Here is a 55802-nt window from a genome sequence, read left to right as displayed (position 1 = left end):
CCGACCAACGCGGTGCGGGCGGCCCGGTTACGCCTTTTGTTCAGTTTCGGACTTGCAAAAATCTTCAAGTCACTCGCTGGTCATCTCAGAGTTCCAGGAATCCGACCCTCCAGATCGGACATCATGTGCGACGCGATCGGGCCGATGTCGGCGACTCTCGATGTCGACCGGAGCGATGCGACATGGGAGGACCCGAGATGCCGGACATGGACGTAGCCCTGAAGGACGCGATGCAGATCGACGGCGCGATCGGCGTCGCCCTGGTCGACCGCAGCAGCGGAATGGCCCTCGGCGTCGCCGGCGGTGACCGGAACTTCGACCTGACCGTCGCCGCGGCCGCGAACACCGAGGTGATCCGCGCGAAGTTGCGCACCATGGAGATGCTCGGCCTGCGGGAGAACATCGAGGACGTGCTGATCACGCTCGAATCGCAGTACCACCTGATCCGGCCGTTGACCGGGCGCACCGGGCAGGGACTCTTCCTCTACCTGGCGCTGAACAAGGACCGGGCCAACCTGGCGCTGGCCCGGCACCAGCTCAAGCGGATCGAGACGGGTCTGGATATCTAGCGGAGTACTCGTCGGCGAGCATGGCGAAGTCGACCTCCGTGCTCCACTCGCCCTTGAACAGCTCGTTGTGCACCAGCCGGGCCTCCTGCCGCATGCCGAGCCGGCGCAGCACCCGGGCGGACGGCTCGTTGCGCTCGTCGATCCGCCCGACGATCCGGTGCAGTCCCAGGTCCTCGAAGCCGAGTTTGAGCATGGCCAGGGCCGCCTCGGTGGCGTAACCCTTGCCGGTGAACTCGGGGTTCACCACGTACCCGATCTCGCCGCCGCGGTGCTTGCGGCTGTGCCAGAACAGGATCACGTCGCCGACCAGTTGCCCGGTCTCGGCGACCTCGATGCCCAGCGTCAGTGACTGGCCCTCATCGGTGAGGACGGTCGCGGACCAGTACGTCGTGAGCCGATCGGCGATCACCTCGGGGGTCATCGGCAGGAACGGCACGTACCGGCAGACGTCGGGGCGGCTGCGGTAGGCCAGCAGCGCCTCGGTGTCGGCGGCGGTCAACGGGCGCAGCAGCAGGCGCTCGGTGGTGATCGGATACGTCGGGCGCAACTCGTCAGGCGACACGCGAACATCCTGCCATCGCGTGCCGCCATTCGCACACCCGTTCGAGTTATCCACAGGCTGTGCGCACAGCCTGTGGGCGAAGAGTCAGCGCGCGCCCGCGTGCCGCAGCACGGCGGCCACCCCGCCGTGCAGGTTGTGTTCCTCCGGGTCGACCAGGACGATCGAGCCGTCCGTGCCGACCAGGGCGCGGAGCATCGCGGCGTCCGCGCGGACCCGTGGCGGATGGCTGAACCCGGACGAGCGGAGCAGCTCCGGATCGTCGCTCACCTGGTGCGGCTGCGGCCCGATCCAGAGCTGCTCGGTCGAGGACGGATCGTCGATCAGCAGCAGCGTGTCCACCTGACCCCGCGACAGGTGGCTCACCACCTCGGACAGCCCGTTGCCGGCGCTGTCGTCGCGTTCGATCTGGGAGTGGAACTGGTCGAGCACGTCCTGCCGGTGTTCCTCGAGTTCCTCGCCGAGCTGGCTGATCATCGGCATCACGTGCGGCAGCGGCTCATAGACCGCGATCGCGGCCCGTGGTGGCGCGGTCAGCGGCTGCCGCATGATCACCTCGCCGGACGTGGCGAACAGCGCGAGCCCGTGCCGCCCCGGCCGGCCCGGATGGTCCAGGACCGCGTCCTGCAGGGCGTGCACCGTGTGCGGATCACAGCCGGCCCTGGCCAGCGACTCCCGGGCCGCCTCCCAGCGGGGCTCGACAGAGGTGTCCCTGGCGTCCCGGGACGTGTCGATGTAGACCGAAGCCCACGGTCCGGGGCGTTCGTACAACGGGCGCAGCAAATCGAGTCGCATGTCCGGCCTCCCTGCAGAAATGGTGAGTTTTCGCAGGTGGCGGGGTACCCCGTCAGGCGCCGATCAACCGGGATGCTTGCGATTGAGCAACATCCAGGCGCCCGGCAGCAGGGCGCCCGCGAGGCCGATCTTCAGGATGTCGCCCATCAGGTACGGAACCAGCCCTTTGAGGAACGCGGTGGGCAGGTCCATGGTCGTGGCCAAGGCCAGCCAGGGCACACCGACCAGGTAGATCAGCAGGTTGCCGATCACCATGAGGCCGATCGTGTAGCCCGGGCGGCGGTCGGCGCCGAGCGCGGCGAGCTGGCCGACCAGGGCCGCGGCGATCACGAAGCCGACCAGGTAGCCGCCGGTCGCGGCGGGCCAACCGGCCGAGCCGCCGGCGAACCACGGAACGCCGAGGATGCCGGCCACCGCGTAGAGGAACATGCCGGCCGCGCCCCGGCCCGGACCGAGCACCGCGCCGGCGAGCAGCACCGCGAACGTCTGCCCGGTGATCGGCACCGGCGAACCGGGAACCGGGATGGCGATCTGCGCGGCCAGCCCGACACCACCGGCAGCGCCGACGGTCAGGATCACATCGCGCACCGCGGACCGGCCCCACACGTCGGCGAGCACACCGGTCGGCCGTCCGGGCACCACCGCACCGAATACGTCAGTCACCATGACGACCTCCCGTCCAGCATTGCCGGGAACCGTAAACACCGAAGATCACGAGAAGGCCTCGCTGTGGTCCAGGTCGCACCACATCGGACCCTTAATACATATTTGGTACGAATGTGGAGCGCTCGTCCGCAGGCTACGAGCCACGTCCCGCCCGTGAGGCCGCCGCGACACCGCGGCCACTCCCGACCGCAGCGCGCCTGCGGGTCCCGGCTGGTCCTCAGGGGTGCCTCCGCAATGCGGAGACACCCCTGAGAGCCAGCCAAAGTCGAGGGGCGCTGCCGTGACCGGCAGCGCCCCTCTCACCAACGCGCCCTGACTAGAGGGTGAGCGTCCAGGTGTTGATGTAGCCGGTGTCCGAGGAGTAGATGTCCTGGACCTTGAGCAGCCAGGCGCCGTTCGCGGCCTCGCTGGACAGGTTCTTCGTGTAGGTGGTGGCCACGTTGTCGGCGCTGTCCGTGCTGGACGTCGCCTTCAGGGCGTAGACCGTTCCGTCCGGTGCGACCAGGTCGACCTTCAGGTCACCGCGGTAGGTGTGGACGATGTTCACCGCGACCGTGGAGGTGGCCGAGGCGCTGCGGGCGCAGCCGCTGATGGTGATCGCGCTGGTGATCGCCGCGCCGGCGTCCGGGATGGTGACGTCGGTGGCGTTGGTGCCGCTGCAGCCGGCCGGAACCGAGGTGGTCGGCGAGGCAGTCGGCGACGAGGTCGGCGAGCTGGTGCTGCCGCCCGTGCAGGTCGGGTCGGCGGTCTGAGCCGGAACGCTGACGGCGTCCCAAGCGGCCTTCGTCGAGTTGAAGAGCGCGCAGGTGCTGTCCAGGGCCTTGGCCGAGGTCAGCGTCCAGGTGCGGTACTTCAGGTACGACGAGCTGGAGGTCTTCATCAACATCGCGTTGTAGAAGATCTTCGTGGCGGTCTGGATGCCGACACCGGTGAGGGCGCCGGTGCCGCTGCAGCGGGTGCTGGACGGCTGGCCGTTGGTCGGCGCGGTGCCCTCGGCGAGCAGGTAGAACCAGTGGTTGCCGGGACCGGCCGCCGCGTGGACTTCCTGGCTCGGGGTGCTGCTGGAGTAGCAGTTGTCGTCACCGGCGAGCGACGGGTTGTACATGTACCGGATCGGGCCGCTGCCGACCAGGTTGACCTCTTCGCCGACCTGGTAGTCCGGCGGGTCGTTCGGGTTGTTGGCGAAGGCCTCGGTGGCCGCGCCGAACACGTCGCCGACGAACTCCTGGGTGCCGTTGGCGGAGATGCCACCGGGGGTGTTGTCGTCGATGCCGTGACCGACCTCGTGGCCGACGACGTCAGCCGAGGCGATCCACTGACCGGCGGTGTTCTTGCCGATCTGGACCTGGGTGCCGTCGTAGTAGGCGTTCTGGTCGTTCAGGCCGACCCGGATCGGCCAGGCGCCGCCACTGCTGGTGAAGCCGGTGCGGCCCAGCCAGCTGGACAGCATCCCCTTCTCCTTCTGCGCCGAGTAGAACGCGTCGACGCAGCCGGTCTCCTTGACCGTGCCGACGCCGGTGCCCCACACGTTGTCGGTGCCGCTGAAGGTGGTGTTCGTCGACGCATCCTGGCAGGTCAGCGTCGCGATGCTCGGGTCCTTCAGGCTGTACGTGCTGCCCGAGAGGGTGGTGTCCAGGCTGACCGAGCCGTTGATCCAGCCGGTGCCGGTGCCGGCCACGTCGGTCACGTGCTCGTAGGTCCGCAGCACCTTGCCGGACGCCGCGTCGACGTCGACCGTCAGGCGGCTCGGGCCCTCGGCGCTGGTGCCCTTGATGGTGGACTCCCAGGCCAGGGCGGGGGAGCCGGTCGTGTTGAGCACGATGAGCTTGGTGCCCTCGACGCTGCCGACCGTCTTCAGCTCGCCCTTGGCGACCTTCAGCGAGTCAGCGGCGCTCAGGGTGGGCGTGGTGTTGATGGTGCCGAGCGGAGTCGACTGGGCCACCGAGGTGTACTTGACCTGGCCGAGCGCGTCGGTGACGACGACGCCGTCGCCGCCGATGACCGCAAGGCCCTTGTACGTCCGGTCGAACGGCACGTACTGGAGGGTGTCGGTCGAGATCACGTCGTGCTGGACGAAGACCTCGTCCGCCGCTGCTTGCAGGGCGGCGGGACGAGCCGCGAACAGAGCCGAAGCGGCCTGAGCCGCAGCCGCGGCGGGTGCCACCGGGGTGCTCGGCTGGGCGGTCGCCGGTCCGGCGAGCGCCACGGCCACCGTAGCGGCCGCGGTTGCGGCGACCACAGCGACGACGACAGGGGTACGGGATTTCACGCACATCTCCTTTCCCGCCCGGGGGGTTGGCGGGCGGGTCACGACCGTCCGTGGACGATGGGTCACACCTGGATGACTTGTGGTGAGACGTTAAGCATCGACGAACGTCACCGAATCAGGGAAAACCCTTGTGGTTCCTGAACGGCCGCTGAGAGAGCACTTTATTAAGGAACTTCTATGAACCGATCTCGTTGACCTCGGTGAACGGAGCGTCGTTCCACCAGATCGCCCGGATGATGAAGCTGTGGTTGGTTTCGTTGAAGTAAACCGCCAGGTCATCCGGCGCGGTCTGGGTCTTCTCCACCGCGAAACCGTCCGCCGGAGTCGCGGTCACCAGAGAGACCACACCCCGGCTGGTCATCCGGATCACCGCCTGGCCGCCCTCGACCGAGAACGAGCGCACGTACGTCTTCACCCCGTCGCTGCCGGTCGTGACGGTCCAGCCGTCCTCGGTGGTGGTGGCCGGCTTGGTGGTGGTGGCCGGCGCGGACGTCGGCTCGGTGGCCGGACTCGTGGCCGGCTTGGTGTGCTGCGGCCGCTTGGTCCCCTTGGGCGAGGCCGAGGTCTGCCCGGGCTCCGCGGTGCGGCCCGGCTCCGGGCGCGACGACGTGGACGGCGCCGGGAGCGGCGCGACGATGTCGGCGGCCGGGACCTGATCGATGTCGGGCAGCGCGCCGACATCGGGACGAGCGGCGTTGAGCACCGGAAGGAGCGCCACCCAGGAGAGCACGATGCTGGTAGCGGTCGCCAGGAACCAGCCGGCTACCGGCAGCCACCTCGAAGAGCGCACGAGGCTCATCCTCTCACCTGGTCCTATGGTGTACGCCATGGCGTTGATCCTGTTGGTCGAGGACGACCGCAACATCGCGGCCGCACTCACCCGTGCACTGACCGATGCCGGGCACGTGGTGCGCCCGGTCGGGCAGGCCGCCCAAGCGCTGAAGATCGTCACACAGGAGCGCCCCGACCTGGTCATCCTCGACCTCGGGCTGCCCGACATCGACGGCACCGACGCGCTGCGGATGATGCGTACGGTCTCCGACGTGCCGGTGATCGTGGCGACCGCCCGGCGCTCGGAGGCGGACATCATTGCACTGCTGAGCGCCGGTGCCGACGACTACGTGACCAAACCGTTCTCCGGCGGCCACATCCTGGCCCGGATCTCCGCGGTGCTGCGCCGGGCCCGCACCACCACCGAGCAGGCGCCGAACGCGATCACCGTCGGCGAGCTGGTGATCAAGCCGCGCCAGCGCCGCGCCGAGCTGCGCGGTGAGCCGCTGCAGCTCACCCGCCGCGAGTTCGACGTGCTGGCCTACCTGGCCGAACGGGTCGGTCAGGTGATCAGCCGGCGCGAGCTGATGAACCAGGTGTGGAACCAGGCCCGGATCGGCGAGGAACAGACGATCGACGTGCACATCTCCTGGCTGCGCCGCAAGCTCGGTGAGACGGCCGCCAAGCCGCGGTTCCTGCACACCGTACGCGGGGTCGGCGTGATGATGGTCGATCCGCAGTGAGGTGGGCGCTGAACCGGCTGGCGCTGGCGATCACCTCGATGGTGGCGCTCGCGTTCCTGGTCCCGCTGGCCGTCGCGATCTGGCAGATCGCCCACGACAAGGCCATCTCCGAGGCGCGCCAGCAGGCCACCTCGATCGTCACGGTGCTCGGCGTGAACGCCGAACCGACCGCGCTGACCAACGCGGTGGCCAGCACGTCGGCGGGGAGTGCCGGGCTGCTCGCCGTGCACCTGCCCGGCCTGGAACCGATCGGCAACTCGCACCTGAGCGACGCCACCGTCGAGCGGGCCGCCGCGCAGCGCCGCTCGGCGACGGCGGCGGCCGACGGCGGGGTGGCGTACCTGCAGCCGACCGTGCTCACCGACGGCCGCACCGTGGTGGTCGAGGTGTTCGTCACCGACGACGAGATGCGCCGCGGTGTCTGGTCCGCCTGGCTCGCGCTGTTCGGGCTGGCCGTGCTGCTGGTCGGCGGCTCGACCGCGCTCGCCGACCGGCTCGGCGCCCAGCTGGTGCGGTCCACCCGCCAGCTCGCGGCGTCGACCCGCCGGCTCGGCGCCGGCGAGCTCAACGAGCGGATCGAGCCGACCGGTCCGCGCGAGCTGCGGGACGCGGCGCAGGCGTTCAACACCATGGCCGGCGACCTGCGGCGGCTGCTGGACCGGGAACGGGAACTGGCCGCGGACCTGTCACACCGCTTGCGTACGCCGCTGACCGCGCTGCGGCTGGACGCCGAGGCGATCCCGCCCGGGCCGATCGCCGACCGGATGCGCCAAGCCTGTGACCTGCTCGACCAGGAACTCGAGGAGATCATCACGGGTGCCCGGCTGGGTGTGGAGGACCGCGGCAACGAGAGCTGCGACCTGGTCGAGGTGCTCGCCGACCGGCTGGCGTTCTGGTCGGTGCTGGCCGAGGACCAGGAGCGCCCGTGGGAGGTGGTCGGCGGGAACGAACCGGTGACGGTGCCGATGTCCCGCAGCGACGTGACGATGGTGGTCGACGCGATGTTCGGCAACGTCTTCTCGCACACCGACGAGGGCGTCGCGTTCCGGGTCAGCGTCTCGTCGACCGGGCTGCTGGTGGACGACGCCGGGCCGGGGATCGCCGATCCCGCCGCGGCGGTGCAGCGCGGGTACAGCGGGGCCGGCTCGACCGGGCTCGGGCTGGACATCGTGCGGAGAGCGGCTGACACCGTACGCGGGCAATTGATTGTCGGTCGAAGCCCGCTGGGCGGTGCGCGAGTCGGCTTCCTGCTCACCGCCGCTCCTGATGTTGATCTTGATCCGGAACCGCGTCGCCGCCGGCGTGCGACCTTCTGATCTTGGTGGTTTTACAGTCGCGTTAAGGCTTCGTTATGGCAGCTGCTCATAACGTTCCGGCTCGTAAGGAAGCCAGGACGAGCTGTCTGGAGACTGACATGCGCAGGAAGATCGCCTACCCGCTGGCCACCCTCGGGATGGTCGGGTCGACTTTGGTGATCGCCTCACCGGCCCTGGCGCACGGATACGTCTCGTCGCCGCCGAGCCGTCAGGCGCTCTGTGCCGCCGGAACGGTCACCGACTGCGGCTCGATCCAGTTCGAGCCGCAGAGCGTCGAGGCCCCGAAGGGTTCCAAGCAATGCAACGGTGGAAACGCGAACTTCTCGATTTTGAACGACAACTCGCGCAGCTGGCCGGCCAAGTCCGTGGGCACGTCGACCACGTTCAACTGGGTGCTGACCGCCCGGCACCGGACCGCGAGCTGGGTCTACTACGTGGACGGTACCGAGGTCGCCACGTTCAACGACAACAACGCGATCCCCGAGGCGACCGTCAGCCACACCGTGGATCTGAGCAAGTTCCCGGGGAAGCGGACGGTTCTCGCGGTGTGGAACATCGGGGACACCGTGAACGCGTTCTACAGCTGCATCGACTTGAACGTTGGTGGCGGGGCTACGTCCACTCCCACGGTCGCGCCGACCACGGCCGCTCCCACCGTGGCTCCGTCGGCTTCACCCACGACGGCTCCGACCAGCTCGACGACATCCTCCGCGCCCGCCTCCAGCGGAAGCGCCTGGGCGCCGGGGACCAGCTACCAGACCGGTGACGTGGTGACCTTCGGCGGAGCCTCCTACACCTGCCGTCAGTCACACCGGTCGATCAACAGCTGGGAGCCGTCGGTCTACACGCTCGCGCTCTGGCTGCCGCTGTGAAGCGCCGCCTGGTAGCCGTCGCGCTCGTCGCGCCGTTCCTGCTCGGGGCGTGCGGGACCGCTCCGTCGTCGCCGGCCGCCCCGGCCGCTCCTTCGGTGCAGACCGTCGCGGAGATCACCGCCGGCGCGACGTTCAACGCGAACGACGTGATGTTCCTGCAGATGCTTGCCGACCACCAGCAGCAGGGCCTGGAGATGGCCGCGATCGGCGCCTCCCGGGCCACCCGCCCGGACGTCGCGGACCTGGCCAAGGCGGTGTCGCTCACCGAGACCGACGAGCTGACCCTGATGCGCTCCTGGCTGACCGAGTGGCAGAAACCCACGACCGTCGACAAGCGGGTCAGTGTCCACGCCGACCACGGTGGCCTGCCGAGCACCACCGACGACGAGATCAACTCGTTGAAGACGGTGACGAAGAAGGATTTCGAGACCGCCTTCCTCAACCTCTTCCTGGCGCACCAGCACAACGCCGTCGAGATGGCGCAGATCGAGTTGGACAAGGGCGCGAACGAGCAGACCAAGGCGTTCGCGGAGCGGGTCAAGGAATCCCGCGCCGACCAGGTCCAGCAGATGCTGAAGCTGCTCAACGGCTGACGCCGGACCGCGGCCGCGGATGGCCCGGCCTGGCGGGCGGGCCATCCGCTTTTTTGCACCTTTAGTCCGTTATCTTGCGGATGTGAAGCGTACTGTCGCCGCCCTGTCGTCCCTGGTCCTCGGCCTGCCCGTGCCACTGTGGGACCACCCCGGTTATGACGCCGAGGACAGCTGGTTCAACCCGCACGAGTCCGCGATCACCCCGGCCACCGTCGGCCATCTGCGGACGCTCTGGTCGGCGAAGCTCCGCGAGGTCGACGAGAGCTGCTCCGGCTTCTCGTCCCCGGTCCTCGGCGCCGGCCGGCTCTTCGCCACCGACCGGGAGGGCGTCACCGCCTACGACCCGGCCGCCGGCAGCATGATCTGGCGCTTCACCTGGGACAACGCCGACGACAACACCCTGCCGCGGATGGCGGTCTCCGGCGACCTGCTGATCCTCGCGAACGGCGACTGCCAGTCGCAGAGCGACCCGAACGGTCAGCTCACCGCCCTGGACACGGCTACCGGCCGGGCCCGCTGGCACATCAGCCGCGACGCACCGGTCGACACGGTAGTGGTCGACAAGAACGTGGTTCTGATCTCTGGCAACTCACCGTCCGACGACGACGAGGTCGCTGCCTATCGGGTACGCGACGGCCACCTGTTGTGGCGCAAACCCGGCTTCGTCTCGAGCGGCGTCTCGGCGAACGGCGTGGTCCCGTTGGTGGGTGCCACCGGGACCACGGCCGTGGAGATCGGGACGGGGAAGGTGCGCTGGTCCCGGCCGGAGTCATGGCAGGTGCAGGCGGCGAGCCCAGCGTCAGACCAGTTTTACGCGACGGACAAGTCGGGCGCGTTGGTCGCACTCGACGCCGGCAGCGGGACGATGCGCTGGTCCGCGCCGGGCCGGGCCAGCGAGTTGGTGGCGACCGACGGGCACCGGGTCTATCTGGCGTCCGGCCGGGTGGTCTCGGCCCTGGCCGCGACAAGCGGAAACTTGGCCTGGTCACGCACGTCGCCGGCGGTGGCTGGTCAGCCGGCGGTGGCGGGAGGCGTGGTTTATGCGGGCGGGCCGGCGTTGAGTGCGGCTACGGGCGTGCCGATCGGGCGAGGGTTCGCCGGGGTCGTGGTTCCGGCGGGCGGCCGTCTGTACCAGGTGAACGGCGCCCGCCTGACCACGTATGCCGACTAGATTTGAGCGGCCTCATGCCGAGAGCTTGGTCCAGCGCCTTCCGGCGTGAGGTCGAACAGGGTGAACGTAACCGCAGTTACTGCCGGCAGCCGCGTCCAGCTGTAGCTATGTACCGAGGTTGGCGCGGATGTCGTCCCGGGCATCTGCCGGCAGCCGGAGATAGGAGTTCCACGCCCGGTCTAGCGGCGTGTGGACCCGCCGCCCCCTTGTCATCCAGCGGTGCAGCCGTCGACGATCATCCTCGTCGAGCGAGGTAATGGCGGCCAGCACTTCGTCGGCACGGGCGGGTGAGCCGTCCGCGCCGGCTCGGCATCGTTTGCATTCGGTGGTCAGCATGAGGCGCTCTGTACCATCCGGAAGCACCGTCGGGCGGCGACTTACGGAAAGTACTGCGGTCTGAGTCGAATCCTCCGGGTAAGGCTCTCCGCCGGATATCCCGCAAATCGTGCACATGTGATCATCTCGGATCAGCGTGGCTTGCTTCTCCTTAGCTGTCACGGCGTTCTGCGGCGCGGCTGCGCGACGAGCAGCCGGATCCCAGACGGGAACTCCGGCCCGAACAAACCGTTGCTGCTCTGCTACGAGGGATGCGTCCTCAGTGCTAGCGAGGATTGACCACTGGAAGTCCCGAAGATCGCGAAGTCGGCGATCAGCCTGAGTCACGCCGGGGAACGCGAGCCGCAACTGCTCTTTGGTGAAGGCGTTCCCCTCGCCGACCTCCTGCATAAGCCACAGCGCGGCACGAACCATCGTGCCGCCCTTGAAGTCCGGGTCATCCCAAGTTGGAAGATCCACTCTTATCCCTCCTGTTGCGCGGCATGCGGTTGCTCGCAGAAATGTCAGTGGGTGCTGCCATCATGCACGAGGTAGCTAGTACAGGTTCCTGGAGGCTGAAGATGTCGGGAAATTTCGGCACCCCGCCGGAGGGCGAGAACATTCGCTCGCTCGTTGAGGAGCGGCTCAGGCAAGCAATGGCCGAGAGCGGCGCCAAGGTGTCAGTGGAGTGGCGCGGTGAACAACGGCACCTTCACGTGATCTCTATGCCCGTCGACGTGCTGTACTACAACCCCGATACCCACAGAATTCGGGCGCAGCGAACCCTTGATCCTCAACGAAACCGGGCACTCGAAGAAGAGCCCTGGGGCGAGGCGGCGCAGCAATACCTCCATCATCTGCTGACAAGGAAGCCGTCGAACCCTGACCAGGTCGACCCGGATTACACCGCGTTGCAGGAGGAACTCGAGGATTTTGGGCAGAAAGAGCCCGGAATCATCAGCCCCAACGGCATCCTGGTTGATGGCAACACCCGGTGCGCGGCTCTGCGAGACCTCGGAGTGAAGAATATCCGGGTTGGCGTACTGCCTCCGGACACGTCGCGGCGCGACATCAATGCCGTCGAACTAGCTCTTCAACTGCGCCGCGACAAGCGACGCGAGTACTCCTACATCAACCGGCTCATCGCGATCGAGGATGAGCTGGCGAGCGGCCGCCGGGAAGAGGACGTCGCACGTGATTTCAACATCAAGACGACGACCCTCCATCAAGATCGCTGGGTTTACCAGCTGATCAAGGAGGCCATCGACCGCAGCACGGATGCTAGCGGGGTGGCCCTGCGTGAAGTGGACTTTGAGGATCATCAGGAGAAACTGCGAGAGCTATACCGGGACTACACCAAGCAGGCGAAGAGTGATCCCGATGCTGGAGAGCAGCTGAAGGAAACCCGGCTCAGCATGGTCGTCCTCAACTACCCGAAGACCTCGGTGCGATTGGCGGAGGCCGACTTCCACTCCCGGTATCTCGACGAGCGTCTGCCCTCCAGCCTGCGCCCCAAGGACCAGGAGAGCGCCTCAGTAGGCATCCCTGGACTTCCAGGTGTTGCGATGCCGGACGCCACAGCAGCCGTGAAGACAACCCGCGCACTGACTGACTCGCTGCTCCAAGCGAGCGCAAAGGCACGGGCCGGCGACAAACTGTTGCCGTCAGCTGTCGCCGACGCCGACGATCTCATGAAGACGGCACGCAAGACCTTCGACGCAGCAGTCAAGCTCGCGGGCCAGAATGCGCTGCTGCAGAAACGGCAGATCGTTGTCTCTGAACGGTTGACCGATGCCGCAGATTATGTTAACCAATGTGCAGCTGAGTTTGCTGAGGCTAAGGCCAAGCGTGTACTCGATGAAGACGCCTTCGACGACGCCTTGCTGACTCTCCGGGCCAGCTTGGCCAGGCTGGCCAAACAGGCCGGCCGCACGTTCAGTTCTCCGGGTGATGGTGTCGCCTGGCTGCTAGACGCTGCCCAGGAGCGCTGACATGGTCGGCAACGCTATGCCAAGCCTCCAGATCGACATGGGGGAGACGGTTACTACCGCGAGGCTCCATGCCGGACGGGGTTTCGAGAACGACCTGCGGCGAATGGCATTGCGATTCCGTTCAAGTGTCCAGCGATCTCCATCGACAATGGACGTTGACATCGATGACTTGCTCACCAATCTCGTAGCTCTTGTGTCCTGGCCCGCTCCGGAGAGTGTCGTATGGGAGCCCCGGCTAGCGACGCTTGCCGCTGACTCCGCGGCTGATGCTCAGACTGTGGCTCGTCGCCTCGAGCCCGGGAACACCGGAGATAGCGAGGTGAAGCCTGAAGAAATCCCAGATTTGTTGGGACCGAACTGGATAGGTGAACTGACCGGATTCCAGCGTAGGGACATTGCGAAGCTTCTTTCGCTGCGCCATGGAGCAAATTTTTCCGTTCCCGGCGCCGGTAAGACCCGAGTCGGCCTCGCTGTCTTCGAAGCTTTGCGGCACGCAGGGAAGGTTCAGCGGCTACTCCTCGTTGGCCCGAAATCGTGTTATGAGGCCTGGCACGAGGAAAACCAGCGGTGTCTAGCGGATCCCCTGCGGATGGAGATCTTCTCCCGCCCGTCAGATCCCACTGCCGATGCGCTGATCCTGAACTATGAGCGTCTCGATGGCGCGGTGAACGAACTCGGGGCCTGGCTCGCTGACCGTCCGTCAATGTTGCTGCTCGACGAGGCGCACCGGATGAAGCTCGGGGCCGAAGGTACGTACGGCGCAGCCTGCCTTGCCCTCGGGCCACGGGCGCGCCACCGGCTGATCCTGACGGGAACACCCGCGCCGAACGGCGTTAAAGATCTGGAGAACCTCTTTAGTTTTGTCTGGCCAGGGCACGGTCGTCAGAAGGTCATCCAGGCGGTTGCTGGGGGCGATCTGGTGGAAGCAAGCCGCACTTTGAAGCCGTTGTTCTCCAGAACCACCAAGACTGAGCTTCGCTTGCCGCCTGTCACGACAGCTATCCGGCCGCTCGCCATGCCGGCGCTTCATCAGGAAATTTACGAGGCTCTACTTGGGCGATTCTCGGGCCGGATATCCGATGCTGGTGACGATCTCCAGGCAATGGGCAAGATCGTCGTCTATATGCTCATGGCCGCCACAAGTCCTGCGCTTCTGTCCGTTGGGACGACGCGTTACGAGCCGCTTATGTACCAAGTGCCGCCGCTCAGTGTCCCAGACGGAGCCCCGCTGTCCGCACTCATGCGGGACCTTCCGAGCTACGAGATGTCCCCGAAATATCAGGAGGCGTTGGCAATTGTGGCTGCCAACGCGAGTCAGGGACGCAAGACGCTGGTGTGGTCGACGTTCATCCGCAGCCTAAATACTCTGCGCGAGGTACTCCGGGAGTTCAATCCTGCCATTGTCCACGGCGGCACCGAAGATCGTGATGCAGAGATAAGGCGCTTTCGGAACGACCCCGGCTGCGCCGTCCTACTGTCAAATCCTGCGACGCTCGGAGAAGGTATCAGCCTGCATCACGAATGCCACGACGCCGTATATGTTGACCGTGACTTTGCGGCTGGCCGTTTCCTGCAGAGTCTCGATCGCATTCATCGTCTTGGGCTGGCTCCCGACGCTGAAACCCGCATCACTGTCCTCGCTAGTGAGGGAACGATCGACGAGATTGTCGAACAGCGGCTGAGTGACAAGCTGAACTTTATGGGTCGGATCCTTGATGATCCGGCCGTCCAGCGTCTGGCTGACCTCGAAGAGGAACCTGCTATCGGGGCTGGCCTCGACAACCGTGATCTTCAAGCGCTAATGGGACATTTACGTGTCCACGTTGCCTGAGCCGTTACTGCGTGCGGCCGTGCGGTGGCTTGATCGGCTGCCGCTCTCCAGCGTGGCGCGCTGCCGTGCACTTTTCACGAACCACCGGGAGTTCAGCGACCTTACTCCAACGCAGTACGAGGCTGCGTACATGTGGCTCAGAGATACTGGTCTTCTGAACGATCTCCACAGCGCTCTTCCTTCTGAGCAGCGGGTTTTCGCAGCGACCATTAGCCATGCCAATACCAGCTGGCTCAAGGATGCCGTCGATTTGGTGCGTTCTCCCGATGAGATGCCGGACGACGCCATTCGCGCGGCCGAAGCTCTCGGGCTGGCGCCAGCTACCGCATTCGCTTACGTGGTCACGGCATGGGGAAAGGTCGACACCGCAGAACGCGTCCGGGTAGGTGCGGTTGGGGAAGCAGCGCTCGTAGATCTACTTCGAGCTTGCCTTGATGCGGACGTCGATCACGTCGCGGCAATAGCCGATGGATATGGGTATGACGTCGCTGTCGGCGCCGCTGGCTTCGTCTTGCATATCGAGGTGAAGTCGACTACCCGGCGGGGTCGTCTAAAGATCTTCCTGTCGCGCAATGAGTACGAGACCATGCGCCGCGACCCGGCCTGGCAGTTGGTGGCCGTACGGCTCAACACGGACGATGGGATCGCCGCTGTAGCTACGGTTGATCGCCACTGGCTGGCTTCCGCTGTGCCGACTGACCGGAGCGTCTTCGGGCGATGGGAGTCGTGCCGGATAGACGTACCTTCAAGCGCCCTGACTCCAGGGATCCCTTCGCTCCAGCCGGTCTTGGGTCTTCATGTGCCGCCGCTGCTTACGGGTGATGCCGATTGGCCGGGGCCGGCATCGTGAGGCTAGGTCCTTGCCCTTATGGGCGCTGCTGGCTCAGCTCCGCTTAACGGCGAAGCACAACCGAGGTTCGGTTCGTCAGGCAACTGCCTCTGCTGGACCGGGGCGCAGATGGAGAAGCAGTATTGGCAGAAACTCGTATGCACCCAGGGGTGACATAGCCGCCGACCCTACGAGTACCGCTCGCCGCCTGCCGTCTGTGAGTTGCCCTATCGCAACTGGCATCCTGAACCGGGTGGAGAGTCAACATGATGAGGAAGCAATCTTCGGGCTCGACAGCGACCTGGGAACCACTCTGTCCGACGACGAGGCTCTGCCTGCTGTTCACTCGCAGGACGTTCCTGGTCCGTCCAAAACCGTCGGGTTGCCTCTAGATTCCGATCTAGATACCGCTTACCAGTACTTCAACGGCAAATCGGCTGAATTCGGGCCCGCTATACGGCAGGCCCTTGATGAGGTGATTGCGTCAGGGCGCACGCGGCGCTGGAATCTCGACCAGTGCAATAATCAAGAGAAAGCTTACGTTGGCGTCAACATCGAAAATGTCTTGCGCCAAAAGTTTAACTTGCCCGAAGGAAGGCAAGGGATGGATTTCGATATTGACGGAATCGATGTTGACTGCAAGTGGTCCCGCACGTACGGCGGTTGGCAGATTCCGCACGAGGCTGTTGGTCATATCTGCTTGCTAGTGCACGGAGATGACCTGACCAAAAAGATGGCAGTTGGCCTGATTCGAATTACTGAAAGTGTTCTTGTTTCAGGTCGAAATCGGGACCTGAAAAGAGCTATTCAGCGCCCGCAAGGTTTGTCGGAGGCCCGGTGGATTGTCGGTATGGGTGAAGGGCGCCTGCCAGAAAACTTCCTCATGAGCATTAGTAAATCCGACCGTGAAGCTATTCTCGCTCCTCGTGGGGGAAACGCCAGAGCGCGTGAGCTGTTCATGCGGTGTGAAGGACTTGTAATTCATCGAAGGGTAATTGAGGCGATCGGCCAGCAGGTGGACGACGCCCGCCGGTTCCGCGGAGAAGTCAAAGCGCAGCTTGCACGTGAAGGTTTCGAGGTGCTGAACGGCCGTGCTTTGAAAGACCGGGCGCGGTCTAAAGAGCTCGGCGGTCCGGTTATTAACCATCACACGCAATGGGTGGCACTTCGAACTGATGGCAGCACGCCGAACCGGCGGGCGGTTCTGGACCCAATTCGACACCAGGAGGCGGAGGCGTTCCGGCGTGAAATGATTGCGGAGATGAAAAGCATCCGAAATCGAAGAGCCTTAGAACGTAAGGCGGCCGAGCTGACTCTGGTGGAAGCCCTAGCAGAGGCTGATGTCGTTGAGCGAGAAGTGAAAGCCGCTGTGGCTGCTGCAGAAACTGCTGCCGTCTCCGGCGTTCAGCGAGCTAGCGTGGCGCCAGGCGCCGCGGGAGACGGTGACTCAAGTCTCTAGAGACCGACTCGGCATGCTGAGCGGATTCTAGTAGCTCGTTGCAGCATCGCTGACGTCCGCCTGGAGGTCCGCGCCAGGGCAGCACGTTCCACTTCCCGTGCGGCGTAACCGAGGGCTATGCGCCTGCTGGACGTAGCTGAGGCTGGAAGGCGTGGGCCGTGGCTCATCACACCCGTAATGATCCGCAGCGGCGGGACTGTGAAGGTTGATCGAGTTGTTTCGCGCCGCTAGCAGCATCCTGTGCTGCGATCTTCTGCACAAGGTGACGGCAATTGTGACGAGTGCATGCTAGCCATGGGACTAGGGGCAAGGTAGGGTCGTACGTATGTTCGGTCAGTCCAGCGCAGAGCGAATGGTCTGGAGAGCTGTCTCCAAGGGTTCATGCTCCCAGAAGCGGAGCACGGTCCAGCCAGCGCCGCGCAGCGCAGCGTTGACTCTGGTGTCCCGCTCGACATTCCTCTGGAGTTTTGGAGACCAGTACCACTCGTTTGTCGTTGGCTGCCGCCCGTGCTGAGGACATGCATGCCAGAAGCAGCCGTCGACGAACACGGCGATCTTGCGCCGGGTGAAGACGATGTCTGGCCGGACGCGTGTCTCCGGCAGCTTGACCAGGAGATCTTTTCGATAGCGATATCCGAGATGATGCAGAGCCTTGCGGAGGATGACCTCAGGCTTCGTATCGGTGCGGCGGTTCGCCTGCATGTTCCGCGAGCGGCCAGCGTTGAGTGGGGCAGGGTAAAGGCCCTTCGCATGAGCCTGGCTGCGGCGGGCCTCGGCGTCATCTCGGGACAGTGGCACCCTTCACCCCCGCATCCACGTGGCGTGCGCTTGCCGTGCGTCCGGTCTAGGGCAAGATACTCGGCAGTCGTTTTGCGCATGCCTAGCCCTGAAAGGAGGCCTTATGGCCAGCTTCGAAGTCGTAGAGATTTGTGCCGGCGCTGGTGGCCAGGCGTTAGGCCTGGAGCGGGCTGGCTTTGAACATGCACTCGCCGTTGAATTGGACGGGAATGCACTAAATACGCTGAAGGAAAACCGGCCTTCATGGAAGACCGCGCTCGGGGATGTTGCTGACCCGAATACGTGGGACCCGGTCGATTACAAAGGCGTGGCGCTCCTCGCCGGCGGTGTTCCATGCCCGCCCTTCACTATTGCCGGAAAGCAATTGGGCGCCACGGATGAACGAGATTTGTTCGCCTGGGCGGTCGAATTAGCCGGAGTCGTCAAACCGAAAGCCCTGCTTCTGGAGAATGTTAGGGGCCTGAGTATGCCCCGATTCTCGGGCTATCGGCAGCACGTCCTGGACCGCCTGGCATCGCTCGGATATGTGGCATCCTGGAAGCTACTTCAAGCCTCCGATTACGGTGTCCCACAACTCCGCCCGCGCTTTGTCCTCGTGGCGCTAAAGGAAGAATATGCGCCTTATTTTTCCTGGCCAGAACCGGTTGAACAGGTCACCACCGTCGGCGAGGCACTTGAAGACATGATGGGTGCCGCTGGCTGGGAAGGCGCGGCCGACTGGGCGGCGAAGGCAAACAAGATTGGCCCGACCATCGTTGGCGGTTCCAAGAAGCACGGCGGTGCGGACCTCGGTCCGACGCGCGCCAAGCGAGCCTGGGCCGAGCTGGGTGTCGATGCCATGGGTGTTGCCAACGAGCCACCTCAGCCCGGTGCGACCTTCAAACTTGGTCCCAAGCTGACCTGCGAGATGGTTGCACGGATCCAGGGTTGGTCGGATGAGTACAAGTGGAACTTCGTGGGCCGCAAAACGGCTATGTACCGCCAGATTGGCAACGCTTTCCCGCCACCTGTCGCGGCTGCTGTCGGAAAGTCCATTATGAGGGCGCTGCAGAAAAAGGGTTCTCCCGCGCCTGCTGTTCCTGCCGACCACGATCCGATCTACCTCAACCTCCGCAAGGCAGAAGGCTTCGTTACCCAGACGCAGTTGCTCCGTTCGGCAGGTGGCATTGAGGTGCCTGAGCTGGAGCGGCGGATCGGGTTGCTGAGCCGTGACTTCGATGTCGAGATCGATGAGCGGTCGACGGGGCCCGCCTACCGGCTGGGTGGATTCAAGGCCTTCCTAGGGCAGGAAGACCACCAGCGACACGACGTGTTCCAGAAGAATCTCTCCAGCATCAGCTGAGGACGTGCCCTCACGCGAGGCAGCGGCCTCGCGTGAGGGCACGGATATCTTCCCTGCCTGTCGGCCGGGATCTTGGGTGGTTCGATAGCGTGAAACTGCACGCCAACCGGCCACACCTGAGGGGACCACGTGGAGCTGCTGCACTCCGGCAAGGTTCGGGACGTCTACGCCGACGGGGGCGACCTCATCCTCGTCGCCTCCGACCGGATCTCGATCTATGACGTCATCCTGCCGACGCCGATCCCCGACAAGGGCAAGATTCTCACTCAGCTCTCGCTGTGGTGGTTCGACCAGCTCAGCGACGTCGTGCCGAACCACATCATCTCGTCGACCGACGTGCCGGAGCAGTGGCAGGGTCGGGCGATCCGGTGCGAGCGCCTGGACATGGTGATGGTCGAGTGCATCGCGCGGGGCTACCTTGCCGGCTCCGGCCTCAAGGACTATCAGCGCGACGCCGCGGTCAGCGGAGTGCCGCTGCCGCCCGGACTCATCGAAGGGTCGCGGCTGCCGGAGGCGATCTTCACGCCGAGCACCAAGGAGGCCGTCGGGGCCGGTCACGACCAGCCGATGACGTTCGAGCAGGTGCAGGAGAAGGTCGGCAAGGACCAGGCGGACGAGCTCAGGCGGATCACCCTGGAGATCTACCGTCGCGGGTCGGAGATCGCGGCGGCCAAAAGCATCCTGATCGCCGACACCAAGATCGAGCTGGGGCTGAAGGACGGCGAGTTGAAGATCGGGGATGAGCTGCTCACCCCGGACTCGTCACGGTTCTGGGCGGCCGACGAGTGGCAGCCCGGTGACGTGCAGCGCTACCTCGACAAGCAGGTGCTGCGGGACTGGGCGACCCGGGAGACCGACTGGGACAAGACCGAGCCGGGCCCGGAGCTGCCGGACCGCGTGGTCGAGGCGACCCGCGACCGGTATGTCGAGGTCTACGAGCGCCTGACCGGCGACAAGTGGTCTTAATCCAGCTGTAAACGATCATTCGACGGTGGCCAGGTCGGTGCGTCGGCCGCGCGGTTGCGCTTGCGCATCAGCCACGCGCCGTAACCGATGGCCAGGACCGCCTCCAGCGCGCCGGTCCACCCGCCGTAGAGCAGACAGAACGGTGCGACGATCCACAGCAGAGTCGCCAGCGTCGCCCATCGGCGGCGCTGGCGGAGCCGCAGCTGATCGACCCGCGCCGTGAAGCCTGGGTCGGTGTCCCGCAACCGGGTCACCAAACCGTCGAATTCTCGCTCTTCCCGCGGATCGAGCACGCCGACACCTCCGGTTCACCAGGGTGGACGGCTCGAAAATACCCCGCGCCACGGCCGGTCAACCAGGAAACGCGAGTCCGGCACACGACAACGGCCCGGCGGTTCGCCGCCGGGCCGCTGGTGCATAAAACCCCGATTTTGTACGAGGGGAAGCCTCAGGCCCACTGCACCGTGGTGGCCACATCGAGCCGCGGCAGCCGGCCCTTGTACGCGTTCTCCGCCGGGTGACCGAGGTTGACCACCGCGAGCGACTTGAAGCGCCCGTCCGGGAAGAACTCGGCGTCCACCCCGGCCTTGTCAAAACCGGTCATCGGGCCGGCGTAGAGGCCGATCGCGCGGGCCGCGATGATGAAGTACCCGGCCTGCAGCGCGGCGCTGAACGTGCCGTCCTGGATCCGCTTGTCAACGTTGCCCTCGAAGATCTCCTTGAGGGCCGGGTTGTGCGGGAAGACCTGCGGGACGTGCTCGTGGAACTGGGTGTCCAGGGCCAGCACGGCAGTGACCGGCGCGCTCGAGGACTTCGCCCGGTTGCCCTCGGCCAGGTGCTTGACCAGGCGCTCCTTGCCCTCGGCGGTACGCACGAAGAGCACTCGCAGCGGCTGGGTGTTCGCCTGGGTCGGCGGCCACTTGGCCAGCTCCCAGATCTCCTTGAGCTCCTCGTCGGTGACCGGGGTCGGCGCGAAGAAGGACGCCGTACGCGCGTCGGTGAAGAGAAGGCTGCGGCCCTCGGCGGTTAGCACCGCGTGACGAACAGGGCTCGCTTCAGAAAGAGTATCCACTTCTAAAAAGCTAGCGGGTCACGATCAGAAAGCCACGGGGACGACTGGTGAAGAGAATCACCGCGGCAGGTGCTCGTCGGCCCACGCGGCGATGTGACCGAGCGCCGGCATGAGGGCTTGACCGGCAGCGGTCAGTGAATAGGACACCGAGACCGGCGGGCCGGGCTCCACGTCGCGGGCGATCAGGCCGGCGCCGACCAGGCAGGAAAGCCGGTTCGACAGCACCGAGTCGCTGATGCCGTCGATCGCGCGGGACAGCTCGCGGAAACCCGCGGGTCCGTCCTCCAGGGAGCCGAGCACCGCGGCGTTCCAACGGCGACCGAGGAACTCGAAGGCGCGGGCGAGCGAGGCGTCCTTACTCGCGCACGACCGGTGACCGGCCGCCGTGCTCTGTTCCGCCGCCCTCATGGCAGCCAAGCTACACCGGCCGTGCCTGCGTCAACCCACATCGCAGCGGTCGCGGCGGGCCGGCGAGAAGGCAGCCGTGTCGGGCCGGCGAGGAGACAGCCGCGATGGGCGGGGAGAAGACGGTCAGTTGCTGGCTGCGGCCTGCTGCTCGTGCCAGTGCACGCCGACCTTGCAGTCACCGCAGGTGAGTTGTTCGCCGCAGGTGGGACACCAGTCATTGGTACGCCGGAGATACCACCCGAGGGCCACGCCGGAGAAGAGGCTCAGCAGGCCGACGATCGCGGAGACCGTGACGGCGCCGGTCATGCCAGCGGCTTTCGCCGGACCAGCCGGAGGCCACGGTTGTCGAGTGTCGGGTCGTCGTGGTCGCGGGACGTCACGTACGGCGCGGTGAAGGTGTCGACGCCGGTGCCACGGTGCTGGGTGTCCGGGTGATAGGTCACCGTGACGGCGCGACGTGAGGCGGCCTCGATGATGCCGGCCCGCCAGCCGTTGCGGTAAACCCACACCGGGTCGGCCGGGCGGTAGCTCTCGGACGGTGCCACATCCGCCGGGTCACGCTGGGGCGGGGTGACTGTCGGCGTTGATGTCATCCAACTCGACATCGCGTTGCCTCCAAGCTCTCGAGGCGGCATCGGGGGGCCAGTAGGCAGCGCCAACTGGACGCCTCGGCCGAGCAGCCGAAATTTCCAGACGGCTGGCTAGATCAACGCTGCGTTAGCAGTCGGTACGTGTCTGTCAGCTATCATGCTCGTCATCAAGTGCGTCCGCAAGGCCGTCTGCACGTGCATCCGAGCGCGCATCCGCTTCTGCGGGACTACGCTTGACATGGTTTCGCGGTAGACGATCTCCGCTCTAGGATGCATCCGGTTGCATTCCGCTAGTCACTACGCGGCGACGAGGAGTCAGGTGAGCGCGGGTACGCAGGAGGAGGCGCCGGGCGGCGGCCCCACGGTGCTGCGCATTCTGCTCGGTTCCCAGCTTCGGAAGCTGCGGGAGTCGAAAGGGATCACCCGAGAGTCCGCGGGGTACGAGATCCGTGCCTCCGGCTCCAAGATCAGTCGGATGGAGCTCGGCCGGGTCAGCTTCAAGGAACGCGACGTCGCGGACCTGTTGACCTTGTATGGCGTGGTCGCCAGCGAGGAGCGCGACGCGCTGATCGGCCTCGCCCGGCAGGCGAACAGTCCCGGCTGGTGGCAGCAACTCAACGACGTCCTTCCGTCCTGGTTCCAGGCGTACCTCGGGCTCGAGGCCGCCGCCACGCTCATTCGTACGTACGAGATCCAGTTTGTCCCGGGTCTGCTTCAGACGCCGGAGTACGCGCGCGCCGTGATCATGCTCGGGCATGCCGGTGCCACCGCCGAGGAGATCAACCGGCGGGTCGAGGTACGGCGTCAGCGGCAGCAGATTCTCACCCGTCCGGGTGGCCCTCAGCTGTGGGCCGTGATCGACGAGGCGGTGCTGCGCCGGCCGATCGGCGGTGTCGACGTGATGCGCTCGCAGATCGAGTCGCTGATCGAGGCGTCGAAGCTGCCGAGCGTGCGGCTGCAGATCATCCCGTTCACCGCCGGTGGGCACGCCGCGGCCGGCGGCCCGTTCGCGATCCTGCGGTTCCCCGAGCCGGAGCTCCCCGACGTGGTCTACGTCGAGCAGCTGACCAGCGCGATCTACCTCGACAAGCGCGAGGACGTGGACCAGTACGCGATGGCGATGGAGCGGGTCTGCATCGACGCCGAGCCCCCGAACCACACCCCGGAGATCCTCGGCAAGCTCCTCCACGAGGTCGGCCGCCCCATCTGAGCCCCCGCGCCCACCCACGGTCCTCGGCTGGCGCTCAGGGCTGCCTCGCGGGCGTCGAGACACCCCTGAGCACCAGCCGGCCTCCCGGCCGTGCCTGCGTGCCCGGCTCCGGCTGGCTGCCAGGGGTCTCTCGCGGGCGTTGAGGCACCCCTGAGCACCAGCCAGCGACCCGCCAGCGGGCCCTGCGGCCGTGCCCCGCGCCCGTGTGACCCCGCGCCCGTGTGACCCCGCGCCCGTGCGGGCAGGGGTGGAAAGCACGAAGCGCGTCCGCTTGGCGGACGCGCTCGTCAAGATGGCCGGTCGGCAGGTTCCGACCGGGCCGGTTTTTGGCTGTTTCAGGCCACCAGGTTGTCGAAGTCCCCATCGCGAACCCCGCCCAGGAACGCCACGATCTCGGCCCGGGTGTAGATCAGGGCGGCGCCCTCCGGGTCGCGGGAGTTGCGCACGGCGACGTCGCCGCCGGGCAGGACGGCGCACTCCACGCAGTTGCCGCTCGGGTTGCTGCGACGGCTCTTCTGCCAGGTCACGTCCTGCAGCTGACCGGCTGGCATGCCGTTGACCACGTAGGCCATGTGTAGCTCCCTCGGTCTGCCCGGATCGCCCTTCGACCCGGGAGGTGTTGTCCGCATGCCTAAATCGGTGGTGATGCAAATGCACGTGCATCTGGCCTTGCGTAGGCACGGGATTCTGAGCATGATAACTCACGTGAGGCACCGAAGGAGGGTCACTCAGGGTGACATCTTTAGGTGACGGGCCGGTCGCGGAGCGACGTCTGCGGCCTCGACGCAAGGCTCCCTGGCGGGGGCGTCCGAGCGAGAGGTTAACCAGCATGTCGATTCCCAACATCGGCCCAGAACACCCCGATTCGGGTGACCCCGGTGCGGCCGTGAGTCCGCGCCGGGGCAATCCGCCACCGGTTCATCGGGACTTGGCGATCACTGATGACGTGGTCGCCGCGTCCTCGCGGGCCAGCGCGGTCAGTCACCGGTTCGGCAGTGTTCGTTACGCACTGAGTCGGCCCGGCGGGACAACCGTCGCCGAGCCGCCGGCCGAGGAGGGTGAGTCAGACGCGCGCGAGTGACCTCGTCCGTTGTCACGGCAATCAGGCCGTGGGGCATCCGCACGCCCGTTCGCGGTGGATGGCCTCGGCGCCGCGCGTCCGTGACGACCGGCTGCGGCCGAGCCGGCCCCGCTGGCCGGTGCACGAGTTCGCCGAGTCCGACTACTGCTATGGCATCGGCACGCTGCGGATGCGGGTGGTCCGGGTCGACTGGCACCGGCCGATCCCGCACGACGGTGAGACCTGGCTCGGTGTGCGCGGCATCGTGGTCGATCCGGACGGCCGCGAGGGTGCGGTCCGCGAGGTGCTGATCCGGGCCGGGCGCGTCCCGGTGCCACCGGCCTGCAAACGGCCAAGACTTCGGGTGTTGCGAGACACGCCGGTATGACGCCGGGTGGGTGGTCTGGTTCCCCGTGCTGGACCACCCACTCGGTCTTCCACCCCAGCGACAGCGCCGGGGGAGTGACAGACGCCGCGGTCGGCGGTCACAAGGGGTTGTGTGAGATGGCCGCGGAAAAGTAAGAGGCTTGCCGGACCCCGCCGGGGCGGGAGGCGGGGACGGCAAGGTGCCCGGGACGCCGCTCTCCCGACGTACCGGGAAAAGGCCGGAAGTGGAAAGCCGGCCTGGACCACCGGAAAGAAATCGGCCCCGCCCGGGCAGTGGGCGGGGCCGATCCGGTGCGCCTCAGGCGTTATGCGTGGAAGAAGCCCGAGGGAGCACGACTCAGGGCTTGCGGGCGACGCCCGCCCAGTAGTACGCCGCTTGCGGATCGGCCACCTCGGTGTCCGGCCGCCAGGCCGAGACCGGGACCAGGCCCGGCTCCAGCAGCTCCCAGTCGCCGAAGAAGCGGGCGACCGCCTCCTGGCTGCGCGCCACCAGCGTCATCCCGGCGCCGGTCGCGGCGGCGACCGCGGTGTTCACCTCGTCGGGGTTGAAGTCGGCGGTCGGGTGGGTGATCGCCAGGCAGCTCCCGGACGGCATGGCGTCGCGCAGCGCGGCCACCGTGCTCCACGGATCGTCCGCGTCGGCGAGGAGCATCAGCACGGCGATCAGGGTGAGGCCGATCGGCTTGGTGAGGTCGAGCGTGTCGCTGAGGATCGGATCGTTGAGGATCGATCCGGCGTCGCGGAGATCGGCGCTGATGTACTCGCTGCGACCCTCCGGGGAGCTGAGCATCAGCGCGCGGGCGTGCACCAGGACGATCGGGTCGTTGTCGACGTAGACGACCCGGGTCTCCGGCGCGATCTGCTGGGCGATCTCGTGCAGGTTGGGCCGGGTCGGGATGCCGGTGCCGACGTCCAGGAACTGGCGGATGCCCTCTTTGGCGACCAGGTCGCGGGCGGCCCGGTGCACGAACTTGCGGTTCTCGCCGGCCATGTACCGCATACCGGGGATAGCCTGGATCATCGCCTCGCCGACCGCGCGGTCGACGGCGAAGTTGTCCTTGCCGCCGAGCCAGTAGTCGTAGATGCGGGCCGAGTGCGGCACGTTGATATTGACGCCGGGCGGGGCGACCTCGTTGGTTGCGGAGTTGCCACTGCTTTGCACGACCGCCTCCTTGCGCGCCGAACCCGACCGTCGATCTTCGACAGCGCGTACAGCCTAGCGCCAACGATTGACCGACTTAACCCCCGCAATCCGTTTCTGACTACGGAGTGAGACGGCAAGGTCAGGCGGCCGAGGCGTGTCCGGCGAACCCCCGAAGATCAGCGGCGGACACCACACGATCACGTCCACCGTGCTTGGCAGCGTACAGATGACCGTCCGCAGTGGACAGTAGGGGTGCCTGGGCGCGTTCCTCGGCATCGATCAGACCGGCCACACCGATGCTCACCGTGACCGGGAGGTGGCGGGTGATCGGCGACCAGTGCTGGTTACGGAGCGTGCGCCGGATGTCGTCGAGCTGCGCGGTGGCCCGTGGCACGGCGGTGCCCGGCAGCACCACCAGGAACTCCTCGCCACCCATCCGGGCCACGAAACCCTCCGGGCAGGCCGCGGCCACTTCCCGGGCCAGCACCTGCGCCACCCGGACCAGCACCTGGTCACCGACGTCGTGCGAGAGCTGGTCGTTGATCTGCTTGAAGTGGTCGAGGTCGACCAGGGCCACGGTCAGCGCCGGATCGGTGCGGATCAGGTCGGGCAGGCGCTCGTCGACGTACCGGCGGTTGTGCAGGCCGGTGAGCGGGTCACGGCGGGCCTGCTCGCGGAACCGCTCGGCCTCCTGACGTGCCTCGACGGTCTCGAACATGGCCTGCCGGGTCCGGGCGCGCGCCTCTTTCTGCAGGGACTGCTGCTGGTGGTGTGCCTCGAAGAAGACCTTGTGCGCGGCGAAGGCCGCCTCGAAGTCGCCGCGGGCCGCGTACAGCTCGGCCTGCTCGAGGTGCAGGCGGACCAGCGACTCACCGAGGTCGCGCTCGAGGCACTGCCGGTGAGCCTCCTCGAGGTTGGCCTGGGCCAGGTCGTACTTGCCCAGGCCGCGCTGCACCTGGGCGAGGGTGACCAGGTATTGCGCCATGTCGTTGGCGTCGTCCCACTTGCCCTTGGCGTGCAGCTCGAGGCAGCGGCGCATGGTCTCCTCGGCCGCCGCGAAGTCACCGTTGATGATCTGGATGGAACCGATGGTGTCGAGAAATGCCGGTTCCATCGGGATGTGCCATTCGTCGGCGAGCCGCAGCAGCCGCTCGGCGATCTCGTTGGCCCGCTTCTGGTCGCCGCCGGTGGACTCGACGTACGCGTAGTTGTTCAGCAGGCAGAGCAGCGCCGGCGAGCCGAGCCGGAGCGCCACCTCCTCGGCCTGGGCGTACCGGATCCGGGCGCCGTCCATGTCGTCGGCGAAATACAGCGCGTCGGCCAGCTTGGTCCGGTGCCAGACGTGCATGTGATCGGTGGACTCGTCGTCGAGCAGCTCGACCGCGAGGACCGCGTGCTCCAGGCCCTGCTCGGCGTCGCCGAGGTGCAGGTGGATGGAGGTCCAGATCAGGTGGGTGCGCGCCAGCAGCTGGTGGGCGTCGTGCTCGACCGCCCACTGGTTGACGTGCCAGATGTCCTCGGCGGCCGCCGCGAGGTCACCGCAGCGCATCCGCATATTGATCTTGCAGAGTCGGGCCCGCATGGCGAGCAGCTCGTCGCCGAGGTCGATCGCGAGCTGCTCGAGCTCGCTCGTCCGGATCAGCTCGGCGCGGGCGTCCCAGGATCGCTTGTCCTCGATGCTGAGGAGGACGGCCGACAGCGCCTCGGCGTCCATCACACGCTCGTTCAACCCGGGGCTCCTCTCCGTGGTCGGCCGACTGATCGGTCACGGAGAGCCCGGGCTGAGGAAAACCGTGCCGATGATCAGCTCTCCGTCAACCGAGGTTAGCTCTCTGTCAACAGAAGGTTTCGGTTTCCGGCAGGTGATCTGGGTCGCGGAATGGGAACAGCGCCCGGACTCGGTGGAGTCCGGGCGCCGCCAGGAGAGAACTATTTGCTGGTGACGGCGAGTTCCGGCTCGTCCGTCTTCGGTGCGGCCAGATCGACCGTGCTGCGCAGCTTGGCCGGTTTCATCATGATCGCGGCGATCACCCCGACCACCGCGATGCCCATGGAGATCAGGAAGATGTGGCCGGTCGCGTCGCCGTACGACACCCGCACGATGTGCTGGATGGCCGGCGGCAGGCTGCCCAGGTTCAGCGGGCTGACGTCGCCGCCACCGGTGGACTGCACGCCGATCGCGGCGAGCTGGTCGGTCATCGAGTCGGACACCCGGTGGGCCAGCACCGCGCCGAGCACCGAGACGCCGATCGTGCCGCCGAGCGAGCGGAAGAACGCGACGGTCGAGCTGGCCGCGCCGATGTCCTTGAGTGACACGGTGTTCTGCACCGCCAGCACCAGGTTCTGCATCGACATGCCGACACCCGCGCCGACCAGGAACATCGCGATACCGACGTACCAGAGCGGGGTGTCGTGGTCGAGGAACGAGAGCCCGGCGAACCCGGCGACCAGGATGATCGTGCCGGCCACCACGTACGGCTTGATGTTGCCGCTCCGGGTGATCAGCCGGCCGGCGATCGTCGACGCGAGGGCCAGGCCGAACATCATCGGGACGGTCAGCAGGCCGGCCTCGGTCGGGCTGTAGCCGCGGCCGATCTGGAAGTACTGCCCGAGGAAGACCGCGCCGCCGAACATCGCCATGCCGACCGCGAGGCTGCCCAGGATCGACAGGGCGGTGGTGCGCTGGCGGACGATCGAGAGCGGGACGACCGGCTCGGCGGCCCGGGACTCGACCCAGGTGGCCAGGGCGAGCAGGGCCACGCCGGCGCCGACCATGACGAAGCTCTGCCAGGAGATCCAGGCGAACGAGCTGTCCACGAACGACACCCAGACCAGGATGACGCTGACGCCGGCCGCGATCAGGGTGGCGCCCAGGTAGTCGATCTTCACGTTGCTCCGGCGGATCACCGGCAGGTGCAGGGTCTTCTGCAGCACCACCAGGGAGACCAGGGCGAGCGGGATGCCGATGAAGAAGCACCAGCGCCAGCCGAGCGCGTCGGTGTCGACGATCACGCCGCCGAGCAGCGGGCCGGCGACCGTGGCCAGGCCCATCACGCCACCGAGGTAGCCGTTGTACCGTCCGCGCTCCCGCGGCGGGATCATCGCCGCGATGGCGACCTGGACCAGCGCCTGCACACCGCCCATGCCGAGGCCCTGGAAGGCCCGGGCGGCGATCAGCTGCTCGGTGTTCTGCGTGATGCCGGCCAGGATCGAGCCCAGCACGAACACCACGATCGAGATCTGGACCAGCGTCTTCTTGCTGTAGAGGTCGGCCAGCTTGCCCCAGATCGGGGTGGACGCGGTGGCGGTCAGCAGGGTCGCGGTGACCACCCAGGTGTACTGGGTCTGCGAGCCGTTGAGGTCACCGATGATCCGCGGCAGCGCGGTCGAGACGATCGTCGAGCTCGACATCGCGACGAAGAGCACGAGCAGCAGGCCGGAGAGGGCCTCCAGGATCTCGCGGTGGGTCATCGCTCCCGGTTCCGAGCGAGTGATGGTCGGAGCGCTCATCGCGCCGCCTCCAGTTCAGGTGCGTGGGTGTGCTGGTCGATGAGGTCGCGGGCGAAGCGCTGCAGCGCGGCCGTGAAGTCGGTGATCTCCTGCGGGCTCCAGTCGCGCAGCGCTGCCGCGAACCGGGTCTCGTAATGCGCCTGTGCGGCGTCGAGGACGTCCCGGCCCTGGTCGGTCAGGTGCAGCGTGCTGGCGCGGCCGTCGGCGGGGTCGGCGCTGCGGGCCACCAGCCCGGTGCGGACCAGGGCGGCGACGGCCCGGCTGATCGTGGAGGGGTCGAGTGCGTTGTCGGCGGCCAGCTCTTTGGCGTGGCAGCCGGTGGTCTCCCGGGCGCGGATCTCGGAGAGGACGCCGACGGTGCCCACCGGGACGGCCGCGAGGGTCGGTGGGCGGTCCTGCTTGAGCAGGCGGACCGCCTTGATGACCTCGTGCATGGTCGCCAGCAGCTGGTGCCGTTCGGTGCCACCGGGGTGTGTCATGGCGGCTCCTTCGCAGTGCTTGGTACATACAACTATCTGCTCAAGTTGCCCAGTGCGCAAGTTTTCCCGTTGGGAAGTGATGAGCGTCGCCGGTACGCTCGGCGGCATGAGCGCCACGACCTCCGAGCCGGAGCAGCCCGGCCTGCGCGAGCGGAAGAAGGCGGCCACCCGGCAGGCGCTGCATGAGGCGTCATTGCGCCTGGCGTTCGAGCACGGGCCGGAGAAGATCACGGTCGAGGCGATCGCGGACGAGGCGGGCGTCTCCCGGCGGACGTTCTCGAACTACTTCGCCAACAAGGAGGAAGCGCTCTTCTACGGTGACCTGCAACGGATGCGGCTGCTGGCGGGCCTGGCCCGGGAGCGGCCGGCGACCGAGTCGCCGTGGGCCGCGCTCAGCGCCGCGGCCGAGGAGTTCTACGGCCAGCAGGGCGACCTCGATCCGGAGTGGATCGCCCGCAGCCGGATGGTTCGCCGGCATCCGTCGCTGGCCGCGGCGCAGGTGCAGACGTTCGCCGCGCTGGAACGCGAACTCGCCGCCGAGGTTGCGGTCCGCCTCGGTCCGGGTGACCCCTTGGGGGTACGAGCGCAGCTCATCGCGACCACGTTCCTGGCCGTGCTGCGTGTCTCGCTGAACGTGTGGCTGGAGCGCCGCCCCGACATCAGCTTCCACGATCTGGCCCGGGAGTCGCTGGACGAGACCGGCCGCGGCTTCGTTTAGTTCTGGAGAGCGAAGAATAGTTCTGGACAGCGAAGAAGGGCCCCGGGGCGATCCGGGGCCCTTCTTCTGGTGAGCCGGCTGTTAGCCCTTGAAGCCGGCGAAGATCTTGGAGAACTCGAACGCGGTCTGCGCGACGTTGGTGCACTGGAACAGCGCGCCGTTGCAGGCGTTCTTGTCCCGCTGCATCTCCCAGAAGGAGACGAAGCCGATGTGGTTGGCGTTGGCGAACGTGACAACGTCCTTGGCGTCGCTCTGGCTGAACGTGCCGTTGTCGTCGTTCTTGCCGATCATCGGGGTGACGCCGACCATCTTGAAGGCCGCCGCGTCACTGTTGCCGTAGAGCGACTTGATCTGGTTCTTGGTGGACGTGATCGCCTGGATCGCCAGGTCGCCGTAGTCCTGGCCGGAGCGGCCGTAGTCCATCGCCATGATGTTGACCAGGTCCAGGTCGACGCCGGCCGACTTGGCCGACGTGATCACGTTCAGGCCGTCCGCGGTCAGGCCCTCCGGCAGCACCGGGAGGGTCAGCGAGATCTTCAGACCCGGGTTCGCCTTCTGCAGCGCCGCGAGGGCGGTCGACCGGCGGGTGATCGAGGCGGTGTCGGCCGAGGCCGCGCCCTCGATGTCGAGGTCGATGTACTTCAGCTGGTACGCGTCCACCACGGCCTGGTACTCGGCCTGCAGCGCGCTGGTCGAGGTGCAGGCCTGGGCCAGCTCGACGCCGGTCGCGCCACCGAAGGAGACCTTCACGTCGCCACCGGCCGCGCGGACCGCGCTGATCTGGTCGGCGAACTGCTTGGCCCGCGGGTCGAACGCGCCGAACCAGCTGGCCTTGCAGCCGGCCGCAGTCACGAACGCCAGGCTGAACGACTTGACGTTGCCACCGGTGCCCAGGGCGGAGAGCGTGCCGCCGTTGGAGAGAACACCCATGTCGACGTACGGGGCGACCAGCACGCCGCCGCCCGTACCGGTGCCGGGGTTGGCCGTGGCGGTCGCGGTCGGTGACGCGGTCGCGGTCTTGGTCGGCGCGACGGTGGCGGTCTTGGTGGGCGCGACCGTCGCGGTCTTGGTGGGCGCGACGGTGGCGGTCTTGGTGGGCGCGACCGTCGCGGTGGCAGTGGGTGCGGTGGTCACCACGCCGCCGGCGGTGCAGGACGCGCCGTTGATCGTGCAGCTCGTCGGGTCGCCTTTGCCGTTGACCACGAAGCCGAAGGAGATCGTGCCGCCGGCCGCGATGGTGCCGTTCCAGCCGGCGTTCTTCGCGGTCTCGACGTTGCCGCTGGTGGTGACGGTGGCGTCCCACGAGGTGCTGAGCTTCGCCGAGGCGGGCAGGCCGAAGACCAGCTGCCAGCCGTTCACCGCGGCGCCGGTGCCGTTCTGGATCGTGTAGTGCGCCTGGTAGCCGGTGCCCCAGTCGCTGTCCTTGGTGAAGCTGGCGGTGAGGCTGCCCGTGCCACCGGTGGTGGCAGCGACCGCCGCGCCGATGCCACCACCGACCGCGAGGACCGCGGCCGTGGAGTAGATGGCGAGCCGCAGACGGCTGCGTTGCATGGAAGGACTCCGATCACCGGGGAAGACGACGGAGCGATTGTTGCGCCGAAGCGTCTTAACGGTCTCCGGCAGCAGCCTTAAAGATCCTTAAAAGCCGTGCGGTGACCGTCCGGTCACCGGGTCGCCAGGCCGCCGATGAGCAGGGCCAGCTGCCGGCGCCACGCGTACGGGTCGGTGGCGTGCCGGTTGACCCCGGCGTTCGCCATCATCACCAGCCACAGGTCGTGCCGGGTGAAGTCGGGGCGCAGCCGCCCGGCCCGCTGCGCGCGGACCAGCACGTCGACCGCGCGCCGCTGGGCGGTGGCCCGCAGCGCGGACAGCCGTTCGTCGTCGTCGAACATCGTGGTCACCAGCAGCTCGGCCAGGCCCCGGTCGGTGGCCTGCAGCTCACAGACCCGGGTCAGGTAGCCGACGAACGCGGCCCACGGATCGGGGTGCTCGCAGGCCTGGTCGGCGAGGTGGACCGCGGCCGTCATGTGGATCGCGAAGACCTCGGCGATCAGGTGCCGGCGGCTGGGGAAACGGCGGTACAGGGTGGCGTTGCCCACGCCGGCGCGGCGGGCGATCTCGTCCAGCGAGGCGTCCAGGCCCTGCTCCGCGAAGACCTCGCGAGCGGCGGAGAGCAGGGCCGCTCGGTTTCGGCGGGCATCCGCACGCAGCCGGGTGGCCATACGACGAAGAATACGACGTTCCGGCGGTAAACCCGTCAGGCGGTGCTACGGTCGCCCCGATCATGACCAATGGTTCAAGGGATGCGGCGATGCAACAGACTTCGATCGACGTTCCGGCCGCGGACGGCCTCTCCGACGCGTACTTCGTCAAGCCGGACGGGCCCGGGCCGTACCCGGGGATTTTGATGTTCATGGACGCCTTCGGTGTCCGCCCGCGGCTGCGCGAGATGGCCGACCGGGTGGCCGAGCGCGGGTACGCGGTACTGCTCCCCAACCTGTTCTATCGCAGTCAGCGCAGCCCCATCGTGGACCCGGCGGTGCTCACCGACGAGAAGGAGCGCGGCGCGGCGTTCGCGAAGCTGGGCCCGATGATGCAGGAGCTCACGCCGGAGAGGGTGGTCGCGGACGCCACGGCGTACCTGGACTTCCTCGCCGCGCAGGACGGTGTCGCGGCCGGTCCGGCCGGGATCTTCGGCTACTGCATGGGCGGGATGAACGCGCTCCGGGTGATCTCGGCGCTGCCGGACCGGGTGTCGGTGCTGGGCAGTTTCCACGCCGGCCGGGTGGTCGGCGACCAGCCGGACAGCCCGCACCGGGGCGTCGGGTCGATCACCGGTGAGGTCTATTTCGGACACGCCGACAACGACAGCTCGATGACGCCGGAGCAGATCGCGGAGCTGGAAGCCGCGCTGGCCGACGCCGGGGTGAAGTACACGTCCGAGGTGTACGAGGGTGCGCCGCACGGGTTCACCATGTCCGACACGGCGATGCACCACCCGGAGGGCGAGCAGCGGCACTGGGCGGCACTGTTCGCGCTGCTGGACCGGGCGTTCTAGTTGGCGTAGAGGCCGGGGAAGTACCTGTCGATCGCGGTGACGTCGTAGACGTGGCGCACCTCGGTGATCAGGTTCTGCTCGACCGCGAGGAGTTCGACGAGCTGCGCTGAGCCGAACGGCCCGATCAGGTCGTAGATCAGCGCGGCGCCGTCGATCGCGTCGGTCCGCGCGGTCAGCTCCACCCGGTCGGCGAACGCGGCGATCCGGTGCAGCACCTGGAGCATCTCCTCGTCGTCGACCGGCGCGTCCAGGTTCCACTCCACCTCGACGTGCGGGGTGAGCAGCCGGCGGGCGGCGGTCAGATCGTCCGAGGTCCAGGACCGGACCCAGAAGTCCACCACGTCCACGTCTGTCTCCTTGGTAGTGAAGAAGGCCGCCGCTGCGGAAAACGGCAACGGCGGCCTGCGAGCGGCGAACGGGGTCAGCCGTTCAGCACCGACTCGGCGCTCACGAACGTGTAGCCGGCCGCCTTGATCCCGGTGACCAGGTCCTTCAGGTGGTCGGTGCCGAGGTACGAGTGGTAGAAGCAGCTCGCCACGCCGTCCCGCACGACCAGGTTCCGCTGGGCCGACGCGATGATGTCGGCGGGCAACCGCACCGGATGGTTGTTGAACGGCTCGATCTCGACATTACCGACATTCTCCGGTACGACCACCGAGCCGTACACGTCCCGCACCGGGTACGGGAAGAACTGCCCGAACTGGCGGGTGTAGTCGAACTTGGCGCCGGTCAGCACACCCGGGAAGTACAGGCCCCGGTCGTACCGCTTGCCGAACAGCGCGTTGACCGCCTGGTAGTCGAGCGCGCTCGCGGCGTAGTGCGGGAACTCGAAGATCTTCGGAGCGCCCAGCCCGGTGGCCACGAAGATCGCGCCGGAGGCGACCATCCGGCTGGTGGCCCAGGCCGTGGAGTCCTCGGCGACCGGCCCGTCGTAGATCACGCTGTCCGCCGCGTCGACGTGCGCCTTGTAGAACTCGAAGTCGTTCGCGCTGACCCCGTCGTACGGGTTGGCCACCGCGCCGTACTGGTGGGTGTACCCGTGCATGATCAGCGTGCCGCCCTTGGCCTGCATGTACTTCAGCGCGGCGAGCACCTTCGGCTTCGACGCCAGCGTGTAGTCCTGCGCCTTGCCGTTGTTCTGCACACCCTTGGGGTCCCGGAAGCGCGGGTAGACCGCGACGCTGAACGGCACGTTCTGCGCGGACAGGTAGTCGGCGACCGCCTTGAGCCCGTCCGGGTCGGCGTCCGGCCCGACGTCCTCGATCCGGATCAGGGCCCGGTGCCGCTCGGTCGTGCCGCCGCCCAGCGAGTCGAAGAGCAGGTCGGCGAAGGCCAGGTAGCGGTCGTCGTGGGTGACGTAGGCGAACGGGATCTCACCGACGTAGGTGAGGTTCCCGGACTTGACCGCCCACGGGAAGCTGGTGCCGTCCGGGCGGACCGCGGTGGCCAGCGTGGTGACCTTGGTGCTGTCGCTGATCGCCAGGTTCATGATCCCGGACTTGTTGTCGGTGCTCCGGGTCAGCTTCCGGCCCTTGTACCCGACCTCGGTGATCTCGGCGAAGTCGAACGCGCCGCTGGCGAAGCCGTACTTCGCGGTGAACCCGGCGACCGCGGCCAGCTGCCAGATGTTGTCGTAGACCCAGGTGACCGACTTGCTGGTGGCGATCACGTCGGTGAGGAACGCGGCCGGCAGCGGCTCGTCGTAGGTGGAGCCCAGGTAGACCACGGCGGTGTAGGCGTTCAGGTCGCCGGACTTGTACTTGGCCACCGGTGCGGCGGTCCACGAGCCGAAGCGCGAGCTCAGGTTCGCCGTCTGGGTCGCGTAGACCTCGCCGAGCCAGCCGTAGTCGCCCGTGGTGTCGTACAGAACAAGGGTTTTGGCGGACCCGGAGCCGGGACCACCCTTGCCGGTCCGGCCGGCCGAGGTGATGGGTGTGGTGACCGCGGCGTCGGCCTCGACCGATCGGAAACCGACACCGGCAGCGACCGCGATGGCCGCAGCCGCGCCGCCACCGGCGATCAGGGAGCGTCGAGTGACCTTGGAAGTACGCATCAGGCGTCGACTCCGATCTCGGTGGCGGACTGCAGCACGGGCATGGCTTCGGGGGACGGCGCGAGGCCGAGGAGGGCCGCGGTGGCCTGCGCGGTGCGGGCGGCGGCACGACCATCGCCGTACGGGTTACCGCCGGACGTCATCGCGTCCCGTCGGAGCCGGCTGTCCAGCAGCGCGGACGCCTCGGCGACGATCAGCGCGGGATCCGAGCCGACCAGCTTGGCGCATCCGGCGTCCAGCGACTCGACCCGCTCGGTGACGTCCCGCAGCACCAGCGCCGGGACGCCGAACGACGGCGCCTCCTCCTGGATCCCACCCGAATCGGTGAGCACCAGGTACGCCTCGGAGAGCAGCCGGGACAGGTCCGGGTACGGCAGCGGATCGGTCACGGTGACCCGCTCCACGCCGGCCAGCGCCGCGTCCACCTGGGCCCGGACCGCCGGGTTGGGGTGACTGGGCAGCACCACGTCGATGTCCGGGTAACGGGCGATCAGCTCCTTGACCGCGCCCAGGATCCGGTCCAGCGGCTCGCCCCAGGACTCGCGGCGGTGCGCGGTGACCAGCACCAGGCGGTTCGTGCTGGTGGCCCGGGCGGCGACGGCGGGGTTCTCGTACGGCAGGCCCCGGGCGGCGACCGCGAGCGTCGCGTCGACAACGGTGTTGCCGGTGACCAGCACGTCGCTCGCGGCGATCTTCTCGTCCAGCAGGTTCATCGCGGCCAGCGGGGTGGGCGCCAGGTGCAGCGAGGCGACCTGGGCGACCAGTCGGCGGTTGCCCTCCTCGGGGAACGGCGACGCCAGGTCACCGGAGCGCAGGCCGGCCTCCAGGTGCACCACCGGGATCCGGCGCCAGAACGCGGCGAGCGCGCCGGCCAGGCTGGTGGTGGTGTCGCCCTGGACGATCACGGCGGCCGGGGTGCGTACCGACCACAGCTCGTCGAGCTGCTGGACCATCGCGGTGAGCAGCTCGGCCTGGGTGCCGGTGTGACGCTCGACGGTGAGGGTGATGTCCGGTTCCAGGTCGAACGCGGCGAGCGCCTGGGTCACCATCGTCGGATGCTGGCCGCTGGCCAGCAGGATCGGGCGGAGCAGGCCGGCCTCGCGGAAGGCGAGAACGACCGGAGCGAGCTTGACGGCCTCGGGACGGGTGCCGCCGATCAGATGGACTTCGCGAAGGGACATCGGGGGGAGCCTTCCTTCACTTTCACGTACCGGGCCTGCGGGATCAGGCGGTCTGGAGGGCGAGGGGTTCCTCGACCAGGCGTTCGGTCTTGGCCCAGGCCTGCTTGCCGCTCAGTTGGCGGCCCAGCGCCCGGTAGGTGGCGGTCAGGCCGAGCAGCAGGAAGGCCGGGTAGGCCAGGGCGGCGAGCAGCATCCGGGACATCGACTCGTCCGCACGCTTGGCCCGGTGCACCAGCACCCAGACCAGGCCCGGGAACGTGGTGACAGCTGCCCAGATGCCGACGCTCGCGCCCAACGCCCACCAAGTCGGCAGAATCGGCAGCGGGTGCCCGATCATGAGGCCGATGGCGCCGACGGTTCCGGAGAGCGAGAGCAGGACCGCGACGATCGCGTTGATCCACGGCGAGACCAGGTAGTGCAGGATCTCGACCAGCGAGGTGCGCGCGATGTTGCCGGACGCGAAGAGCGAGCCGAGGTAGCGGGCACACTGCAGGTTGCCCTGCGCCCAGCGGGTGCGCTGCCGGGTGAGCCGCTTGATGTCCACCACCGCCTGCTGGGTGACCGAGGCCCGCGAGGTGTATCGGATCGAGACGCCCTGCAGGTGCATCCGCAGGCCCAGCTCCATGTCCTCGACCAGGCAGTTCGACCAGGGCGCGGTGCCCAGCGAGATCAGTGTGGAGAGCCGGCTGAACTGGCCGTTGCCGCCGAGGCCGACGGTGTTCAGCGCGTCCCGCATGTTCTGGCAGGCGTCGACGATCGCGCCGAACTCCAGGTCCTGCACCGCGCCGAGGAGCTTGTTGCGGTTGCGGATGCGTACCTGCACCTGGACGGCGCCGACCTTGGTGTCGCCCATCAGCCGGCCGACCTCGACCAGGATGTTGTCGCTGCCCTGGCCGTCGCCGTCGATGATGCCGAGCACGACCCGGTTGGCCGGGATGCCCTCCTGCTCGCTGCGGTGGGCGATGTAGCGGTACGCCGCGTTCAGCGCCTCACCCTTGCCCTGCCGGGCGTGCGGCAGCTCGCGACGCATCACGTGCAGGCGATCGTGGTCGATGGCGGCGAGGACCTCGGGGGTGCGGTCGTCCGAGCCGTCGTCGACGACGAGCACCCGGGTCAGCGTGCCGCCGGGGCCGCGCAGGCCGAGTGCCGCCTTCACCGTGTTGGCGACCACGGCTTCCTCGTTGAGGGCCGGCACGATGATCCAGAAGTAGCCCGGTTTGCCGCCGCCGCTGGCCAGCGCCTTGTTGACGACCTTGGCCCGGTGCGTTCCGCCGTACCTGACCGCGAACCAGACCAGGATGACGGTGGAGAGCGGCCAGGCCAGCAGGATCGCGTAGCCCGCGACCGCGATGAACCAGCCGTCTGATGCCGACATCGTGTGCCCCCATGCTTGTCACTGATCGCCAGATCCCGGTCGTTCTCCCGGACGTAATAGGACAATATGGCGCTACTCAGCGTGACTCAACATCGATGGGCCGCCTGTCGGTGCAAATCGCCCGAAAAGGCTATGTCAGACATCTCAGACGCCTCGGGGCTGCCGAAACCGGGCGTGCGGCAGCCACCTCGCGGCGCCGGTCGGCCGTCTCGGGGTGTGCTCAGATGACTGCGGAGAGTAACTGTCGGTGCGTACGAAAAAGGCGGCCGCCGCAGCGACCGCCTCTCGTCACGAGGAACTCAGTCCCCGGAGTTGTCCAGCAGGTTGGGGTGACTGCGCAGCATCGCGGCCAGTCGCCGGGCGGCCTGCTCGGTCTCCTCCGGCGGACCCGCCTGGAACGGGACCGGGTTCGACGGCGGCTCCTGGAAAGCGGCCGGCTCGGCGTGCGGCGGAGGCGTCGGCCCGAACGTGTGCCGCTGCTGCTGCGGCGGCACCGGGGGCGGCGCGTAGGCGGTCGGCGGCACCGGCGGTGGCGCATACGCCGCCGGTGGTGGTGGTGGCTGCGACGGTGCGACGAACGGGCGTTCCGCGGTGGGCGGCTCGGCGTAGTCGTAGTCGTAGTCGGTCGGGCCGAACCGATCCTGATCGTCGTGGCTGCCGCGGGGCGGCGGCTCCGGATCGTCGACGTTGATCTCGAAATCGGCGTGCGCCGACCCGGCCTCGTCGGCCCGGCCGGTCACCGAGCGATCCGCCCGGACCTGCACGGTGCCGTCCGCGAACGCGAAGTGCAGCAGCACCGGATCACCGGCGCCCTCGACCCCGACGGTGACGCCGAGGCTCGGATGCCGGGCGACCACGCCGGCGATCGCCTCGACCAGTTCGGTCACCTCCGGCGGAGTGCCCGGAGTCTCGCCGGTCGTCGCCCGCCGCCGAAGCTCGTCACGGCGGGCCAGTTTGCTGAGCGCGTCATCCAGTCCGCCTCGCACGTCCACCGTCCTCATCCCTCGCACGGTCGCCCGGTATCCCTACTCTGCCCTCTTATCGGCAAGATTGGGAATGACGTGATCCGGGCGACCCGCCGCACACCCTACGACTTCATCCGGATGGCCTTGTCGAGAGCCTGGTCGAGAACGACGAGCAGGGCATCCCGGACAGAACCGCGGAAACGAGCGTCGTACGAGATGATCGGGACATCCTCGCGAACCGCGAGCGCCCAGCGCACCTCGTCGAGGCTGTAACCCATCTGGCCGTTGAAGGTGTTGACGCCGACCACGAACGGAAGACCGGCCCGTTCGAAGTAGTCGACCGCTGGATAACAATCGTCGATGCGGTTGGTGTCCACCACGACCAGCGCGCCCAGGGCGCCCTTCACCAGGTCGTCCCACATGAAGGCGAACCGGGTCTGTCCCGGCGTGCCGAAGATGTAGAGCTTCAGCGTCTGATCGATGGTCAGCACGCCGAAGTCCATGGCGATGGTGGTGGTCGTCTTCATGGTGGCTTGACCGGGGTTGTCGATGCCGACCGACTCGGAGGTCATCTCGGCCTCGGTGGTCAGCGGCGAAATCTCCGAGATGGCGCCGACGGTCGTCGTCTTACCCACCCCGAAGCCGCCGGCCACGATGATCTTTACCGGGACGGGCGCCTTTTTGGGCGCGGCGCCGCCCGGTATCCGCGCGGTTCCGACGACGCGGTTAGCTGATGGATCGAAGTCCACGGATCACTCGCATGATGGTCTCGGGGTCAGGGGTGTCGTTTTCCAGCACCTGAACGTCAACCTGGCCGGCGGCGCGCAGGTCGCCGATGAGGATCTGGGTGACGCCCAGGTGCAGGCGCAGGCGTGCGGAGATCTCGGCTATCGAAGTCGGGCTCTCCTCGAGGAGAGACACGATCGCCCTGGTTTCCGGTGAAAGCCGTGACGGTGGTGCACCAGGCACCATCGTCACCTGAGTCTCCATACCGATGTCGGGGTCGCCTCCATCGGTACGCCCGGCCGTGATGACGAACGGGCGCAGAGTGTTGGTCTGTGTCGGCTCGACCGGCGGCTGTTCCCCGGTAGGGGTGTAACCACCGATCGAGTGCTTAGGACCGGATTGCAGGAACGGCCGGACTCCGGGGCGCGCCGGAGCTACCGGTTCGTCGGGGTCCGGGTAGCTCATTGCTGAACGGCGTTCTTAAGTTCGGCGATGAGGCGCGGGCTCAGGGCGCCACCGGCCCGGGTGGCGAAGAGAGTCATCTCGTACGCCAGGGTTCCCAGGTTCGCGGTCCGGTCGGCGATGACGCCGAGCACCGAGCCGGCGCTGATCGCGGTGACCAGCAGATAGCCGTCGGCCATGTCGATGATGACGCGGTTCAGGGCGCCCAGCCGGTACCAGCTCGCGGCGCCGCCGGACAGGCTGGTGAGGCCGGACACGACGGCCGCGAGACGCTCGGCGTTCGGGCGGTCCTTGATCGCGGACATGGCCATCAGGAGGCCGTCCGAGGAGACGGCGATGGCTTCGATGACGCCCGCTGTACCGGACGTGAACGAGTCAAGCAGCCAGTTGAAGGTTTTGGCTTCGGCGCTGAGCTGACTTTGCGCGGTGGGGTATGGGGAAGTCATCGCGGTTGTCCCTCGGGTTGTGGCTGAGTTTCATTCAGTGCGAGTGCGACGCCGTACTCGAACTGATCCATCAGTGCTCGGGCCTGCTCTGGGTCCATCAGGGTCGGCGCGGGCGGAAGGATCGGTTGGTGCGGCTCGCTCGGCAGGGTTGCCCCCGGCACTCGGCGAGTCAGCCCTGCGCCACCGCCGAACGACGGAGGCGAGGCCGGTGCAGCTGCCGGAGCGGGGGCATCCCACTGCTGCGACCGGGCCGGCTCAGGTGCCGGGACGTTCCACTGCGGAGTCGTCTCGGGCGCCGGCGCGTTCCACTGCGGTGCCGCTTCGGGAGCCGGCACGTTCCACTGCGGTGCTGCTTCCGGGGCCGGGACGTTCCACTGCGTCGGGGCCGGCTCCGGAACATTCCACTGCGTTCCGGACGGTTCGGGGACGTTCCACTGGGTCCCCGCCGGTTCCGGCACATTCCACTGCGGTGCGGCTGCCTCGGCCGGAGCCGGGGTGTTCCACTGCCCGCCGTTGAAGTCCGGGGCCGGCAGTGAGGTGCTGGTGTCGTGCGCCCGGGTGACGCCGGCCTCGAACGCGTCGAACGCGGCTCGGGCGGCCAGTGCGTCGTCCTGCGACGGCGCCGCGGCGTGCTGCTTGGGACCGGAGTCCACCGGCAGCTGGGTACCCGGCACCCGGCGCCGCAGCGGCTTGTTGCCGCTGCTGTTCGGCGGAGCCGGTACCGGCTCCTGAGCGACCGGCTCGGGAGCCGGAGCCGGGGTGTTCCAGACCGGCTCGGCCGGCTGCTGCGGTGCGTTCCAGGACGGCTCGGCCGGCTGCTGCGGTGCGTTCCACGACGGCTCGGCCGGCTGCTGCGGCGTGTTCCAGGACGGCTCGGCCGGTTGCGCGGAGTTGCGGGCCGGTTCGGCCGGGGCCGGGACGTTCCAGTTGGTCTCGGCCGGGGCCGGGGTGTTCCAGACCGGTGCGGCCGACGCCGAGGGCGCGGTGTTCCAGTTGGTCTCCGACGGCTGCGGTGCGTTCCAGGACGGCGCGGCCGGCAGAGCCAGCTCGTTGCCACCCCAGGCACCCTGACCGGCGGCGGGCAACTCGGGCAGGGCGGCCGGCACGCGGCCGGCGACCGGGATGCCGCTGTTGTACGCGTGCGCCGGATCCGGCTGACGGTACGGCGAGCTCGGCTCCTGGTACGCCACCCCCGGCGAGTACACCTGCTCGGCGTCGTAGACCGGCTGACCGGCGTACGGGTCGTCGAGGACCGGCGCGGGGCCGGAGCCGCCGAACGCGTTCCAGGACGGCACCGAGGACAGCGTGTGGGCAGCCCGGCCCACCACGTTCGGGTCGAACGGCTGCTGGCTGCCCGGAACCGTACGGATCGAGGTGCTGGCGATCGCCACCTCGGCGGTGTTGCCCCGCAGCGCGTTGCTGAGCTGCGCCGACATCGGCTCGCGCTGCATCGGGATCTGCGGCATCGCCGGAGCGGCCGGCACGGCCGGAGCACTCGGCACGGCCAGGGTCTCGACCCGGGCGATCAGGTGCTGCGGGCTGAGGTCGACCCACGCGGTGACGCCACCGTCCGGGGTGTCGGTCAGGGTGATCTCGATGTCGTGCCGGCGGGCGAGCCGGCCGACCACGAACAGGCCGAGCACCTCGGTGGGTGCCAGGTCGAGGCGCTCACGACGGGTCAGCCGGGCGTTCTCCTCGGCCAGCCGCTCCGGGGTGAGGCCCAGGCCGCGGTCGATGATCGCGAGGCGGGCGCCGCCGCGCAGCTCCTCGGCGCTGACCGTGACGTTGGTGTGCGGCGGGGAGAACGTCGTCGAGTTCTCCAGCAGCTCGGCGAGGAGCAGCGTGAGGTCGGCCAGCACGGCCGGCACCACGATGATCTCCTCGGGCACCTCCACGTCGACACGGGTGTAGTCCTCGATCTCACCGAGGGCGAGACGGACGACGTCGGAGAGCGGCAGCGGGGCCATGTGTTCGTTGGCGCCGGCGCCACCGGAGAGCACGACCAGCGCGGACGCGTTCCGGCGCAGACGGCTGGACATGTGGTCCAGTCGGTACAGCTCGCGGAGGCGGTCGCTGTCGGTCTCGCGGCGCTCCAGACCGTCGATCAGGGACAGCTGACGACCGACCAGGTTCTGGGTACGCCGGCCGACGTGGCCGAACATCTGCGCGACGTTACGGCGGCCGAGCACCTGGCGCTCCACCAGCCGGGCGGCGGTGGTCTGCACCCGGTCGAACGCTCGGGCCAGGTCACCGATCTCGTCCTGGGCCTCGACGTCGACCGGGTCGAGGCGGATCGGGCGAACCGCCGCCTCACCCTCGTCGTCGGCGACTCGTTCGAGCTCGGCCTCGGCGGCGCGGGCGATGCGGTCGGCCGAGACGGTCAGACGCCGCAGCGGCCGGGCGACCGCGCGGGCCATGAAGATGCTCAGCGTGATCACCAGGAACAGCAGCACGACGGTGGCGCCACCGACCAGCAGTGCCTGCTGGATGGCGCTGGACCGGTTGGCGTTGACCGCGTTGTCCACGTCCTTGGCGACGCGCTTCTCGACGAAGCCACCGAGGACCATGACGGAGTTCAGCGACGGGAACAGCGTCTTGGCGTTCAGGGTGCCCAGCGCGTTGGCCGGGTTGATCGCCAGCTGGGTGGTGAACTCCGCGCCCACCCGGGACTGGAACGCGTCCTGGGTGCTCAGGTAGAGCTTGTACTGCGAGTCGGTGAAGTACGGCTTCGACTGCGTGATGATCGACTGGATCTGGCTGAACGACTGGCTGAACAGGCCCAGCAGCTGCTGGGCGCTCGCCTGAACCGTCGGGTTCTTGGACTTGATCAGGGCCGCGCCGGTGGCCAGGTAACAGGACGCCTGGCTGATCAGGTCGTCGGACAGCATGGCGCGCTCCAGAGCGAACACCTGCTGGCCGACCTCGGTGGTCAGGTCGGCGTGGGTGGACAGCCCCAGACCGTCGATGATCGGCGTGATCACGTTGGTGAAGTCCGTGACGATCTCGACCGGGTCGGTGAGCCGGTTCAGCACGTTCTGCCGGGTGCTGTTCAGCTTGGTGGCCAGGATGACCGACCGGCGCAGCGTGGACGGCAGGGTGATGTCGTCTTCGAGGAGCTCGGCCACGCTCTCGGCGGCCTCGGCGCTCTGCACGACCAGGGTCGCCTCGTCCACCAGGCCGAGCGAGAAACCGACGGAGAGCAGCCGCTCCTCCTGGAGTTCCAGGACCGCGGTGCTGACCCGGGTGGCCAACTGGACCGTGTTCGACGTGTCCTGCGCGGTGGTCGCGGCCTGGGTACGGTTGTAGATGATCGGCACGGTCAGAGCGAGAACACCGAGCAACGGTACGAGTACCAGCAGGGCGAGCTTGCCCAGGATGCGGAACTTACCGAAGAGCACCGGAACGCTCCCGCCCGCCGCCGTAGTTCGGGGTCTCGCCGTACGGCGGCGCCGAGTCGTACGGGTTGCCGCCACCGTAGGGGTTGCCGCCCTGGTTGCCGTTGTTGCCGGCGGACTGCACCGAGACGTCTCGGGTGGGCTCGCCGATGTTCAGCGAGTTCTGCGCCTCGCGGCCCCGGGTCCGGGTCCAGAACGCGCCGACCACGATCAGCGCGATCGCAACGCCGAACAGGCCGAACGCCTCGATCCGCTTGTAGGTCAGGCTGTCCATCCGGTCCTCGAGCAGGCTGGAGATCTCCTTGAGCACCACGCCGGACAGCGCGCTCAGCGCGGTCTGCAGGGTGGACTGCGCGGTCACCAGGGTCGACGCGTTCGGCTTCGCGCCGATCGGGGCGCCACGGTTGGCGGCCTCGATCCCGCGGCGGAACGAGTCGAGGTTGCTGACCAGGTTGCCGCTGAGCGTGTCGCTGCTGGTGTCGGCGGCCGCCGCCTGCAGGTTGTCGGTGAGCGTGTCGGTGCTCTCCTGGACCTTCTGCGACTGGTAGCCGAGCAGCGTGATCAGGGTCTGCTGCTGTGCCTTGGTCTTGGCGCCCGCGGTCATCGACGCGCGGTCGGCCATCCGGCTGACCGCGGTGACAGCGGTCGGCATGTCGAACGCGGCGGCCTGCTGCAGGAACCAGATGTCGCTCTCCGGGTCACGGTTCAGGGTCGAGTTCTCCCGGACCGTGTCGTACAGCGCGAGCGTGAGGTCAGCGGCCTCGATGTGCTTCTGGATGATCGCTTCCGAGGTACCGGTGACCTTGGGGAGCTTGGCGATCTTGTCCTTCAGATCGGCCCAGCGGGTCTTGGTACCGAGGTCGTCGCCGTAGCGCTCGTCGACACCCTGCACGCGGGACACCGCCGCGGTCACCGAGGCCGGCTCCGTGGCGACGCCCTGCAGGGACGAGGACTGCGACTCGGCGAGGGCCGTGATCAGCGACGACATCGCGGAGAGGTACTCGACGCCGTCCAGTTCCAGCTGGGTGTTGTCGCGCTGCTTCGAGTTTTCTTGCAGGACCCGCAGGAACAGGCCTGCGGCCGGCAGCAGGACAAGCGCCGTCAGCACCACCGCAAGGGCGGAGCGTAAACGGGTTCGCCGGCTGTTCACCGAGACTGACATTGCTTTCGTCCTCCGCCATGCACACACGCGATGGGCCATTGGGGGGCTACCGACTGTAGCCATGCGGGCGCACCGATCTGGGTCAATCTATCCGAGAAAACCTCAAGAAACCCCTTTCCAAGGGTCAGAGTTCGCTCGGACGATCGGGGGATACGCAGCACTGCCGGCCGCGCTGTACCCGCACTGTGGAGGGCTTTGCGTGCCCTGTGGTGCGGGTGTTTTCAACGGCGTGACAAGTGCCGGGCAGATGGTATCGGTATCCAAGCCGAGACGTGAATATGAGTTTTACTTCGGATTCGTTACGTCTTGGGTGCAGTGGTATCCACGCAAAGTGTTAACCCAATTACGGAATGGAGTATCCATACCGTGGGTGAGTGATCCACCACAAAAAAATAGGCCTCTCCGTCCCTTTCGATACGGAGAGGCCTGAATGACTCAAATCCTGGCGAGTGCCTTCCGGAGCGGATCCAGGCCGAGCGCGCCGAGGTTGAGCGCGTCCCGGTGGAACGTCTTGAGGTCGAAGTCACTTCCCTTGCGCTGGCGGGCCTCATCCCTTGCCTGCAACCAGATCCGCTCGCCGACCTTGTACGACGGAGCCTGCCCCGGCCACCCCAGATAGCGCTTCCACTCGAACCGGAGCACCTCCTCGGCCACCCGGGTGTGCTGCCGCAGGAACTCCCAGCCCAGCTCGGGTGTCCAACGCTCGCCCGGGTGGAAGCCGAACGGGTTGTCCCGCGGGATTTCCAGCTCGAGGTGCATGCCGATGTCGACGATCACCCGGGACGCCCGGAGTGCCTGCGCGTCCAGCATGCCGAGCCGGTCACCCGGATCGGTCAGGTAACCCAGGTCGTCCATCAGGCGCTCGGCGTACAGCGCCCAGCCCTCGCCGTGCCCGGAGCACCAGGCCAGCAGCCGCTGCCAGCGGTTCAGCGTGCCGGCCCGGAGCAGCGCCTGGCTGACCTGCAGGTGATGGCCGGGCACTCCCTCGTGGAAGACCGTGGTCACCTCGCGCCAGGTGGAGAACGTGGTCTGCCCCTCCGGCACCGCCCACCACATCCGTCCCGGGCGGGAGAAGTCCTCGCTCGGACCGGTGTAGTAGATGCCGCCGTCGCTGGTCGGGGTGAGGCAGCACTCGAGCTTGAGCGCCGGCGCCTCGATGTCGAAGTGGACGCCGTTCAGCTCGCTGATCGCCCGGTCGGAGAGCGCCTGCATCCAGTCCCGGAAGCGCTCCTTGCCGGGGATGTTGCGGGCCGGGTCGGCGTCCAGCGCGGCCACCGCCTCGTCGACGGTGGTGCCCCGCCCGCCGATCGCCGCGGAGACCACCTGCATCTCCCGCTCCAGCCGGTGCAGCTCCTCGAAACCCCAGAGGTACGTCTCCTGCTGGTCGACCTTCGCGCCGAGGAAGTACTGGGAGGCCAGGGCGTACCGCTCCGGCCCGGCGGCCTCCTTGTCCCGGCCCCGGGGCGCCAGCTCGTCGCGCAGGAACCGGCCGAAGTCCGAGGTGGCGGTGGTCGCCGCGGCGGCGCCCCGGTTCAGCTCGGTGGCGAGCGCGCCGGAGGCCTCGAGCCGGCCGGCCAGCCCGGTGAAGAAGCTGTCCCGCTTGGTGTCGGTCCACGCGTCGCACTGCTCGGCGACCGCCAGCAGCTGGGCCCGGGCGCTGACCACGCCCCGGTCGGCGCCGTCCAGCAGGGTGCGGCGGTACTGCTCGAGTGCGACCGGGAACGCGTTCAGCCGGGCCGCGATGTTGGCCACCGCCTGCTCGCCCTCGGTCGGCATCCCGTCGAACGCCATCCGCAGCTCGTGCAGGGCGCTGAAGATCACGTTGACGTCGGTGGCGGTGTACCCGGCATCGGCCCGGGCGATTTCCAGGCCCAGCCGCTCCATCATGGCGTCCTTGGCGACCTGCTCGTGTTCGTGCTCAGGCTCGAGGACGTCGAGCTCGTTGACGGTGCGGCGGGTCAGCTCCGCCCGGGCCGCGTAGCCGTCCGGTGAGAGGTCATCGGTCTTGTCGTCGTAACCCGAGATGCCGACGGCGGTGGCGCCGATCGGGGTCAGCTCGGCCCAGTCATCGACATAGCGGTTCGCGAGTTCGTCAATTTGTCCCACCGCCCGACCCTATGGGATGCCCGGCTCGGTGAGCTCGCCCATTTCAGCCGTGCGAGCCGGTCCACGCCAGCAGGCGATCGGCGGGCCAGGTGTTCACCACCCGGTCGGCGGACACCCCGCAGAGCGCCGCCCGCTCGCAGCCGTTGCCCAGCCAGTCCAGCTGCCCCGGTGCGTGCGCGTCGGTGTCGATGCTGAACCGGCAGCCGGCCTCGACCGCGACGGTCAGCATCCGCTTCGGCGGGTCCAGCCGGTCCGGCCGCGAATTGATCTCCACGGCCTTGTCCTGCTCGACGCACGCGGCCAGCACCTTCTCCAGGTCGAAGGTGCTCGGCGGGCGGGTCCTGGCGGTCCGGTGCGCGGCGTCGCCGGCGCCGGCCGCGGCCACCTTGCGGCCGGTCATGTGTCCGAGCACGTCCAGGTGCGGGTTGGCGATCGCGGCCAGCATCCGCCGGGTCATCCGGGCCGAGTCGTCGCGCAGCTTGCTGTGCACCGAGCCGACCACCACGTCCAGCCGGGCCAGCAGCTCGTCCTCCTGATCGAGCGAGCCGTCGTCGAGGATGTCGACCTCGATGCCGGTCAGGATCCGGAAACCGTCGGGCAGCTGCTCGTTCAGCTTCGCCACGTGGTCGAGCTGGCGGCGCAGCCGGTCGGCGGTCAGGCCGCGGGCCACGGTGAGCCGCGGCGAGTGGTCGGTGAGCACGAAGTACTCGTGCCCGAGCTCGGCCGCGGCCAGCGCCATCTCCTCGATCGGCGACCCGCCGTCCGACCAGTCCGAGTGCACGTGCAGGTCACCGCGCAGCGCCGCACGCAGCGCGGCCGCCTCGGCCGGCAGGTCGGTGCCCTTGGTGCTGAGCAGCCGTCGCAGGTAGACCGGCTCCTCGCCGGCCAGCGACTCGGTCACGCAGCGGGCGGTCACCTCGCCGACCCCGGCCAGCTTGGCCAGGGTGCCCGCCCCGGCACGCTCGGCGAGCTCGGCGTGCGGGACCTTGGCCACGGCCGCGGCCGCCGACCGGAACGCCTTCACCCGGTAGGTCGCCTCGTTCGCCCGCTCCAGCAGAAACGCGATGCGCCGCAGATCGGCGACCGGATCACGGGATGCCATACGACCAAGACTAAGCGTGAGGAGTCGCCGGAACGGGGTTGCCCGGCAAAGATTCACATCGGTATGTTCCCTGCGCTGCCGGGTGGGACCGGTGGCATCTCAGGGGAGAACAACGCGATGTCCACTGCGCTGCGCGCGGTTATCTCGGTCGTCATGCTGGCCGGTTTCTATCTACTCGGACTTGTTCAGCTGGCCCTGGTCGGCTGGTTGATCTATGAGATCTGGCAGCACCTGCACGGTGCGGGCGCGGCCAAGCTCAGCTATCTGCTGCTCGCCGCGGTCGGCGCGGTGCTGGCCGGTCTGTGGCGGGCGGTCCGGGCCAAGCCCGGTGACCCGCACGGCCTGATCGTCACCCCGGACCAGGCGCCACAGCTGTGGCAGCAGGTCCGTGAGCTGGCCGCCGAGGTGGGCACCCGGGCGCCGGACGAGATCCGCATCGTTCCCGAGGTGAACGCCGCGGTCAGCGAGGACACCAAGCTGCTCGGACTGATCGGCGGGGTGCGCCGGCTCTACATCGGCATGCCGTTGCTGCAGACGTTCACCGTCGACCAGCTCCGCTCGGTGCTCGCGCACGAGCTCGGGCACTACTCCGGCTCGCACACCCGGCTCGCGGGGGTCGCCTACCGGGGTCGTCTGGCCATGCACGAGACCCTCGGCGGTGTCGGCAACTGGAACGTCTTCGGCTGGGTCTTCAAGGCGTACGGCTGGCTCTACCAGCTGGTCAGCAACGCGGTGGCGCGCCGGCAGGAGCTCGAGGCCGACCTGGCCTCGGTCCGGGTGGCCGGTGTCGACGCGGCGGTCTCCTCGATGCGGGAGCTGCCGGTGGTCGACGCGGCCTGGGACTTCTACTTCGGGCGGTACATCGCGTACGGCTGGGAGCTCGGCTACGCGCCCGACGACGTGTTCGGCGGCTTCGCCAAGCTCTACCAGGCCCGCGCGGACGAGCTGGCCCGGATGCGCGAGGAGGAACCGGACGACGAGACGTCGCGCTGGGACACCCACCCGGCGATCTCCGAGCGGATCGCCGCGATGCGGGCCGCGCCGCGGACCGCGCACGCCGTCGACGGCCGGTCGGCGACCGCGCTGATGCCCACCGTGGAAGCGGCCGGGATGGCACTGCAGCGGGAGGTCGTCGACTTCGGCACCCGGACCGTGCTGCCCTGGGAGGACTTCACCGCCGCGTCGATGACCCTGGTCCTGCAGAACCGCGCCGACCGGGTGTTCCGCAGCGCGGCCCGGATCGCCGGTCTCCCGGTGGCCGGTCTGGCCGAGGTGTTCGGCCTGGTCGAGGCGGGCCGGCTCGGTGAGCTGGCGGCCGAGTTCTTCCCGCAGTCGACCCGCAGGGAGGCGGCCGCCGAGTTCGCCGACGTGATGGCGACGCTGCTCGGGCTGGCCGCGGTGCGCTCCGGCCAGGCCGGCTGGCAGCACTCCTGGTCGAAGCCGGCCGTGCTGGCCGACCGGAACGGCGAACCTGTCGACTTCACCGAGATCGCCAAGCTGGCGGTCGCGCCGGAGACCGTCGGCGAGGCCCGGGCCCGGCTGGCCGAGCAGGGCGTGCAGGTGGAGGCCGTGCAGGTGGTGCAGACCCGGGCCACCGGGCAGGGCGCCGACGTGCTCGGCGCGATGCCGAACGTCAAGATGGACGGCGCCGAACACGCCGACCTGATCCTGCTCAGCAAGGGTTTTGTGGTGGTGCCGGCGCCGAAGTCGACCGACGACGGCGAGAAGCGGGTGGCCGCGCTGCTGAGCGGCACGTCACCGGCCGAGCTGACCGCCCGGTACCGCTTCATCGCGTTCGAGGACATCTCCACCGTGCGGATCGACCGGGAGGTGCCGGTGAACACGACCCTGCTGCTGCACGGCGGGCAGACGGTCGGCATCCAGGAGCGCTGGACGTCCGACAAGGTCGGCAAGAGCGACGACGTCTTCCGCGAGATCCTCATCAAGTTGCGCGATCGCGGGGATCAGTAACCTTTCAGGCATGCGGACGATCGACTGGGTGGACGGCGCTGTTGAGATCATCGATCAGACGGCGCTGCCCGGTGACCTGCGGGTGCTCCGGCTGCACACGGTCGGTGAGCTGATCGCGGCGATCCAGTCGCTGGCGGTACGCGGTGCCCCGGCCCTCGGTGTGGCCGGGGCGTTCGGCGTGGCTCTCGCGGCCCGGGTGCACGGGGACGACCCGGCGGCGCTGCACAACGCCATACGAAAAATTGAAACCGCAAGGCCGACGGCGGTGAATCTGGCCCGCGGCGCGCAACGTGCCGCCCACCTGTTGTCCTCGGGCCCGGAGGCGGTGCTGGCCGAGGCCTGCGTGATCCGGGACGAGGAGATCGCGGCGTCGGCGGCGATGGCGTCGCTCGGCGCCGACCTGGTCCTGCAGCTGTGCGGAGAACGGCCGCGGCTGCTGACCCACTGCAACACCGGCGGGCTGGCCGCGGTGACCGTCGGCACCGCGCTCGGCGTGGTCGGCGAGCTGCACCGGCGCGGTGCCCTGGCCGGGGTGATCGCCAGCGAGACCCGGCCGCTGCTGCAGGGCGCGCGGCTGACCTCGTGGGAGCTCACCCGCGCAGGGATCGAGCACCGGGTCGCGGTGGACTCGGCCGGACCGTTCCTGATGGCCCGCGGCGAGGTGGACGCGGTGATCCTCGGCGCCGACCGGATCTGCGCCAACGGCGACGTGATCAACAAGATCGGTACCTTCTCGCACGCGCTCGGCGCCCACCGGGCCGGGATCCCGTTCCTGGTGGTGGCCCCGGAGTCGACTGTCGACACGGCTACACCGACCGGCGGGCACGTGGAGATCGAGGACCGCGGCGCGGCCGAGGTGACCGCGTGGAGCGACGCGGTCAACCCGGCCTTCGACGTGACCCCCTACGACCTGGTGACCGCGATCGTCACCGACCGCCGGGTGATCCGCGTCGATCGGGGCGAGAAGCCCTAGCTCGGCTTGCTCCAGGGCTTGAGCCACGGGGTCTCCGGCCAGCCCTCGGCCGCGGCCATCAGCGGGAACGCGGTGCCGCCGTCCACGCTCTCCCGGATGATGTCGGCGTGCCCGGTGTGCCGCGCGGTCTCCTGGATCAGGTGCAGCAGGATCCAGCGCAGCGTGAAGTGATCGAGGTCGGGGCGGTTCCACGGCACCGAGTGGTCGACCGGGATCGAGAAGTTCAGGTCACCGATCTCGGCGACGGTCTTCTCGGTCTCCTCGGCGATCCGGTCGTAGCGCGCGAACACCTCGTCGATCGTCTCGCCGTCGGCCAGGGCGAAATTCTGCTGGTACGCCGCGAAGTCCGCCTTCTGCTCCTCGCCGCGCACCGTGCCGAGCCAGTTCTCCTCGGTCGACGCGCAATGCTTGATCAGGCCGCCGACGCTGAGCGGGCTGGCGCTCGGAGCGGCCCGGAGCTGCTCCGGGGTGAGCCCGTACGCGGTCAGCTTGAGCACGTGACGCATCTGGGTGAGGTAACCGAGCAGGCCCTCCTGCTCGTTGCTGATGGGTCCGACCTGACCGGGCATCTTCGGCTCCTGTGAGTCGCGGGTTTCGCTGTCAGGAACCACGCTAGGAGGAGTAGCGGTCAGATTCTGGCCGCATTGTCAGAATGTCGTCCGTGCCGATCCCGGTCACCCAGCCACCGGCCCGGCCCAGCTCCAGCAGCGTCCGCGCGGCCGGCCCGGTCAGCACCCCCGGCACCCCCGGCTTCGGCGGCCAGTCGCGCCGCAGCTCACCGGCGCGCTCCAGCGCGGGGATCAGCGCCCGCACCGGGTCCGGGCTCTCCAGATCCCGGAGCATCGCCTCGAGATCGCCGATCACCTGGCGCAGCTCGCGGGCCACCTCGGTCGCGTTGCCCCCGCACATCGCGGCGGTCAGCTCGGCGCGGGTGCCGGCCACCCGGGAGCCGTCCCGGAACGACCCGGCCGCCAGGGCCTCGTTCAGCGGGCTGCCCAGCTTGCCGGCCAGCGCGGCGGCCAGCAGGTGCGGGACGTGGCTGATCGACGCGACCGCGTTGTCGTGCTCGGCCGCGGTGATCGGCAGCACCCGGGCGCCCAGCCCGGTGTAGAGCCGGGCCAACGTCAGCCAGTCGGCCAGGTCGGTGCCGTGCGGCTCCACGCAGAGCACCCACACGCAGCCGGTGAACAGCTCCGAGTCGGCGGCGGCGAACCCGGACGCCTCGGTGCCGGCCATCGGATGGCCACCGACGAAGCGGCGCACCCGGTGTTCCTCGGCGAGCGCCCGGACCGGCGACTTCACCGACGTCACGTCGGTCACCAGACCGTCGTACCCGGCAAGGTCGGCGAGGACTTTCGGCAGGACCGGCAACGGTACGGCCAGTGCCGCCACGTCGGTCCCGTCCACGGCGGCCGGGGCGGAGCCGAGCACCCGGTAGCCGGCCGCCCGGGCCAGCTCCCGGGTCGCCGGGTCAGCGTCGTACCCGATCACCTCGTGGCCGGCCGCCGCGAGTGCCCGCAGCAGCGAGCCGCCGATGAGTCCGAGTCCGATGACCGCGATGCGCACGTACTGGTTATAGACGGCGGGGGGCCCGCGCGTCGGCGCGGGCCCCCCGGAAATCCGTCGAGTCGATCAGGCCTTGCAGTTGTTCTTCTTCTTCCACGCCTTCACGGCCGCGACCGGGCTCTTCTGGTTGCCCTTGCGCCACGACGCCAGGTACGAGTACGGCCACACCACGCCGCGCCGCACCTTCCAGTCGCCGACCTTCTTGCAGCCCGGCGAGATGCCGTAGTGCAGGTGGCAGACACCGCTCGCGTTGCCGGTGTGCCCCACCTTGCCGAGCAGCTGACCGGTCTTGACCCGGACGCCCTTCTTGATGCCCTTGGTCACCGACTTGAGGTGCGAGCCGTAGTAGCGGACACCGTCGTCACCGAGGATCGACACGAACAGGCCGCCGTTGTACGGCCCGTCCTTCATGCCCTTCTTGTAGCGGTCCTTGAGGCTGATCTCCAGGACCACGCCGTTGGTGGTGGCCACGAACTTGGAGCCGCAGGCCGCGAAGATGTCGGTGGCCTTGTAACCCGAGTGGGTCTTGTGCCACGAGACGGTCTTGGCGGCGACCGGGAAGGCGTACTTCTTGGCCTTCGCGGCAGCGGCCACGGCCACCTTGGTGGTGGTGAGCGTCGAAGTGGCGGCCGCCTTGACCGGCGCCGCGGTGTCGGCGGTTGAGACCGACCCGCCGACGGCGCTGCAGCCGGACAGGAACACGGCCGCGATCGTCAAACCTGAGAGGGTACGGAGTAAACGCACCGCGACATCCTGGCAGACGAGCCGGTTTCGCGCAGACCCGCGCCGATGTCCGGCCGGATACGCTGCAGGAGTCGTGGCGTGGTTGTGGTGGACCGAAAGGATCGAGATGGCCGACCGGCAGATCACCTGGCCCGCGCCCGCCCCCGCGCCGGTCCCCGAGCCCCCGCTGAATTTCCTCGCTGGGCTCCCGCCCCGCCCGGTCTACCGCGAGCCGCACCCGATCGGCGCCGCCCCGGTGCTCAGCGGCCTCGCCGCCGGCGCGGTGTGGCTGATCCTGTTCGGCAGCCTCGGCCGTGACCTGGTGTCGTACGCCTGGTGGACGATCGCCGCGGCGGTCTCCGCCTGGCTGGTCGCCCTGGTCCTGACCCTGATCGGGGACCGTGGCGTGGCGGCCGGGGTGGCCATCGTGAGCGGGATCGGCCTGTCCGTCGCCCTGGGCTTCGTGACCGCCCGCTGGGTGGACACGTACGACTTCCCCCTGTGGTGACCAGCGTGTTCCGGCCACGCTCCGGAAGGTGTTGATCGCCCTGCGCACGGGTGTGCCCGAAGTGCGGATCGACTCTTGACGAACGCCGGGCGGCTCGGCACTCTCGGCACCATGGCCTCCTCACGGCAGTGGCTCGACGCTTCACTGCAGCGGCTCGACGCGTCACGGCAGCGGATCGAAGCCTCGGCGCAGCGGCTGGACGCGTCACGGCAACGGCTGGACGCTTCCCTGGAGCGGCTCGACGTGGATCGGTGCCGCCGGCGTCTGGAAATCCTGGCGGCGGTCGCTCGCGCCAAATCGGTGCGGGTGTCGGCGCCGCCACAGCGGGTGCGGGGCATGCGCCTGCGCGAGCTGATCGCCACCCGTCGTCGTACCGTTAACTGATCTCTCTCGGACACATGCAGTGATCTCGCTGTAGATAAGGGCGTGGCGCGCCGCACCTGCCGCCCCACCCGCTACCGTCAGGGCGCTGAGGATAAGAACCGCGTTGGGGGAATCGTGTCGATTTTCGCTGCCGCTGTCGCCCGCGGGAAGAATGGGTGGACTGCGTCGGAGCTGGACCTTTCTGGCCTGGCTGACATCGACGAGGTGGTGGATGCGCTCCGGGATGCCGAGCCGGATGCCGAGCTGGCGTTGTTGTTCGTCGAGAGCGACGACGAATACCTCTCGATCCTGCGTCTGGACGAGGGTGAGGACCTGCGGGTCTTCGGGTCCGACTCGGGTTTCGCCGAGGAGTCGCGGATCGGATCGGTGCTGCTCGGTGAGGTTGAGGCGCCGGCCGTCGACACCGACGACCTGCTCGATCACGACGATGCCGACCAGGCCGACGACGACGACGAGGACGACCGCCCGGCGGCCGACCCGGACGCCGATCCGATCGGTGACGCCGAGCTGCTGAACGACCTCGGGGTGACCGCGCAACGCCTGCTGGCGCTGTGCGGGATGGAGGGCATGCTGCCGTCCGACATCACCGCCGAGATCTGTCAGAAGGTCGGGTGTGGGGACGAGATGGAGGAGCTGCGCGAGGCGTGATTCGTCGCGAGCGGCATGAGGGGTGGATGCGGCGGGCTCTGTCGGTCGCGTCCACCTCGCCGCAAGACGTGCCGGTTGGCGCGATCATTCTCGGACCGGACGGCACCGAGCTGGCCGCGGCCGGCAACGAGCGGGAGCTGACCGGCGATCCGACCGCGCACGCCGAGGTGCTGGCGCTGCGCCGGGCCGCCGCGTCGGTCGGCGAGTGGCGCCTGGAGGGCTGCACGCTGGTGGTCACGCTGGAGCCGTGCACGATGTGCGCCGGCGCGCTGGTGCTGGCCCGGATCTCGACGCTGGTGTTCGGCGCGTGGGAGCCGAAGACCGGTGCGGTCGGTTCCCTCTGGGACGTGGTTCGCGACCGGCGGCTCAACCACCAACCCGAGGTCTACGCCGGGGTCCTGGAGGACGAGTGCGCCAGGTTGCTGCGGGGTTTCTTCCGCTAAACCCTATTTGGTACGAATGACGAGTGCTCGCCCGTAGGCTACGAGCCGAGTCCCGCCCGTGAGGCCGCCGCGAGGCCGCGCCCGGTCCAGGCCGCGGCCGCGCTCCCACCCACGTTGGGGTT

General features: G+C 68.2%; 56 protein-coding genes. 22 read left to right on the top strand and 34 right to left on the bottom strand.

The window, feature by feature from the left end; translation table 11 throughout:
• Positions 1 to 197 precede the first annotated feature (197 nt).
• On the top strand, positions 198 to 569 hold the full coding sequence (locus Apa02nite_RS26335; RefSeq protein ID WP_067690707.1) for a hypothetical protein: 372 nt from the start codon (positions 198 to 200) through the stop codon (positions 567 to 569).
• On the opposite strand, the gene Apa02nite_RS26330 is transcribed toward Apa02nite_RS26335, so the two are convergent.
• From Apa02nite_RS26330 to Apa02nite_RS26310, 5 genes are all read right to left on the bottom strand, one after another.
• Positions 538 to 1131, bottom strand: coding sequence for a GNAT family N-acetyltransferase (locus tag Apa02nite_RS26330; protein ID WP_203827335.1), 594 nt, complete (start codon positions 1129 to 1131; stop codon positions 538 to 540). The two genes, Apa02nite_RS26335 and Apa02nite_RS26330, sit on opposite strands and share 32 nt — an antisense overlap.
• A gap of 84 nt (positions 1132 to 1215) precedes the next feature.
• Positions 1216 to 1923 (bottom strand): hypothetical protein, encoded by a 708-nt coding sequence (locus tag Apa02nite_RS26325; protein WP_203827334.1) that lies wholly within the window; start codon positions 1921 to 1923, stop codon positions 1216 to 1218.
• Between the two features lie 63 nt (positions 1924 to 1986).
• Complete coding sequence (locus Apa02nite_RS26320) at positions 1987 to 2589, bottom strand: biotin transporter BioY (protein WP_203827333.1); 603 nt, start codon at positions 2587 to 2589, stop codon at positions 1987 to 1989.
• A 316-nt stretch (positions 2590 to 2905) separates the two neighbouring features.
• On the bottom strand, positions 2906 to 4864 hold the full coding sequence (locus Apa02nite_RS26315; protein ID WP_239164576.1) for a M4 family metallopeptidase: 1959 nt from the start codon (positions 4862 to 4864) through the stop codon (positions 2906 to 2908).
• A gap of 169 nt (positions 4865 to 5033) precedes the next feature.
• Complete coding sequence (locus Apa02nite_RS26310) at positions 5034 to 5657, bottom strand: DNA mismatch repair protein MutL (RefSeq protein ID WP_203827331.1); 624 nt, start codon at positions 5655 to 5657, stop codon at positions 5034 to 5036.
• Positions 5658 to 5685: 28 nt separating this feature from the next.
• Between Apa02nite_RS26310 and Apa02nite_RS26305 the strand changes: the two genes are divergently transcribed.
• The 5 genes from Apa02nite_RS26305 to Apa02nite_RS26285 all read left to right on the top strand — a co-directional run bounded on the left by Apa02nite_RS26305 (position 5686) and on the right by Apa02nite_RS26285 (position 10324).
• The gene (locus Apa02nite_RS26305; protein ID WP_067690995.1) at positions 5686 to 6372 is read left to right on the top strand and encodes a response regulator transcription factor; all 687 of its coding nucleotides are present in this window, start codon (positions 5686 to 5688) and stop codon (positions 6370 to 6372) included.
• Positions 6369 to 7688, top strand: a complete 1320-nt coding sequence (locus Apa02nite_RS26300) for a HAMP domain-containing protein (RefSeq protein ID WP_203827330.1) — start codon at positions 6369 to 6371, stop codon at positions 7686 to 7688. Before Apa02nite_RS26305 ends, Apa02nite_RS26300 begins: the two co-directional genes overlap by 4 nt.
• Positions 7689 to 7786: 98 nt before the next feature.
• The gene (locus Apa02nite_RS26295; RefSeq protein WP_203827329.1) at positions 7787 to 8560 is read left to right on the top strand and encodes a lytic polysaccharide monooxygenase; all 774 of its coding nucleotides are present in this window, start codon (positions 7787 to 7789) and stop codon (positions 8558 to 8560) included.
• Positions 8557 to 9153, top strand: coding sequence for a DUF305 domain-containing protein (locus Apa02nite_RS26290; protein WP_203827328.1), 597 nt, complete (start codon positions 8557 to 8559; stop codon positions 9151 to 9153). Before Apa02nite_RS26295 ends, Apa02nite_RS26290 begins: the two co-directional genes overlap by 4 nt.
• An 82-nt stretch (positions 9154 to 9235) precedes the next feature.
• Positions 9236 to 10324, top strand: coding sequence for an outer membrane protein assembly factor BamB family protein (locus tag Apa02nite_RS26285; protein WP_203827327.1), 1089 nt, complete (start codon positions 9236 to 9238; stop codon positions 10322 to 10324).
• Between the two features lie 105 nt (positions 10325 to 10429).
• On the opposite strand, the gene Apa02nite_RS26280 is transcribed toward Apa02nite_RS26285, so the two are convergent.
• Entirely contained in the window at positions 10430 to 11119 is a 690-nt protein-coding gene (locus tag Apa02nite_RS26280) for a hypothetical protein (protein ID WP_203827326.1), read from the bottom strand.
• Positions 11120 to 11220: 101 nt separating this feature from the next.
• Here Apa02nite_RS26280 and Apa02nite_RS26275 point away from each other — a divergent pair, with 101 nt between their 5' ends.
• The 4 genes from Apa02nite_RS26275 to Apa02nite_RS26260 all read left to right on the top strand — a co-directional run bounded on the left by Apa02nite_RS26275 (position 11221) and on the right by Apa02nite_RS26260 (position 16749).
• A complete protein-coding gene (locus Apa02nite_RS26275; protein ID WP_203827325.1) occupies positions 11221 to 12630 on the top strand; it encodes a ParB/RepB/Spo0J family partition protein in 1410 nt (469 codons plus the stop codon).
• Positions 12631 to 12907: 277 nt separating this feature from the next.
• Complete coding sequence (locus tag Apa02nite_RS26270; protein WP_239164575.1) at positions 12908 to 14461, top strand: DEAD/DEAH box helicase; 1554 nt, start codon at positions 12908 to 12910, stop codon at positions 14459 to 14461.
• Positions 14445 to 15311, top strand: coding sequence for a protein NO VEIN domain-containing protein (locus Apa02nite_RS26265; RefSeq protein WP_203827324.1), 867 nt, complete (start codon positions 14445 to 14447; stop codon positions 15309 to 15311). The genes Apa02nite_RS26270 and Apa02nite_RS26265 overlap by 17 nt, the downstream gene beginning before the upstream one ends.
• A 232-nt stretch (positions 15312 to 15543) precedes the next feature.
• Complete coding sequence (locus Apa02nite_RS26260) at positions 15544 to 16749, top strand: NaeI family type II restriction endonuclease (RefSeq protein WP_203827323.1); 1206 nt, start codon at positions 15544 to 15546, stop codon at positions 16747 to 16749.
• A 333-nt stretch (positions 16750 to 17082) separates the two neighbouring features.
• On the opposite strand, the gene Apa02nite_RS26255 is transcribed toward Apa02nite_RS26260, so the two are convergent.
• Positions 17083 to 17547 carry a very short patch repair endonuclease gene (locus tag Apa02nite_RS26255; RefSeq protein WP_275412524.1) on the bottom strand — a complete coding sequence of 155 codons (465 nt, stop codon included), beginning with the start codon at positions 17545 to 17547 and terminating at the stop codon, positions 17083 to 17085.
• 103 nt (positions 17548 to 17650) lie between these two features.
• Here Apa02nite_RS26255 and Apa02nite_RS26250 point away from each other — a divergent pair, with 103 nt between their 5' ends.
• Together Apa02nite_RS26250 and Apa02nite_RS26245 are read left to right on the top strand one after the other, a co-directional pair.
• Entirely contained in the window at positions 17651 to 18889 is a 1239-nt protein-coding gene (locus Apa02nite_RS26250; RefSeq protein ID WP_203827321.1) for a DNA cytosine methyltransferase, read from the top strand.
• A gap of 129 nt (positions 18890 to 19018) precedes the next feature.
• Positions 19019 to 19855, top strand: coding sequence for a phosphoribosylaminoimidazolesuccinocarboxamide synthase (locus Apa02nite_RS26245; protein WP_203827320.1), 837 nt, complete (start codon positions 19019 to 19021; stop codon positions 19853 to 19855).
• On the opposite strand, the gene Apa02nite_RS26240 is transcribed toward Apa02nite_RS26245, so the two are convergent.
• The 5 genes from Apa02nite_RS26240 to Apa02nite_RS26220 form a co-directional block, all read right to left on the bottom strand.
• Positions 19852 to 20148, bottom strand: coding sequence for a DUF3040 domain-containing protein (locus Apa02nite_RS26240; RefSeq protein WP_083971300.1), 297 nt, complete (start codon positions 20146 to 20148; stop codon positions 19852 to 19854). The genes Apa02nite_RS26245 and Apa02nite_RS26240 overlap by 4 nt on opposite strands.
• Positions 20149 to 20303: 155 nt before the next feature.
• The gene (locus tag Apa02nite_RS26235; RefSeq protein ID WP_239164574.1) at positions 20304 to 20888 is read right to left on the bottom strand and encodes a malonic semialdehyde reductase; all 585 of its coding nucleotides are present in this window, start codon (positions 20886 to 20888) and stop codon (positions 20304 to 20306) included.
• Positions 20889 to 20984: 96 nt separating this feature from the next.
• Positions 20985 to 21335 carry a winged helix-turn-helix transcriptional regulator gene (locus Apa02nite_RS26230; protein ID WP_203827319.1) on the bottom strand — a complete coding sequence of 117 codons (351 nt, stop codon included), beginning with the start codon at positions 21333 to 21335 and terminating at the stop codon, positions 20985 to 20987.
• Positions 21336 to 21458: 123 nt separating this feature from the next.
• Positions 21459 to 21641 (bottom strand): hypothetical protein, encoded by a 183-nt coding sequence (locus Apa02nite_RS26225; protein ID WP_067690757.1) that lies wholly within the window; start codon positions 21639 to 21641, stop codon positions 21459 to 21461.
• Positions 21638 to 21928 (bottom strand): hypothetical protein, encoded by a 291-nt coding sequence (locus Apa02nite_RS26220; protein WP_239164573.1) that lies wholly within the window; start codon positions 21926 to 21928, stop codon positions 21638 to 21640. Before Apa02nite_RS26220 ends, Apa02nite_RS26225 begins: the two co-directional genes overlap by 4 nt.
• Positions 21929 to 22244: 316 nt before the next feature.
• Here Apa02nite_RS26220 and Apa02nite_RS26215 point away from each other — a divergent pair, with 316 nt between their 5' ends.
• Positions 22245 to 23135: a Sco1979 family transcriptional regulator gene (locus tag Apa02nite_RS26215; RefSeq protein ID WP_067690763.1), complete on the top strand. Its 891-nt coding sequence runs from the start codon at positions 22245 to 22247 to the stop codon at positions 23133 to 23135.
• 335 nt (positions 23136 to 23470) lie between these two features.
• Here the strand turns inward: Apa02nite_RS26215 and Apa02nite_RS26210 are convergent, their stop codons facing one another.
• A complete protein-coding gene (locus Apa02nite_RS26210; protein WP_067690766.1) occupies positions 23471 to 23707 on the bottom strand; it encodes a DUF397 domain-containing protein in 237 nt (78 codons plus the stop codon).
• Between the two features lie 537 nt (positions 23708 to 24244).
• Between Apa02nite_RS26210 and Apa02nite_RS26205 the strand changes: the two genes are divergently transcribed.
• The gene (locus Apa02nite_RS26205; RefSeq protein WP_232344136.1) at positions 24245 to 24583 is read left to right on the top strand and encodes a hypothetical protein; all 339 of its coding nucleotides are present in this window, start codon (positions 24245 to 24247) and stop codon (positions 24581 to 24583) included.
• A gap of 336 nt (positions 24584 to 24919) precedes the next feature.
• Here the strand turns inward: Apa02nite_RS26205 and Apa02nite_RS26200 are convergent, their stop codons facing one another.
• The 4 genes from Apa02nite_RS26200 to Apa02nite_RS26185 all read right to left on the bottom strand — a co-directional run bounded on the left by Apa02nite_RS26200 (position 24920) and on the right by Apa02nite_RS26185 (position 29715).
• Positions 24920 to 25684, bottom strand: a complete 765-nt coding sequence (locus Apa02nite_RS26200) for an SAM-dependent methyltransferase (RefSeq protein WP_232344150.1) — start codon at positions 25682 to 25684, stop codon at positions 24920 to 24922.
• A 181-nt stretch (positions 25685 to 25865) separates the two neighbouring features.
• Positions 25866 to 27455: a GGDEF domain-containing protein gene (locus tag Apa02nite_RS26195; protein ID WP_239164572.1), complete on the bottom strand. Its 1590-nt coding sequence runs from the start codon at positions 27453 to 27455 to the stop codon at positions 25866 to 25868.
• 200 nt (positions 27456 to 27655) lie between these two features.
• Complete coding sequence (locus Apa02nite_RS26190; RefSeq protein ID WP_203827318.1) at positions 27656 to 29236, bottom strand: MDR family MFS transporter; 1581 nt, start codon at positions 29234 to 29236, stop codon at positions 27656 to 27658.
• Complete coding sequence (locus tag Apa02nite_RS26185) at positions 29233 to 29715, bottom strand: MarR family winged helix-turn-helix transcriptional regulator (RefSeq protein WP_232344140.1); 483 nt, start codon at positions 29713 to 29715, stop codon at positions 29233 to 29235. The genes Apa02nite_RS26190 and Apa02nite_RS26185 overlap by 4 nt, the downstream gene beginning before the upstream one ends.
• 106 nt (positions 29716 to 29821) lie before the next feature.
• Here Apa02nite_RS26185 and Apa02nite_RS26180 point away from each other — a divergent pair, with 106 nt between their 5' ends.
• On the top strand, positions 29822 to 30433 hold the full coding sequence (locus Apa02nite_RS26180) for a TetR/AcrR family transcriptional regulator (RefSeq protein WP_203827317.1): 612 nt from the start codon (positions 29822 to 29824) through the stop codon (positions 30431 to 30433).
• Positions 30434 to 30514: 81 nt separating this feature from the next.
• On the opposite strand, the gene Apa02nite_RS26175 is transcribed toward Apa02nite_RS26180, so the two are convergent.
• Entirely contained in the window at positions 30515 to 31984 is a 1470-nt protein-coding gene (locus tag Apa02nite_RS26175; RefSeq protein ID WP_203827316.1) for a cellulose binding domain-containing protein, read from the bottom strand.
• A 113-nt stretch (positions 31985 to 32097) separates the two neighbouring features.
• Entirely contained in the window at positions 32098 to 32655 is a 558-nt protein-coding gene (locus Apa02nite_RS26170) for a TetR/AcrR family transcriptional regulator (RefSeq protein WP_067690783.1), read from the bottom strand.
• Between the two features lie 89 nt (positions 32656 to 32744).
• On the opposite strand from Apa02nite_RS26170, the gene Apa02nite_RS26165 reads away from it, so the two are divergent.
• Positions 32745 to 33491, top strand: a complete 747-nt coding sequence (locus tag Apa02nite_RS26165; protein ID WP_203827315.1) for a dienelactone hydrolase family protein — start codon at positions 32745 to 32747, stop codon at positions 33489 to 33491.
• On the opposite strand, the gene Apa02nite_RS26160 is transcribed toward Apa02nite_RS26165, so the two are convergent.
• The 12 genes from Apa02nite_RS26160 to Apa02nite_RS26105 all read right to left on the bottom strand — a co-directional run bounded on the left by Apa02nite_RS26160 (position 33488) and on the right by Apa02nite_RS26105 (position 48464).
• The gene (locus Apa02nite_RS26160; RefSeq protein ID WP_203827314.1) at positions 33488 to 33838 is read right to left on the bottom strand and encodes a hypothetical protein; all 351 of its coding nucleotides are present in this window, start codon (positions 33836 to 33838) and stop codon (positions 33488 to 33490) included. The two genes, Apa02nite_RS26165 and Apa02nite_RS26160, sit on opposite strands and share 4 nt — an antisense overlap.
• Positions 33839 to 33912: 74 nt before the next feature.
• A complete protein-coding gene (locus Apa02nite_RS26155; RefSeq protein WP_203827313.1) occupies positions 33913 to 35544 on the bottom strand; it encodes a DUF2334 domain-containing protein in 1632 nt (543 codons plus the stop codon).
• Positions 35544 to 36725: a non-hydrolyzing UDP-N-acetylglucosamine 2-epimerase gene (gene wecB, locus Apa02nite_RS26150; RefSeq protein WP_203827312.1), complete on the bottom strand. Its 1182-nt coding sequence runs from the start codon at positions 36723 to 36725 to the stop codon at positions 35544 to 35546. Before wecB ends, Apa02nite_RS26155 begins: the two co-directional genes overlap by 1 nt.
• A 43-nt stretch (positions 36726 to 36768) precedes the next feature.
• The gene (locus Apa02nite_RS26145; RefSeq protein WP_203827311.1) at positions 36769 to 38100 is read right to left on the bottom strand and encodes a glycosyltransferase; all 1332 of its coding nucleotides are present in this window, start codon (positions 38098 to 38100) and stop codon (positions 36769 to 36771) included.
• A gap of 299 nt (positions 38101 to 38399) precedes the next feature.
• Positions 38400 to 39101, bottom strand: a complete 702-nt coding sequence (locus tag Apa02nite_RS26140) for a hypothetical protein (RefSeq protein WP_203827310.1) — start codon at positions 39099 to 39101, stop codon at positions 38400 to 38402.
• 86 nt (positions 39102 to 39187) lie between these two features.
• The gene (locus Apa02nite_RS26135; protein WP_198170799.1) at positions 39188 to 39814 is read right to left on the bottom strand and encodes a GTP-binding protein; all 627 of its coding nucleotides are present in this window, start codon (positions 39812 to 39814) and stop codon (positions 39188 to 39190) included.
• Positions 39792 to 40256: a DUF742 domain-containing protein gene (locus Apa02nite_RS26130; RefSeq protein ID WP_083971303.1), complete on the bottom strand. Its 465-nt coding sequence runs from the start codon at positions 40254 to 40256 to the stop codon at positions 39792 to 39794. Before Apa02nite_RS26130 ends, Apa02nite_RS26135 begins: the two co-directional genes overlap by 23 nt.
• Entirely contained in the window at positions 40253 to 40699 is a 447-nt protein-coding gene (locus Apa02nite_RS26125; protein WP_067690804.1) for a roadblock/LC7 domain-containing protein, read from the bottom strand. Before Apa02nite_RS26125 ends, Apa02nite_RS26130 begins: the two co-directional genes overlap by 4 nt.
• Positions 40696 to 44097: a HAMP domain-containing sensor histidine kinase gene (locus Apa02nite_RS26120; protein ID WP_203827309.1), complete on the bottom strand. Its 3402-nt coding sequence runs from the start codon at positions 44095 to 44097 to the stop codon at positions 40696 to 40698. The genes Apa02nite_RS26125 and Apa02nite_RS26120 overlap by 4 nt, the downstream gene beginning before the upstream one ends.
• Complete coding sequence (locus tag Apa02nite_RS26115; RefSeq protein WP_232344142.1) at positions 44084 to 45202, bottom strand: hypothetical protein; 1119 nt, start codon at positions 45200 to 45202, stop codon at positions 44084 to 44086. Before Apa02nite_RS26115 ends, Apa02nite_RS26120 begins: the two co-directional genes overlap by 14 nt.
• A 489-nt stretch (positions 45203 to 45691) precedes the next feature.
• Positions 45692 to 47362: a DUF885 domain-containing protein gene (locus tag Apa02nite_RS26110; RefSeq protein WP_203827308.1), complete on the bottom strand. Its 1671-nt coding sequence runs from the start codon at positions 47360 to 47362 to the stop codon at positions 45692 to 45694.
• 43 nt (positions 47363 to 47405) lie between these two features.
• Positions 47406 to 48464 carry a PHP domain-containing protein gene (locus Apa02nite_RS26105; RefSeq protein WP_203827307.1) on the bottom strand — a complete coding sequence of 353 codons (1059 nt, stop codon included), beginning with the start codon at positions 48462 to 48464 and terminating at the stop codon, positions 47406 to 47408.
• A gap of 117 nt (positions 48465 to 48581) precedes the next feature.
• Between Apa02nite_RS26105 and Apa02nite_RS26100 the strand changes: the two genes are divergently transcribed.
• Both Apa02nite_RS26100 and mtnA read left to right on the top strand, forming a co-directional pair.
• Complete coding sequence (locus tag Apa02nite_RS26100; RefSeq protein WP_203827306.1) at positions 48582 to 50435, top strand: M48 family metallopeptidase; 1854 nt, start codon at positions 48582 to 48584, stop codon at positions 50433 to 50435.
• 10 nt (positions 50436 to 50445) lie between these two features.
• Positions 50446 to 51408 (top strand): S-methyl-5-thioribose-1-phosphate isomerase, encoded by a 963-nt coding sequence (gene mtnA / locus Apa02nite_RS26095; protein WP_203827305.1) that lies wholly within the window; start codon positions 50446 to 50448, stop codon positions 51406 to 51408.
• On the opposite strand, the gene Apa02nite_RS26090 is transcribed toward mtnA, so the two are convergent.
• From Apa02nite_RS26090 to Apa02nite_RS26080, 3 genes are all read right to left on the bottom strand, one after another.
• Positions 51405 to 51977 (bottom strand): DinB family protein, encoded by a 573-nt coding sequence (locus Apa02nite_RS26090; protein WP_203827304.1) that lies wholly within the window; start codon positions 51975 to 51977, stop codon positions 51405 to 51407. The two genes, mtnA and Apa02nite_RS26090, sit on opposite strands and share 4 nt — an antisense overlap.
• Before the next feature lie 43 nt (positions 51978 to 52020).
• Complete coding sequence (locus Apa02nite_RS26085) at positions 52021 to 52974, bottom strand: prephenate dehydrogenase (RefSeq protein WP_203827303.1); 954 nt, start codon at positions 52972 to 52974, stop codon at positions 52021 to 52023.
• A 66-nt stretch (positions 52975 to 53040) separates the two neighbouring features.
• The gene (locus Apa02nite_RS26080; protein ID WP_232344144.1) at positions 53041 to 53691 is read right to left on the bottom strand and encodes a M23 family metallopeptidase; all 651 of its coding nucleotides are present in this window, start codon (positions 53689 to 53691) and stop codon (positions 53041 to 53043) included.
• Between the two features lie 133 nt (positions 53692 to 53824).
• On the opposite strand from Apa02nite_RS26080, the gene Apa02nite_RS26075 reads away from it, so the two are divergent.
• From Apa02nite_RS26075 to Apa02nite_RS26060, 4 genes are all read left to right on the top strand, one after another.
• Positions 53825 to 54205, top strand: a complete 381-nt coding sequence (locus Apa02nite_RS26075) for a hypothetical protein (RefSeq protein ID WP_239164571.1) — start codon at positions 53825 to 53827, stop codon at positions 54203 to 54205.
• A gap of 75 nt (positions 54206 to 54280) precedes the next feature.
• Entirely contained in the window at positions 54281 to 54589 is a 309-nt protein-coding gene (locus tag Apa02nite_RS26070) for a hypothetical protein (RefSeq protein WP_203827341.1), read from the top strand.
• 114 nt (positions 54590 to 54703) lie between these two features.
• A complete protein-coding gene (locus tag Apa02nite_RS26065) occupies positions 54704 to 55237 on the top strand; it encodes a tRNA adenosine deaminase-associated protein (protein ID WP_203827337.1) in 534 nt (177 codons plus the stop codon).
• Between the two features lie 26 nt (positions 55238 to 55263).
• Entirely contained in the window at positions 55264 to 55680 is a 417-nt protein-coding gene (locus Apa02nite_RS26060; protein WP_067690841.1) for a nucleoside deaminase, read from the top strand.
• Positions 55681 to 55802 lie beyond the last annotated feature (122 nt).

The organism is Actinoplanes palleronii, from assembly GCF_016862315.1.
Taxonomy (GTDB): domain Bacteria; phylum Actinomycetota; class Actinomycetes; order Mycobacteriales; family Micromonosporaceae; genus Actinoplanes; species Actinoplanes palleronii.
Note: the sequence above shows the minus strand (reverse complement) of the source record. Positions and strands in the feature narration are given on the sequence as shown.

Bases quoted from the DNA above. Each gene is read 5' to 3' on its own strand.
- Apa02nite_RS26335 (WP_067690707.1), top strand. From the start codon at position 198: ATGCCGGACATGGACGTAGCCCTGAAGGACGCGATGCAGATCGACGGC.
- Apa02nite_RS26325 (WP_203827334.1), bottom strand. From the start codon at position 1,923: ATGCGACTCGATTTGCTGCGCCCGTTGTACGAACGCCCCGGACCGTGG.
- Apa02nite_RS26320 (WP_203827333.1), bottom strand. From the start codon at position 2,589: ATGGTGACTGACGTATTCGGTGCGGTGGTGCCCGGACGGCCGACCGGT.
- Apa02nite_RS26315 (WP_239164576.1), bottom strand. From the start codon at position 4,864: ATGTGCGTGAAATCCCGTACCCCTGTCGTCGTCGCTGTGGTCGCCGCA.
- Apa02nite_RS26310 (WP_203827331.1), bottom strand. From the start codon at position 5,657: ATGAGCCTCGTGCGCTCTTCGAGGTGGCTGCCGGTAGCCGGCTGGTTC.
- Apa02nite_RS26305 (WP_067690995.1), top strand. From the start codon at position 5,686: ATGGCGTTGATCCTGTTGGTCGAGGACGACCGCAACATCGCGGCCGCA.
- Apa02nite_RS26295 (WP_203827329.1), top strand. From the start codon at position 7,787: ATGCGCAGGAAGATCGCCTACCCGCTGGCCACCCTCGGGATGGTCGGG.
- Apa02nite_RS26275 (WP_203827325.1), top strand. From the start codon at position 11,221: ATGTCGGGAAATTTCGGCACCCCGCCGGAGGGCGAGAACATTCGCTCG.
- Apa02nite_RS26250 (WP_203827321.1), top strand. From the start codon at position 17,651: ATGGCCAGCTTCGAAGTCGTAGAGATTTGTGCCGGCGCTGGTGGCCAG.
- Apa02nite_RS26230 (WP_203827319.1), bottom strand. From the start codon at position 21,335: ATGAGGGCGGCGGAACAGAGCACGGCGGCCGGTCACCGGTCGTGCGCG.
- Apa02nite_RS26225 (WP_067690757.1), bottom strand. From the start codon at position 21,641: ATGACCGGCGCCGTCACGGTCTCCGCGATCGTCGGCCTGCTGAGCCTC.
- Apa02nite_RS26220 (WP_239164573.1), bottom strand. From the start codon at position 21,928: ATGACATCAACGCCGACAGTCACCCCGCCCCAGCGTGACCCGGCGGAT.
- Apa02nite_RS26210 (WP_067690766.1), bottom strand. From the start codon at position 23,707: ATGGCCTACGTGGTCAACGGCATGCCAGCCGGTCAGCTGCAGGACGTG.
- Apa02nite_RS26190 (WP_203827318.1), bottom strand. From the start codon at position 29,236: ATGAGCGCTCCGACCATCACTCGCTCGGAACCGGGAGCGATGACCCAC.
- Apa02nite_RS26185 (WP_232344140.1), bottom strand. From the start codon at position 29,715: ATGACACACCCCGGTGGCACCGAACGGCACCAGCTGCTGGCGACCATG.
- Apa02nite_RS26180 (WP_203827317.1), top strand. From the start codon at position 29,822: ATGAGCGCCACGACCTCCGAGCCGGAGCAGCCCGGCCTGCGCGAGCGG.
- Apa02nite_RS26175 (WP_203827316.1), bottom strand. From the start codon at position 31,984: ATGCAACGCAGCCGTCTGCGGCTCGCCATCTACTCCACGGCCGCGGTC.
- Apa02nite_RS26170 (WP_067690783.1), bottom strand. From the start codon at position 32,655: ATGGCCACCCGGCTGCGTGCGGATGCCCGCCGAAACCGAGCGGCCCTG.
- Apa02nite_RS26165 (WP_203827315.1), top strand. From the start codon at position 32,745: ATGCAACAGACTTCGATCGACGTTCCGGCCGCGGACGGCCTCTCCGAC.
- Apa02nite_RS26155 (WP_203827313.1), bottom strand. From the start codon at position 35,544: ATGCGTACTTCCAAGGTCACTCGACGCTCCCTGATCGCCGGTGGCGGC.
- wecB (WP_203827312.1), bottom strand. From the start codon at position 36,725: ATGTCCCTTCGCGAAGTCCATCTGATCGGCGGCACCCGTCCCGAGGCC.
- Apa02nite_RS26145 (WP_203827311.1), bottom strand. From the start codon at position 38,100: ATGTCGGCATCAGACGGCTGGTTCATCGCGGTCGCGGGCTACGCGATC.
- Apa02nite_RS26140 (WP_203827310.1), bottom strand. From the start codon at position 39,101: ATGAGGACGGTGGACGTGCGAGGCGGACTGGATGACGCGCTCAGCAAA.
- Apa02nite_RS26130 (WP_083971303.1), bottom strand. From the start codon at position 40,256: ATGAGCTACCCGGACCCCGACGAACCGGTAGCTCCGGCGCGCCCCGGA.
- Apa02nite_RS26125 (WP_067690804.1), bottom strand. From the start codon at position 40,699: ATGACTTCCCCATACCCCACCGCGCAAAGTCAGCTCAGCGCCGAAGCC.
- Apa02nite_RS26105 (WP_203827307.1), bottom strand. From the start codon at position 48,464: ATGGCATCCCGTGATCCGGTCGCCGATCTGCGGCGCATCGCGTTTCTG.
- Apa02nite_RS26100 (WP_203827306.1), top strand. From the start codon at position 48,582: ATGTCCACTGCGCTGCGCGCGGTTATCTCGGTCGTCATGCTGGCCGGT.
- mtnA (WP_203827305.1), top strand. From the start codon at position 50,446: ATGCGGACGATCGACTGGGTGGACGGCGCTGTTGAGATCATCGATCAG.
- Apa02nite_RS26090 (WP_203827304.1), bottom strand. From the start codon at position 51,977: ATGCCCGGTCAGGTCGGACCCATCAGCAACGAGCAGGAGGGCCTGCTC.
- Apa02nite_RS26075 (WP_239164571.1), top strand. From the start codon at position 53,825: ATGGCCGACCGGCAGATCACCTGGCCCGCGCCCGCCCCCGCGCCGGTC.
- Apa02nite_RS26060 (WP_067690841.1), top strand. From the start codon at position 55,264: ATGCGGCGGGCTCTGTCGGTCGCGTCCACCTCGCCGCAAGACGTGCCG.